Genomic DNA, 57,671 nt, shown 5'->3' with positions numbered 1-57,671 from the left:
CACTCAGTCCGTCGAACGCCATTGTGGCGTCGATCTTCTGGTATAACCACAGCCGCACCGCCAATTTGCCGCTGGTGAAGATTGGTTTAGACGCAAAGCAACAACCCGCGATGTTGATTGGACCAAAGAAAAATCTCACCATTTTGGTGGTGGGTGAAACCACGCGCGCGGTGAATTTTCAGCTAAATGGTTATGTACGGGAAACCACGCCGTTGCTGGCTAAGGACGCGGTTTCCTATTTTCCCAACACGCAGTCCTGCGGCACCGCCACGGCGGTTTCGTTGCCGTGCATGTTCTCCAATATGCCGCGCAGCCATTATGACGATCAGCTTGCCGATCATCAGGAAGGCTTGCTCGATATTATCCAGCGTGCCGGTGTGCAGGTGCTGTGGAATGATAACGACGGTGGCTGTAAAGGCGCCTGCGATCGTGTCCCGCATCAGGATATGACCAGCCTGAATCTGCCGAATATGTGCCATGACGGTGAGTGTTATGACGAGGTGTTATTCCACGGTATTGAGGACTATATTAAACATCTCAAAGGCAATGGCGTGATCGTATTGCACACTATTGGCAGCCACGGACCGACATATTTCAATCGTTATCCGCCACAGTTTAGAAAATTCACTCCGACCTGCGATACCAATCAAATTCAGGATTGTTCGCAAGAGCAGCTGGTTAACACTTACGACAATACCATTCTGTATAGCGATTATATTGTCGACAAAGCAATTAAGGTGCTTAAAGCGCATCAGGATGAATATACCACCAGCCTGATCTACCTCTCCGACCACGGGGAGTCGTTAGGCGAAAATGGCGCCTATTTGCACGGTATGCCGTATGCCATTGCGCCGGATGTGCAGAAACATGTGCCGATGCTGATGTGGCTGTCGCCAGACTATCAACAGCGCTATGGCGTGAGCAAAGCCTGTGTTGATCGGCAAGCGGCACATAACGGTTATTCACAGGATAATCTGTTCTCAACCATGCTGGGATTAACCGGGGTTCAGACGAACGAGTATCAAGCGAAAGACGATATTCTCAGCGTTTGCAGGAATTAGCACTCTTCAAGAGGCGCATTTTGCCAATAGCGGGGGAGAACTGAGCGGCAAATCAGCGTCTTCACCGCTATTATCATAAAGGTAATAGCGGCTTACCTAATATTCTTCGATTAAAACTGTATTATTCATTCATGCTCCTTTTAGCATCGCATCTAATTGCCCTCTTCGCTCAAGCGTTAGCAACTCATCTGCCCCGCCAAGGTGAGTGCTGCCGACGAAAACCTGAGGTACCGTGCGACGGCCATTGCTGCGAATCATCATCACACTTGCCGCCTGCGGATCGTGCTCAATATCGATTTCAGTAAAAGCGATATTTTTTCCCTGGAGCAATTGTTTAGCTGATTTACAATATGGGCACTGCTGAGTGGTATAGATCACTACACCAGAAGTGGACTCCTGAAATGTATTTTTGTTCAGCCACTCAATAACCTGCGCTGCTGCCTGATCGGCTGGAAATACGGGATAAAAAACTTTTTCAATCGTCCCCTTATTAATTATCAGGGTCAATCGTTTGAGTAATCTCATGCCCTCAATTGTCATCGTGGGTAAATGCAGCGCATCCGCGAATTTGAAATCTGAATCACTCAGCACTGGCACAGAGAGGCCAAGTCGACCCGTCATCTCTTGTTGGTATTCCGTTGTTTGTGTACTCAATCCCAAGATGGTGACGCCAAGCGCAGCAAATACATCCTTTTCTGCCTGGAATGAAAGATTTTGAGGGCTACATCCTCGTGCACCGGGGATCTCATCCCAGCCCGATGGCAATGCGATGCCAGGTACTGCAGTCATCGGATAGGCATAAACGACAATCCGACCCTCCAAAGCGGAAAGATCGATCAGCTCACCTGAGGTCGAGCGCAGCGAAATTGAGGGTATCCGCAGACCGATTAGATGATTGGCTGCGCCATCATCAATCGGAGCAGGTAAGTTGTCAGGAAGCGTGTGGGACTGGAAAATTTGATTTTTATCGTTTATAGCTCATCTCCGTTGTTAATATCGCTGGAGTATAATTCTTACCGGACTACAATTAAGGTCCATTATTGATGCTTTCCACTAGACCACTTTATGACGAAACGTCCTACTACTATTGCAATACCTTCCCTTAAGTTGATTGACGTAAGCGCGGGTGCCGTTGGGCGACAGCTCATTAAGTGTCTGCGAAACGCGATAACGACGGGTGAATTGAAACCTGCTGAAGAGTTGCCTTCCACGCGAGCGCTGGCCTCATCGCTTGGCATTGCCAGAGGAACAGTGGTGGACGCATTTGATCAACTGAAAGCAGAAGGCTTCCTGGAGACAAAAGTTGGCGCTGGAACGCGGGTAGCTTCTGAAATCAGGGAACTGCTGCCCGCAAAGTTTGCGGCTAACTCAACCACATCAAATCAGTTAGCGGCGCCTTTGCCGCCATCCGTTTCCCGTCTGGCTGAGATTGGACGCAGCCTTCTACCTCAACAACCTTTGCCATTCGCTGTGGCTTTACCAACAAACGGCGTTGCTCCTGATGATAACTGGTGCAGGTTGGGTAATCGCGTGCGAGCTTCCTCGTGTGCAGCGCCATCTGGTTACGCCGACCCGCGTGGATTACCTGAATTACGTACAGCAATTGCGGGCTATGTACGTCGCGCACGATCCGTGAAATGCACGATGGAAAACATCATTATTACTTCCGGTGCTCAACAGGGACTCTTCATGGCTGGAAGTGTTTTGCTGTCGCAGGGTGATGCTGTTCTTACGGAAAACCCCGCATACCATGGATTAACAGCCGTACTCGAACAACTCGGGATGCGTGTTTGTGCCGTTCCCGTTGATGATGAAGGATTCAATATAGAACGAGGAACAGTGAATTGCCCGGACGCGCGGTTAGCGTTTGTCACGCCGTCTCACCAGTATCCTTTAGGCATGCCAATGAGCATGGCGCGCCGCCAGGCTCTGGTCGCCTGGGCTATGCAAAATAACGCATGGATTGTTGAGGACGATTACGACAGCGAACTTCGCTATGCTGGCCATCCATTTCCTGCCATGCAGAGTCTCGGCTCTTCGCGGGTTATCTATCTGGGGACATTGAGTAAGGTCCTTTTTCCCTCTTTGCGGCTTGGCTATATTGTTGCCCCGGATAATCTTATAGAAGCGTTCACTGGAATCCACTCGATTCTTGACCGACATTCACCTACATCAGAACAACATGTACTCGCGGCCTATATGGAGGAGGGATATTTTGAAGCGCATATCCGCCGCATTCGCATGCTCTACGCCGAGCGGCGTAAAGCGTTACTGGCGGCACTGAAACCGTCTCTATCACTAGGCTGCGTCATCCAGCCCAGCGATCAGGGAATGCATATTCTGCTCTGGTTATATGAAAGTGCCAATGATGTGGAAATCGCTGCAAAGTCATTGGCCGCAGGCATCGCCGTTCGTCCTGTTTCGCCGATGTATGCAGATAAACGGGGGCGGCCAGGTTTGATGTTGGGGTTCGGCGGATTCTCATTAAAGCAGTTACATGATGCGGCTGATGTATTAATTCAGCTGCTACGCTCTAGTTTGCCACGAAAATATTGACCGATATGTCGTCGCGACTTGAAGCAACACCATCAGGCTGCCACGCGATCCGCTCCTAATAAATCCAGAATCCGGCTTCGCAGCGCCACCAGCTGCGGATCGTCACGCCGACGCGGCCACGGCAGATCAACCTCAATCACATCCACCACTTTTGCCGGACGTGGGCTGAACACTACCACGCGATTAGCCATCACCAGCGCCTCTTCCACATCGTGCGTCACCATCAGCGTGGTGAACTGCTGCTCCTGCCACAGGTCAACAATCTCCTGCTGCATGCGCAACCGCGTGAGTGAATCAAGCTTACCCAGCGGTTCATCGAGGATCAGCAATCGCGGCACGTTAACCAGCGCGCGCGCCAGTGCCGCACGCTGCGCCATGCCGCCGGAGAGTTGATGCGGCCAGGCGCGCGCAAACTGTTTCAGCCCCACGCGATCGAGCATCGCGTTGATACGCTGTTCACGCACCGGACGGCTTTCACCGCGAATCTGCAGGCCGAGACCGACGTTGTCATACACCGTGCGCCACGGATAGAGCGTCGGATCCTGAAACACCACCACGCGCGACGGATCGGGCGCGGTGATCGCCTTGCCCTCTTCCGCCAGTAAGCCGCTAGCTGGCGGTTCTAGCCCCGCCAGCAGACGCAGCAGCGTCGATTTGCCACAGCCGGAAGGCCCCAACAGCGCGACAAATTCACCGGCTTTCACCTGCAGATTAATATTCTCCAGCACCGGCAAATCTTCGCCTTCTAACGTAAAGTGATGATTAACTTTCTCAATCACGATATTAACGCCCGCCGTGGTATTGGACATATTTCCGCTCCAGCAAAATAAGCTAAGAAATAAAGCATAAGCCGCACATGCCACACCTCGAAATAGCCATTTCGGCAAACTTATCCGCAAATACTCATAATGAAAAATTGCATGTTGTCATGCGGGATTGTTATTTGGTCGCGCTTAGCACCTTTGCCATAGTGCCTGTGAACTTTATCTACAAGGAAGACAGGATGGCATTTCAACAATTCTCTCTGAGCCGACGCGCGTTATTACGCGGGTTGGGTCTTTTCAGTGCCGGTGTTGCGGTCAATCCTTTGCTGAGCAGCAGGGTATTTGCCGACGATAAACCCCTCAAAACTATCAAGCTGGCATGGGGACAAACGGCGGTGTGTCAGTCACCGATTTCGGTAGCGCTGAAGCAAGGTTTCTTTAAAAAGTACGGCCTGAATGTTGAACCGGTGAACTTTAGCGGCCCAACCGATGCGCTGCTGCAGGCGATTGCCACCGGACAAGCCGATGGCGGTATCGGTATGGCGCTGCGCTGGCTGAAGCCGCTGGAGCAAGGCTTTGATGTTGACCTTACGGTGGGCACGCACGGCGGCTGCATGCGTTTGCTCGCGCCGCAAAACAGCGGTATTCGTGATGTGAAAGATTTGGTGGGTAAATCGGTGGCGGTCAGCGATCAGGCCAGCCCGATCCGCAACTTCTTTGCCATCCAGCTGGCGAAACAGGGCATCGATCCAGATAAGCAGGTGAACTGGCTGCAATATCCGCCCGACCTGTTTGGCGAAGCGCTGCGCAAAGGCGAAGTACAGGCGCTGGCCACCGATGACCCGCAGGGCTGGCTGCTGAAGAAGCAGCATGATCTGGTGGAGGTGGATAACAACCTAAAAGGCGAATACGCCAACCTTACCTGCTGCGTGCTGGGCCTGCGCGGCTCGCTGGTGCGTGACGATCCAGCTACCGCGCGCGCCATCACGCAGGCGATCGTCGATGCACAGCAGTGGACCGCCGAGCACCCGGAAGAGACGGCGAAAATCTTCCAGCCGTTTGTGCCGGGCTCCGTGGCGGTTGAGGATATTGCCGCGATGTTGAAAGAGCATACCCATAGCCACCATTCCACCGGGGCGCAGCTGCGCAAAGAGGTGGCGGTGTACATCGACGAGTTGAAGAAGATCAATGTGATCCGCCCGGATACCGATGCGCAGCGCTTTGCCGAGCACTATGTGCCGGAGCTGCTGCCAGCGGAATCCGGCCATCAGCACGCCAGCAACATGGCGCACATGAGCAATATGTCGAGCTAAGGAGACGATGATGGCCAGTGAAACCCTGACGATTACCCGCAACCGTGACGAGCCGCGCCGTATTCAACCGGCGGTGTGGGGCGCGCTACTGCTGTGGTGGGCGCTGGTAGCGCTGATGGTGGCGGTGCCGGATAAGCCGCAGGGTTTTGCCGCCCCGCGCTTTGTAAATGAGACACATGAGCTGTTTGCCGGCATTGCGCTGTTGCTCAGCGTGCTGGCCATCGCCTCCAGCCTGTTTCCACGCCTGACGCTGCTGGCACCGCTCAAGCGCAGCGGACCGTGGCTGATTGTACTGGCGCTGTTGATCGGTCTGTGGGAAATCGTGACGGGCAAACTGGCGCTGCTGCCAGCGCCGTTTTTCGCCCCGCCGCGTGCGCTGGTGGAGGCCTACGCCACCGATTGGCCGCGCCTGCTCGATAGCGTATTGAATTCGCTGCGCCTGCTGGCTTTCGGCTTTATCTACGGCAGCGTGGTGGGCTTTGTGACGGGCGTGGCGATTGGCTGGTCGCGCGGGCTGGGATATTGGGTACATCCGATTCTGCGGTTCCTTGGCCCGGTTCCCTCTACCGCGCTGCTGCCGCTGTCGCTCTACTTCTTCCCGTCAAGCTTCTCTGCGGCGGTATTCCTGATCGCGCTCGCCACCTGGTTCCCGGTAACGGTGCTCACCTGGTCCGGCGTCTCCAGCGTTGATACCCGTTATTACGACGTGGCGCGCACGCTGGGTGCTAATTCGCTGTTTCTCGTGCTGCGTGTAGCCGTTCCTGCGGCGCTGCCGCACCTGTTTGTCGGCCTGTTTATGGGGCTGGGCGCCTCGTTCTCTGTGCTGGTGGCAGCGGAGATGATGGGGGTGAAATCCGGACTGGGTTGGTATCTGCAGTGGGCGCAAGGCTGGGCGGCCTACGCCAACATGTATGCCGCGCTGATAGTGATGGCGCTGCTGTTCTCCTCGCTAATCTCCCTGCTGTTCCTGGTTCGCGACCGGCTGCTGTCGTGGCAGCGCAGCGCGGTGAAATGGTAACAACACACATTGCGCAATAAATTGCGCCGCTACGGTATGTGCATGCATTCGTAGCGGCGCGATTTATCGCGCAGATATTCGGTTCAAATCATCCATTGCCGAGGTCGATTATGGCTGCAAAAATTTCTGCTTCTATCACTGAACTGATTGGCAACACGCCACTGTTGCGTCTGACGCGTTATGCGCAGCAGCAGGCGATCCAGGCCGATTTGGTCGCCAAGCTGGAGCTGTTTAACCCCAATCACAGCGTAAAAGATCGCATCGCCCTCAGCATGATTGAAGCTGCCGAACGCAACGGCATCATCCAGCCTGGCGATACGCTGGTAGAAACCACCAGCGGTAATACCGGTATTGGCTTAGCGGCAATTGCCGCGGCCAAAGGCTACAAATTTCGCGTCTATATCAATGATTTTGTCAGCATCGAACGCAGCCAGATCATTCAGGCCTACGGTGCGGAAGTAGTGCCATTCAGCACCATCGAAGGTTTTAAAGCGTTTTACGATGCCAGCAACGGCGATTTCGTCGCCGCCACTAAATGGCTGGCCGAGCAAGTCACCGCCGCAGAGCCGGAGGTGCATTTCCTGCTGCAGTTGGATAATCCCGCCAATCCGGCGGTACACGAGCGCACCACCGGGCCGGAGATCTGGCGCGACAGCGGAGGCGAGCTGGATATTTTTATCGCCGCGGTTGGCACCGGCGGCACGCTATCCGGTACCGGGCGCTACCTTAAACAGCAGCATCCGGGTTTGCAGGTGATTGCGGTGGAACCGGGCGTCGGCTCACAGCCCAGCGAACTGCGTCCCGATCCGCTGGAGATCACCGGCGTTCATGCCTTCAGTAATCAGACGCCGGAGCGCATTCCCGCCAATCTCGACCATCGCGTTTACGATGAGGTGATCGCGGTGGAGACCTGGCAGGCTTACGCCGCCGCACGGCAGCTGGCGCTAAGCGAAGGTGTGCTGGTGGGCGATTCATCCGGTGCGGTGCTGTGGGCAGCGCAACAGGTGGCGGCGCGGCCGGAGAATCATGGCAAGCGCATTGTGGTGTTGCTGGCAGATGGCGGCAGCAGTTATCTGACCACCCAGCTGTTTGCGCATCAGGTGCCGGCCGAATCGCTCAAGCTGGCAAGCGCCGTGCAGACATCGAGAAAAATTGCCTGACGTCGAGGTGCGCATGATTGCGCACTCTACAATCTCGTAGGGTCGGCATTCATGCCGTAATGCCGATCAGTTAAGCGCTGAGCGACTTTCGTTCGCCATCGGCTGAGGCAGTTTCATCTACGCCGTGCGGCGCCCGAGAAGAGGGCGTCCGGGCCCCGCCCTCTCCCCCCCCCGCCCCCCCCCCCCCCCACCCCGCCGCTACGCGGTGCCTTCACTCAATCGCGATTCCTGACGGACCGGCGGCGATTCGCTCCTGCTCAGCGCCGCCTCTCGCCGCATCCCTGCGGCTCGCCCTGGAATCCCTCTCTCGCTCAGCGGGCTGGGATGTCGCCTCAACACCTGCGCTGTAGCATCAATGCCTATTGCTGAATCATCATCGCTGTAGCGCCTGTAGGGTCGCCATTCATGGCGACCACGTGCCCCATAACCTTCAGCCTGCAGAATTTCAAACCAGATACGGTAATGACAGGCGACGGTGTTGGGCGCTATCCGCAGCGCCGAGCGCAGAGTGACGGCCAGGATGAGCCGACACGACGTCGGCGAAAGCGCGGCATGAGCCAGGGATGGCGAATCCGCGCGGTCCGTCAGGCCGGAGTGATAAGCGAGGGAACAGCGAGGACGGCGCAGGCGCGGATTGCTAAGGTCCGCGCCTTCGGACCTTAGCCCGGCCGCCGGCTTCACACATTCTGAAACTGCCATAGGCTTAGCGGGCGGAACCCCCGCAGAACCAGTGCACTGCTTAACTGACGAGCATTACGGCATTCATGCCGACCTGGTTTACCCATTAAGCCAGCACGTTACTGGTGATCCCTTTGGCAAACAACAACGGATCGGTCTCCGGTCGTAACACGTTGATCGCCTTCAAATCCCGTGCATAGACGTCGATCTCATTCACAAACGCATTGCCCACCGAGTAATGCCCATGCGTATGGGTTTTCAACACGCTGGCGATCTCTTGTGGCGTGGTGTTCAGCGCATGGCCGTTAAACTCGCTGCCAATCGCTTCCGGATGCTGCGCCGCATAGGCATGCGCCTGCAGAATGGCGTGAGTAATGGCGGCGGCCACTTCTGGCTGCTCGCGAATCAGGCTGCCGCGCGTGCCTACCACGCAGCAGCTCAGTTTGGCGTATTCGTCCATTAAGTTAGTGCCAATCTCGCGATAGCCCGGTTTCTGTGTCAAACGCCACATCACCGGATCGGAGCCGCTGGCGGCCTGAATCTCGCCCTTCTCCAGTACCATTGGCAGCAAATCCTGCGGGAACACGCGCCAGTCGACATCGCTATTGGGATCGACGCCGTGCTTTTTCAGCATCAGCGAAAAGAAGTTTTTATCTGCGCCAGCCATGTCGGTGACACCGATAGTTTTGCCCTTCAACTGCTCTAGCGTGGTTGGACCGCCATCGCGCGCCAGCAGGCGCATACAGCCGCCGTGCGTACCGGCGGTGAGTTTAACGTCAAAGCCCTGCTCCAGCGCTTTGAGCCAGCGCAACGCCATGCCAATCGCCGCTTCTGCTTTGCCGGTGGCAATCGATTCCAGCAGCAGCTCGGTTGAGTTGCCGAAGTTAACGAACTCCACTTCCAGATTGTGTGCTTTGAAGAAGTTATGCTGATCGGCCACCACAACCGGTGCGAGGCAAATGGCATTGAGATTGACCGCAAGGCGCACGTGCGTCGGTTTTGCCAGCGCCCATTTACCTGGGCCATCCTGTAATAAATCGCCCGGCATCGGCATACCCGCCATATGATCCTCGGCAAACGCCCTTCCCGGTAAGGTTGCCGCCATCGTCGCCGCAGCGGAATATCCCAGAAAATGCCGACGCGAAAGTAAATAATTATTTGGCATTAAATAACTCCAAAAAAATATGCAGGTGAAGGGTTAACCCTAATTAATGCGATACGCAGAAACAGCCATTGCAAATTAACACCTCAAACGGCGGCGCAATTATGCCGATTACGCATGTCTATACCCGCTTTATTGCTTTTACAGTTACAAAGGAAAAGTAAACAATTAATGCTTATTGCACAGAGGAATTATTTACGCATGGCAAATAACCTGCCGTTCCTGGCTGAAATATTGCCGGTGGTCACCCGCGCGTTAGAAAAAGATGCCGAACAGGTTGATCGCAGCGGCGAATTCCCTAAAGCGGCATTCAGCGTATTGCAGCAACAGGGTTTGCTGCATTTTGCATTGCCGCTTGAATTAGGTGGTGGCGGCGGAAACCTGATTGATTGCCAGACGATTGTGCAGGCGGTGGCACGCGGTGAACCTTCCGCCGCGCTAATCCTCATCATGCAGTACCTCCATATACGTCGCCTCGACGACACCTCAAGCTGGCCGGAAGCAATACGGCGCAAAGTGGCGGCGAGCGTGATTGCTGAAGGTGCGTTGATCAATGCACTGCGCGTCGAACCCGAGTTGGGCACGCCGGCGCGCGGCGGATTGCCCGCCACCCGCGCCCGCCGCACATCTGAGGGCTGGCGCATCAGCGGCGAGAAGATTTACTCCACCGGCAGCTATGGGCTGAGCTGGATGCTGGTTTGGGCCAGCAGCGATGATGCCGATCCGCTGGTCGGCGGCTATCTGGTGCCCGCCCACGCGCCTGGCATTACGATTATCGATGAGTGGGATCATCTCGGCATGCGGGGCACCTGCAGCCATCGCGTGGTGCTGGATGACGTGCTGATCCCGCTTGACCACGCGGTTAACGTGGCGCAGTGGAGCGAGCCGCGAGCCGGCCTGAATGAAGAGGAAACGCTGTGGATGGCGGTGCTGCTCGGCTCGCTGTACGACGCGATTGCGCAGAGCGCGCGTGACTGGTTTATCACCTTTTTACAGCAGCGGGCGCCTGCCAATCTGGGCGCGCCACTGGCTTCGCTGCCGCGCTTTCATGAGCTGGTGGGTCGCATCGATACACTGCTGTTCACCAATCAAACCCTGCTGAGCAGCGCCGCACACGGCCACATCGCCAGTGGACATGCCGCACAAATCAAACAGGTGGTGACCGAAAACGCCATTCGCAGCGTGCAGCTGATGGTGGAGAGCATCGGCAATCACGCCTTAACGCGCCACCATCCGTTACAACGTCACCTACGCAATGTGCTGTGCGGTCGCATCCACACGCCGCAGGATGACGCCATCTTCACTTCCGTGGGCAAATCCGCCCTTTCTGCTTAGAGGCGTTCCTGATGGCGAGCCTACGATGCCACGCCACACCAGCGCACTAACGTCAACGCAATCGCCTTGGTGCACGCCACAAGATCGGCAATCGGTACGTGTTCGTTGGGCTGGTGCGACATCGCTGGATCGCCCGGGCCAAAGTTCACTGTTGGCGTCTGGCCCAGCGTACTCGGTAAACCAATATCGCTGTGCGCGCCGAACCCCGCCAGCTGCGGATTCAGTGCCGCATCGGTCACGCCCTGCTGGAAGGCGGTAACAAACGGATGCTCCGCCGCGATTTCTGCACAATCGGCATCCAGAATCCACTCGATTTTAGCCGGATGCTTTGCCAGATAGGGATCGAGCGCGCAAACCCTGGCAACGTGCGCTTCAATCTCTTTTTTAACGTTGCCGCCCAGCCCCATCTCATCCTTCTCAGCTGGCAGATACTGCACATCAATGACAATCTCTGCGCGCCCGGCTATCGAGGCCGGGTGTTCACCGACTTTCAGCTGCGTCACGATAATCTGGTTGGGCAGTTCCATCAGCGGATGATTTTTGCTCGGCTGCGTCTGCCAGCGGCGATTGAGCACATCGAGGCCATCCAGCATCTGCCGACACAGCATCACCGCATCAACCGGACCGCTGCTGTCCCAGCTGTTTGGCGTGAGTTCGGCGTGGCCGCCAATGCCGTCGAGGATAATGCGGCCCCACAGAATGCCATGGCAAATCGGCGAAATACGGTTGGCGGTCGGCTCGGTCATGATGCCGGCATCGGCTTTAAATCCGCGATCGACCATCGCCAGCGAGCCCATGCCGCCAATCTCTTCATCGACCACGGTGGTAAATACCACGTCGCCCGCCAGACGAATATTGAGATCCTGCAACAGCTCCACCGCCATCAACATGCAGGCGACGCCCCCTTTCATATCTACTGCGCCGCGACCATAAACCGCCGCGTTTTTGATCTGCGGTACGAAGGGATCGGTGTGCCAATGTTCCGGCGGGCCTGGCGGGACCACATCAATGTGGCCGGTGAGCATCAGCGATTTGCCGCCGCCCGCGCCCGCTAACGTGCCGCCGAGATTAGGTCGGCCTTCAAAGGTGCGGCCCTTATTGGCGCCCGGTCGGCCCTGATATTTGGCGTACAGGGCTGGGCCGTCGGGATCCCATAAATCGGTCTCCATGCCTAGCGATGCAAGACGTTGCTGCAGATAAAGCTGGCAATCGCGCTCGCCCGGTCCGGCTTCACGCGGATCAACTTTCACGATAGAGGGAAACGCCAGCAGATCGCACAGGGTTTGCGCGATGCGTTCTGCGCTCGCATCAACGTGCGCGCTAATGTGTTCGGTCAGATTCATTGGTTATCTCCGATAGATAAAAAGTCGTTGTGCCATCAACACCATAATCAACAAAATGCCCACCACGCCCAGTTGCCAGACGCTGTTTAACCCCAGCTGTAACATGCAGGTTTTGATCGTCACCAGCATCAGCGCGGCGGCTAATACGCCGATCACGCTGCCGCGCCCGCCAAAGATCGCCACGCCGCCGAGCAGAGCCGCGGTAAGGGATTCGAGTTCCAGATTGACGCCAATTTCCGGACGCGCACTGCCTAACCAGGTCAGTGAGACGAATCCTGCGCAGCCCGCCAGCAAGCCGCTCAGGCAGTAGGCGAGCAAGCGCAGACGATCGACAGGAATGCCGACTAAGCGCGTGGCGTGTTCATTGAAGCCACAGGCGTAAATCCATTTCCCCCACGCGCTTTTGCTCAGAATCAGCCAGGCAATAAGGAAAGCCGGAATGACGCAGGTGAGAAACGGTAGTGGGATGAAGAACTGCGTGCCGCGCCCCCATTGGGTTAACGCCGTTGGAACACCGGCAAGCGCGGCGCCGCCGGTCAGCGCCAGCGCCAGTCCGGAAAACAGATAGAAGCTGCCCAGCGTGACGATCAGCGGCCAAAGACGCAGCCGCGCGATCAGCCAGCCGTTGAGCGCACCCGCTAGCGTGCCGGTTATCAGGCAAATCAGCGGCAGCCAAAGCGGATTAATGCCCTGATCGAGCGCCAGCATGCCGATCACCGCCGAGAGCGAAACGTTGCCGCCCACCGAGAGATCGATGCCACCACCACCGGTCATCACCACTAACGATTGGCCGAGCGCCACCAGTGACAGCAACGTGGCGAACTGCAGGATCGAGGTGATCGACCAGGAAGCCAGCATTTGCGGCAACACCAGCACGATACCGATGGCCAACAGCAGCCATAGCGCGCTCAGCAAGGATAAGTCGGGAGATTTGCGCCACCAGGTCATGCGATCCTCCTGAATGCCAACACTCGCCCACTCGCCGCTTCACTGCTCAATACGATAAGCAACACTGCGCCGGTCACCACCGTTTGCCACAGCGATGGAATCCCCACCAGCAGCAAACCGTTTTGCAGAATGCGCAGCAGCAACACACCGAGCAGTGTGCCCAATAAACTGCAGGAGCCGCCGGTAATGCGCGTGCCGCCCAGCACCACTGCGGCGATGGCTTCCAGCGCCAGACTGCCGCCCACCGTCATTTCGACATTGCGATAGGTGGCGATATAGCAGGTTGCCGCGATGCCACACAGCAAACCGCTGATCATGAAGGTAGCGATGCGCACCTGAGTGACCGGAATGCCCGCCAGTCGGGCTTTTTCCTCAGAGTTGCCTGCCGCCAATAGCCACAAACCGTACGGTGTGTGGCGCAGCATCAGCCATACGCTGGCCCACACCAACACGATGATCCACGCCATTACCGGTACGCCCAAAAAGGCGTGCATTAAGCCGCTGCTCAGGTTGCCGGGCAGCCCGGATAACCACTGTCCACCCAGCAGCGCAAACAGCCCGGTGCGCCACACGCCGAACAAACCGAGCGTGCCGACAATCGCCGGAATGCGGCCCATCACCACCACCAGCGCGGTGATCAAACCCAACCCCAATCCAAGTAACGGCCCCGCCAGCGCCGCCAGCCAAGGCGAGTTGGCCAGCAGCAATTGGCCAACCGCCCACGCCGCTACGCCCATCACCACGCCGACAGAAACATCCACGCCGCCCATGGCGATCACCAGCGTCATACCCAGCGCTATTAACAGCAGCTCGCTGCTGTTGCGCAGGATGGTAAGCAGGTTATCGAGCGTGGCGAACCAGGGTGAGAACCAGGAGAAGCCGGCGCTGGCGAACAGGGCAATCGCCAGCAAGGCGATCTCCCGTGAAGTCATATGCATGCGCATCCCCATTAGAATTTGAACTGATCGACATTCTCTTTGGTAAATACCGCCGGCGCTCCCAGCAGCAGTACGCCGGTTTTGCTGTCAAACTTCACCGGCTCGGTGAAGCCCGGCACGCGGTTCTCGGCGCTGAAGGCTTTACCATCAATCAGCTGTTTACCGGCCCACACCGTGAGATAGCCGAGTTTTTCCGGATCCCACAGCACGGTGTAACCAAAGGCTCCGCTTTTCAGATAGGCGCGCGCGGTGTTCGGGCTGCAGAAACCGCTGCCGATGACCTTGCCATTTTTACCGGCGGTCTCAATCGCCTGCGCCACGCCCGGACAGGTGGTCGATGCCATGGCGATCAGGCCTTTAATATCCGGATTAGCTGACATTAAATCGGTGGCGATCTGTGCCGCGCGGCTGGCCGAACCGCCGGCATACTGCGGTTTTAGCAAGGTGATGTTGGGATATTTGCTTTTCACCCGCTGCTGCATAAAACCAATCCAGCTGTTGAGGTTAGAGGCCGTGGCTTCACCGGACACGATGCCGATCTTGCCGCGATCGCCGACGCGTTTGACCATTTCATCAATGATGGTTTCGCCCAAACCTTGATCGGTAGCCTGTGCGACATACACCGGGCGTCCGCTGTCAGGCGCATCACTGTCGCTGGTAAACAAGTGCACATTATTCGCTTTCGCCTGCGCCAGCACCGGCGCGATGCTGGAAGCATCGAGCACGCTGATGCCGATCGCGTTGACCTTCTGCGCAATCAGGTTCTGCACGATCTGCAGTTGATCCATCGGATTGGTATCTACCGGACCGCTATAGACAAACTCGACGCCCAGATCGCTGGCCGCGCGTTTACCGCCCGCTTCCATCGCCTGAAAATAGGGAATACCGATAATTTGCGGCACAAAGGCCACTTTCTCAGCGGCGAGGGCAAAACCTGAAAACAGTAATGAGAGAGAACAGACTGCAGTAGTGAGTCGACGCATGTTTATTTCCCCTGGGTTAATGGCATAACAATTACTGATTCTCAAACACGCGCGCATCGGGATGCGCACCGGTAATCAGTGAAACGATTTCATCGGGTGATGTTTCGGCGTGACGGCGCTCGGCAATTTTTCGTCCACGGCGGAACACCACCATGCGATCGGCTACCGCGAACACATCGCTAATGTTGTGGCTGATCAACACCACCGCACAGCCACGCTCGGCGAGTCGCCGCGTTAGTTGCAGCACTTTCTGCGTTTCGGCAACCGCCAGCGCGGCGGTTGGCTCATCCATGATCACCAGCTGCGCGTTGAGGTTGAGCGCGCGGCAGATCGCCACCGCCTGGCGCTGTCCGCCGGAGAGACTGCCGACCGAGGCTTCGGCATCGGAGATATGCGCGTCGAGATCCTTTAACAGTTGATCGACCTGCTCACGCATCTCGCGTCGGCGTAAAAAAGGAATGCCCAGCACGCGCCGCTTGAGCTCGCGACCAAGAAACACGTTTTCAGCAATGCTGAGGTTCTCCGCCAACGCCAGCTCCTGGTAAATGGTGGCGATGCCGTGTTCGGATGCCTGGCGCGGCGAGGTGAATTTCACCGCCTGGCCGTCAATCCACAGTTCGCCGTCGCTGGCGCTGTAAGCGCCTGACAGCACTTTGGTGAAAGTGGATTTACCGGCACCGTTATCGCCGAGCAGCGCCAGCACTTCGCCGCGATGGATGGTGAGATTGACCTGGTTAAGTGCCGTTAAGGCACCGAAGCGTTTGCAGATGTTGCGCGCCTCAATAAAACACGTCGTCATCTTCCCTCCCCAGCGCTGAGATAGGCGGCGCTGTGGAAATCGATTTCCCACTGCAGCACCTGGCCGTAGAGCAGGGATAAGCGGTTTTTTTCTGCCTCACTGAGATCCTGTGCACAGCGGTCGAGCTCAGTTTTCAGCCACAGCGCCTGCTGATGAAACTCCTCTTCAGCATGCATATCGATCCAGCGACGGATATCGTCATCCAGCAGCGGTTGGGCGCTGACGCGTGCGCACCAGTGGTAATACATCCACTCGGCGCCAAACATCAGCGTGATGATCTCGGCGAAACTGCCCTGCTGCGCCACCTGCAACATGCCATCGCGAAACGCGGTGACGCCGGGCACATCATGCGGATAATCCGCCGGATTGATGTTGCGCCGTGCCAGCACCTCTTCAAACCAGGCGATCTGCGTATCCACCAGCGCATTGAGTACGCCGATTAACCAGCGCTGCTGGCGAATGTCGGGCGCTTTACTCACTGCCAATGCGAAGATATTGATGGCGGTGGCGACAAAATTGCCTTCAAACACCAGATAACGCTTAAACGCCGTTTCGGGTAGCTGGTTGCGCTCGATATCCAGCACAAACTGATGTTGCTGCATCGCCTGCCATAACGCAGGGTGCTGCTGCAAAAGCTGGTCAGTGAAGCTGTTCATCAAGCTTCCTCCAGCGCCGCTTGCGCCACGGACATAAAGTGTTTCACGCGTGCAAGCTCCACCTCGTTCCACCACACGCCATCCACTTTCAGCGTGCTGGCAACAATCACGCCCTGAGTACGTGCCAGAATCTGACACACGTTAGCCGGGGTGACGCCGGAACCCACCAGCAGCGGCAGCTCGGTGGCGGCACGGATTTCGTCGATCTCGTCTAGCGTGGCGCTATCACCGGTGCGCTGCCCGGTGGCGATTACCGCATCCGCTTCAAAGAAATCCACATCGCGCGTCAGTTCCTGAATCGATCGGTCGGCGACAATGGCGTGGCTGCCATGTTTGACGTGGCTGTCGGCAAATACCTTAATATGCTCGGCGCGCAGCTGGCTGCGATAACGCAGCGCTTTCGCCGCGGCACCTTCAATAAAGCCTTCGTTGGCGATATAGGCGTTGGCCCACTGATTGACCCGCACAAAATCCGCGCCGCCCGCTAAGGCGGTGGCGAAGGCGGGAATGGCGGCGTTGGCCAGCACGTTAATTCCGAGCGGCACGCCAAAACGTTCACGAATCTTTTCCGTTATCACCGCCATAAAAGCGGCGGTTTCCGGGCCAATATCTTCCGGCTTGGCAAAAGGAATATCGCCGTGATTCTCCACAATTAAACCGTGCACGCCACCGGCAATATAATTATCGGCATCGCGTAGCGCTCGCTCAATAATTGTTGAAAGTGGCTTGCCGCGATATTTTGGCGAGCCTGGTAAAGCATCGCAATGCACCACGCCAATCACCGCTTTCTTTCTGGAAAAAATATCTTGAATTGCGCTGACTTTTCCTGCTGATATAGAAACCATCTTCTCCACCTTATTAACGAGAACCATCATGCGAATTTATGTTGCAGGGAATATTGTTGTTGATGAAACCTGGTCGATTGGCGATCTGCCGCAAAAAGGCGCGTCTATTCACGGCGTGAAAACATCGCAGGATATTGGCGGCAAAGGCGCTAATCAGGCGATCGTTATTTCTCGCTGTGGTATCGACACACGATTAATTGCGGCCATCGGTCACGATATTAATGGCCGCTGGATGCGTGAGAAAATATCACATGAAACATTGACTCTTTTTCCCACTGAATATTCATCTTCTCACAGCGACGCCTCAATTATTTTAAACAGTAGCGATGGCGATAATGCCATTATTACCACCACGGCGGCAGCAGATGCCTTAAGCATTGAACAGATGCTGCCTTATTTAGCCGATGCCCAGGCCGGCGATATTTTGCTACAGCAGGGTAATTTCTCCGTTGAGAAAACCCGCCTCCTTTTCATGTGGGCTAAAGCCAACGGCCTGAAAACGGTATTCAATCCCTCGCCCGTCAATCCTGATTTCGCACAACTCTGGCCGCTGGTCGATATCGCCGTGGTGAACCAGCTGGAAGCCGAGTTACTGCAACCGGCTGGCGTTAACACGCTGGTCATTACCCAAGGCGCTGCGGGTGTCTGGCTCATCACCGACGCTCAACGCCTCTTCTGCCCGGCCACACCGGTGCAAGCGGTGGACAGCACCGGCGCTGGCGATACCTTCCTCGCCGTGCTGCTTGCATCCTCGCTATTACGCGGTGTGCAACCCGATGCCCTTGCCTTGCGGCACGCCAGCCAGGCTGCTGCCATCACGGTGAGCCGCACCGGCACTCTAAACGCGTTTCCTACACCCGCGGAACTCGCTGCGCTGCTCGCCGTGCGCAGCGAGTAATCGGTTACTTAAAGAGCGGACGGTAACTGTCGACGTTCGCTTTGGTCACCACGGTGGCCGGAACCAGAATGGTTTTGCTCACCGTTTTGCCTTCAGAGAGCGCATTGAGTGCCTTCAATGCCTCTTCACCCATCTTTTTCGGATCCTGCTGCAGTACGGCGGTGACGTAGCCGCCATCAATGCCGCTGATGGCTTTAGCCGTCAGATCCCAGCCAAAGACTTTGATATCTTTCTGGCGACCCTGGTTTTCTACCGCCGCAATCGCTCCGAGCAACGCCGGTTCACCGGTGGCATAAATCGCGGTTAAATCTGGATTGCCGGTGATCAGGTTTTCCGCTGCGGTCATGGCGTTGTCCTGAATATTCTGGCCATCCACTACATCGGCGACGGTGATTTTGCTGTTGCTTTTAATCGTCTCTTCAAAGCCTTTCTGACGCTGGTTCTGAATGGCCGAGTTTAATGCGCCAACAATACCCAAACGCGCTTTGCCGCCCATCTCTTTCGCCACGTAATCGACAAAATATTTGCCGAGGATTTTTCCGCCTTCCATATTATCTACGCCAACCTGTGCCGCTTGGGGGCCCGCCGGTAATACGGCATCGATGGCAATCACCGGAATTTTGGCAGCGGCGGCTTCTTTGATCGCTGGCATAATGCCGTTGACGTCAATGGCATCCACCAAAATACCCTTCACACCTTGCTGAATATAGTTTTCAATCGCATCATTCTGCGCAACCGGATTATCAGTGGCATTGAATATAACCAATTCTTTACCGCTGGCTTTGGCGGCCTCTTGCGCGCCCTGATTCATCAGATTAAAGAACAGCGCCTGCTGATTAATTTGTACTAAGGCATACGTGGGTGCGGCTTGTGCCAGGGTAAAAATAGCACCCGCAGAAAATAGACCTGTTGCCAAAACCAATGAACGCAGTTTTCCGGTGAAAGATAACATCATGGTGTTCCTCGTCGGGAATAAACAATAATCAGCGTTTCTCAGCGTTAAGACACTGAGATTATTTTTTGGCGGGCAAATATCGATGGAATGATTTATTCACTGCACAGTTACAGTGTTTTATAACATCCTGCTTAAGTGTTTTTCGGCAACCCATCCGTTAGGAATGCCTGATGAAATAACTTAAGCCGGTTTGGGAATGGATTCCCGGTATTGCGGTAAACTGTGCATACAATTCGTCGAGAGACTTTTTTTGTCAAGTGTTTATTTATACGCCAATGCACCAGGGAAAGCGCTGTATCAGCCGCGCTTAACTGTGTTACAGATATCTGTGTGGATAAAAACGCATCCTCTTGCGACTCCGCGCGTTATTGTGAGGTCGCCATAAACGGCGACCCTACAATTGTTCGGCGCGTTTTTGTAGGGTCGTCATTCATGATGACCGAAAAATCAGTATGGCGAGGAAAATGAGTACAAAACGCGTGTTGTTATCCGACGTGGCAAAGCGAGCTGGGCTTTCTAAAGCCACGGTGTCGCGCTATTTGAACCACAGCATTGTCTTGCCGCAGGAGACGATTGACCGCATTGAAGCGGCAATCACCCAGCTCGATTATCGCGGCAACAGCCTGGCGCGCCGTCTGAGTAAAGGCGGCAGCGAAACGCTCGGTTTGGTGCTGCCCGATATCACCAACTCCTTCTTCGCAGAACTGGCCGATGCCGCTGAAGAAGCAGCGTCGGCGCGCGGTTACAGTTTGGTGCTGTGTATTACCCGCAACAATCCTGACAAAGAAGCGCAGTTTATTCGCTGGCTGGATACGCGTCAGGTTGATGGTCTGCTGTTTACCACCAACCGACCGGATAACGGCCTGTTGCGCAAAGAGATTCAGCGCCACCAGCATATTGTGTTGCTCGATGAAGACATTCCCGGCAGCAGCGTCCCCAAAGTATTTGCCGACAACGTGCAAGGCGGGCGTATCGCCACTGAACAGCTGATCGCCGCCGGACATCGCCACATCGCTTTCATCGGTGGGCCCGAGCAGTTGATGAGCGTACGTGAGCGCTATTTAGGTTACTGCACCGCCATGAAGCAGGCCGGTTTGCCGGTGCCAGCCGAATGGGTAATGTATGGCAACTATGAGCGCGAGTTCGGCCAGCAAGCCTTGCAACGGCTATTCAGCCAGCCGCAGCGTCCTTCTGCCGTATTTGCCGCCAGCGATTATCTGGTATTGGGATTGCTGGACGGTTTACGCGCCAGTGGATTGCAGGCACCGTCCGCCCTTTCGCTGGTTGGCTTTGATGACGCCAACTACACCGACCTCACCCAGCCACGCATCTCAACCATCCGCCAACCCGCGCGGGAGCTGGGTTACACCGCAGTGGATATCATGCTGCGCCTGCTCAATAACGAAACCAATATCCCGCTCGAAACGCGCCTGCCGGTGGAATGGATTGGCCGAGATTCGATCCAAATTCAGCAACCCTGACCCAAAATGGCGCTAAATTGCACAGCTTTGGCGCAAAAGATGATCAACGCGGTACCTCAATCGGTCGCGAGGTAAACCGGTTTACTTAACGCTTATTTTTTAATTCATTGATTCATCACTATTTTATTTAATGCCAAAATGGCTAAATTCTAACCTGGCACAGAACCTGCAACGATCTCAGCGGCAAACAAATATCGTTGAGACGTGTTGCCCTGTAAGCGTTGGACTGTGTTCTATCTGGCAGGTAAACCGGTTTACTAGAGGGTAAATCGTGTCAGATAACGCATTTTCGCGCTGGCAGGCAATTTTCCCGGCAACAAATTGGGAGTGTTCAGATGCAGCAGCCACACGCTACCCCCGCTCGGGTAGAGATGATTAACATCACCAAAACTTACGGTTCGATACGATCCCTGCGCGGTGTCAATCTGCAACTGGCACCGGGTGAAGTGTTGGGATTAGTAGGCGATAACGGCGCCGGAAAATCGACGCTCACCAAAGTGCTTTCCGGCGCGGTGGTGCCCACCAGCGGCACCATTCGCATTGATGGCGAGCAGCAGCACTTCACTAATCCTGCCGATTCGCGCCGCTGCCACATCGAAATGGTCTACCAGGATTTATCGCTATGCGACACCGTTGATGTCGCAGGCAATCTTTTTATGGGCCGCGAACCGATGAAAAGCGTGCTGGGGATTCCCTTTCTCGATCAGGCCAAAATGCACGCCGATGCGCGCGAAATGCTGCAAGGTTTAGGCATATCGATTCCGGACACGCGCTTGCTGGTGCGTAATTTGTCCGGCGGTCAGCGTCAGGCAATCGCCATTGCCCGCGCAGCGGCTTTTGATCCCAAAGTGCTGATCATGGATGAACCGACCGCTGCACTCGCCGTGGCGGAAGTGGAAGCGGTGCTGGCGCTGATTCGGCGCGTCTCCGCGCGCGGTGTCAGCGTCATCCTCATTACCCATCGCCTGCAGGATCTGTTCCTGGTGTGCGATCGCATCATGGTGATGTACGAAGGTACCAATGTGGCGGAGCGCCGCGTGGCGGATACCAGCCTGAGCGATATCGTTAATTTGATCGTGGGTGAGAAATTTACGGCTCACTCTGCGGCGGCACACTGAGGTAACGGGATGAGCATCATGAATTTAAGCAGTTCGCGCATGATCCAGCATTCGCTGCCGCGTCGCCTGTTGCACAACCACTCGGGCGTGGTGAGCATTGCGCTGTTTTTCATCTTTTGCTGCGTGGTGTTCTCGCTGATCACCAGTAACTTTCTCACCAGCACTAACTGGCTGAATATCATTCGGCAAAGCGCGCCGCTGCTGATTGTCGCCACCGCGATGACGCTGGTGATCACCACCGGCGGCATTGATTTGTCGGTGGGTTCAACGCTGGCTTTAGTCGGCGCGCTTTCGGCTATCGCATTGAATAATTGGGGATTGCCGTGGCCGGTGGTGCTGATTGGCGGATTGCTGCTCGGCGGTGTCGTCGGCGCCATCAACGGCTTCTTTATCGCCTTTGAGGGGATTCCGGCGTTTATCGTCACCTTAGCCACGCTAGCGGTAGTACGCGGGATCGCGCTGCTGGTCACTCAGGGCTACTCCATTCCGGTGCCAGCAGACAGTTTGTTTACCCTAATGGGCCGCGCGTGGGTGCTCGGCATTCCCATGCCCGCGCTGATTGGTATTCTGGTGCTGTTTGCCGGGCACGTTGTCCTGAACCATATGCGCTTTGGTCGCTACGTTACGGCGATTGGATCCAATGCCGAAGGCGCACGCCGCAGCGGTATTAATACCAAAGCGGTGACCATGAAGGTCTACATTATCAGCGGCATGGCAGCGGCGCTGGCGGGCATGATTATCACTGCGCGTCTGGGCAGCGGCTCGTCCAATCAGGGCGAAGGCTTTGAGTTGCAGGTGATTGCCGCCGTGGTACTGGGCAGCACCAGCCTGTTTGGCGGCTTCGGTACCATTATCGGCACGCTGCTGGGCGCGCTGTCGATTGCCATCATCCAGAACGGGCTGATTCTGTCGCACATCTCGCCGTTCTATACGCAAATTGCCACTGGCACCATCATTCTGCTCGCTATCTGGCTTAACACCCGCATTCTCAACCCCACCCGCGCGCCGGCAAAAGGATAGCCCATGAAAGGATCGATTTTCCGTCATGCGGATCCGTTACCGCTTGGCGTTACCAGTGGCTACGTGATGACGGTGTTAGGACCGCTACCGCTGGCCGAGATGGGCGTGACCTTGATGCACGAACATATTCTGCTCGATGCGTCCGGTAAATGGGTGCCGCCCTGCTGTTGCAGCGATCGGCATATCGCCGAGATGCCAGTCAAGATGGAGAACCTCGGCGAACTCAACATGAACCCGTTGATGAGCCGCGATAACTGCCAACTGTTTGACGTCGATCTGGCGATTGAAGAGTTGATGAAGTACCGCGCGCTGGGCGGAGAAACCATCGTCGATCCCACCAATATCGGCATTGGCCGCGATCCGAAAGGTTTGCAACGCATCGCACGCTTAACCGGCCTCAACATTGTCATGGGCACCGGGCTTTATCTTGAGCCGTCACATCCCGAATGGGTGAAAAGCATCAGCGTTGAACAGCTCAGCGAGAATTTGATCTTTGACCTCGGTGGCGCAGCGGAAAAACCGGAGGTGATTGCCGGACTGATTGGTGAGATCGGCATCTCCAGCCGCTTTACCGCCGATGAAGAGAAGTCGTTGCGCGCGGCCGGACGCGCCAGTGCCGCAACCGGCGTGCCGATTCAGGTGCATCTTCCGGGTTGGGAGCGCTTAGGACATAAGGTGCTGGATATTTTGCAGCAGGAAGGCGCCGACCTGCGTCATACCGTGCTGTGCCATATGAACCCCAGCTTTGCCGATAAAACCTATCAGCGTGAACTGGCCGATCGCGGCGTGTTTCTCGAATATGACATGATCGGCATGAGTTATTACTACGCCGATGAATCCGTGCAATCGCCTTCCGATGAAGAGAACGCGCGCGCCATCTGCGAATTGATCGACGACGGCTACATCCAGCAGATTTTGCTGTCGCAGGATGTGTTCCTGAAAACCATGCTGACGCGTTTTGGTGGCCACGGCTATGGCTACATCCTCAAACATTTTGTCCCGCGCCTGAAACGTCACGGCGTCAGCGGCGAACAACTCGAAACCTTAATGATTGCTAACCCGCAGCGCGTATTTGGTGGGTAAAAGGAAAATATCATGCAGAAGAACGTGTTACTGGTGGGCGAATCCTGGACCAGCACCTCGAACCATATTAAAGGCTTTGACCAGTTTGCCACCGCTACCTGGCACACTGGCGCCAGCGACTTTATGGCGGCATTAAAGGATAGCGATTACGCCGTCACGCATATGCCAGCGCATGCCGCCGCCACCGATTTCCCGCTCACGCTTGAAGGGCTGCAGCAGTGGGATGTGATTATTCTGTCGGATATTGGTGCCAATACGCTGTTGCTGCATCCCGATACCTGGCTAAAAAGCCGGCGCACCGCCAACCGCTTGACGTTGATTCATGATTACGTGGCCGCAGGCGGCAGCCTGATGATGATTGGGGGCTATTTCAGTTTTCAGGGCATCAATGGCGGCGCGCGCTTTCGTAACACGCTGGTGGAAAAAGTTCTGCCGGTGCGCTGCCTCGCCTGGGATGACCGCATTGAAACGCCGGAAGGCTCGACGCTGGAGCTGACGCAATCGCACGCGATTTTTAACCACATATCCGGCGAGTGGCCGTGGATGCTGGGCTATAACGAAGTTGAAATGCAGCCCGAAGGCACGCTGCTGGCGACCGTCGCGGGTACCACGCATCCTCTATTAGCGGTGCGTGAATATCAAAAAGGTCGCTCGCTGGTGTGGACCAGCGATATGTCGGCGCACTGGCTGCCGGAGGAATTTACCCAATGGCCGGGCTATCGCCAGCTGTGGATTAACTGCTTTGACTGGCTCACGGAGCGCGCCTGATGCGCCCCGCTTCGCTGGAACTTGCGCAGCAATTGCTCGGCTTTGACACCATTAATCCGCCGGGTAACGAAGCGGCCTGCATGACATTTTTTGCCGCGTGGCTAAGTGAGCAGGGTTTTGAGGTGCAGCTGTCATCGTTTGGTGAAGGCCGCAGCAACATCGTGGCGCAGCTGCGCGGCCAAACGCCAGGCAAACCGCTGGCGTTTACCGGACATCTGGACACTGTGCCGCTCGGCAATCAGCCGTGGCAGCATAATCCTTTTGGTTCTGAGATTTGTGAAGACCGGCTTTATGGGCGCGGTTCGAGCGATATGAAAGCGGCAATAGCGGCCTTTGCCCTCGCCTGTGTTCAGCACCAGGAGGCAATTTGTGCCGGGCGCGGCGTGGTGCTGATGATTACCGGCGGCGAAGAGACCGGCTGCAATGGCGCGCAGGCGCTGATTGAGGCGGGATCGTTGCCGGAGATCGGCGCGCTAATCGTGGGCGAACCCACCGCTAATTACCCGGTGATTGGCCATAAAGGCGCGTTGTGGCTGCGCTGTGAGACGCGCGGAAAAACCGCCCATGGCGCGATGCCGGAGCTGGGGATTAACGCCATCTATCTCGCCGCCGATGCGCTCGGTAAGATCCGCCACTTTTCTCCCGGCGCGCCACATCCGTTGATGAAGCAGCCGACGCTCAATGTCGGGCGGATTCAGGGCGGCTTGAATATCAATTCGGTACCGGACCGCACGGCTTTTGATGTCGATATCCGCAGCGCGCCGAATCTGCAGCACGCGACGATTCGCCAGCAGCTGAGCGAGTTATTGGGCGAAGCGGTGCATATCACCACCCTGGTTGATCTGCCTGCGGTGCTGAGTTGCGAAGAGAATCGCTGGATTCAGTCGATCTATGGGTTGTGTCAGGCGTTTTTCGACCAGCCTCTCGAAGCGCGCGTGGTGCCCTACTTCACCGATGCGTCGTTGCTGCTGCCCGCGCTGGGTAATCCGCCGTGTATCATTTTAGGTCCGGGCGAACCAACAATGGCACATCAAACCGATGAGTATTGTTTGGTGAGTAAATTGGGGGAAGCCGAGCAGCTGTATGGACAGATTATTGCAGAATGGATGAGGTTTTAAGGAAGGTCGCCATGAATGGCGACCCTACAAAAAACATCAGAAACGATAGGTCGCGGAGACGGAGAAGTTACGTGGATCGCCGTAAACGATGCCGCCGTTACTCACGTTGGTGTCGTACTCTTTGTCGAACAGGTTGTTGATATTTGCCTGCAGCGAGACGTTTTTGGTTACGTCGTAGCGTGCGAACAGATCCACCACCGTGTAGCTGCCCTGACGTGCACGCCAGGTACCGTTGCCGTCTGGTCCGCCGATATCGCCGTAGGTTTTCGACTGCCAGGTTGCACCGCCGCCCAAGGTCAGCTGATCCAGCATCGGCAAGCGATAGCTGGTGAACAGATTGAATGAGGTGCGCGGCAGATTGGAGTTGTAACGATCGCCATTCGCATCTTCCGCCACATAGCTGGTACCACCGAAGGTCATTTGTAAGTTATCGGTGACTGCGCCGTTCACTTCGAACTCTACGCCACGACTCACAACGCCTTTTTTACCAACATAAATCGCATTGCCGGTTTCAGGGTTAGTTTGACCGGTTGCTTCACCCACGTTATCCAGCTCGGTACGGAACACCGAAACAGAGGTGGTCAGGCGGCTGTTAAACCAGTCTGATTTCACGCCCGCTTCGTAATTCTTGCCAATCACCGGCGCCAGGTAAGCACCTGAAGCATCCTGATAATCCTGCGGCTGGAATACCGAGGTGTAGCTGGCATACGCTGACCAGTTGTCATAGAAGTCCCAGATCACGCCACCATAAGGTGTGATGTTGTTCTTCTCCATCTCGGCATTCAGCGTCTGACGATTCCAGTTGGTATAGCGTGCACCGAGAATCACATGTAGCGGATCGGCCAGTGAAATGCGCGTAGCCAGATAGGCAGATTTCTGGCGCACCAGCTGGGTATCTGATGCCGGTTCACGTGGATTCCAGTTGGACTCTGGATAATCGCCGTTGTAGTCGTTGAAGTTACCCAACTGCTCTGAGGAGATGTTCTCCCACGAACTAAAGTACTTATTGTCCTGACGGCTGTAGTTAACGCCGATCATCAACTCATGTTGACGGCCCAACAATTCGTAAGGGCCGCTGGCGAACGCATCCACCGCATCCACTTTACGCTTGCCGGTGTTGTAACCCGTACCGCCGATCACCGGATAGCCGGCGTAAGAAGAGGATCCCGCACCGGTGGTTTTATCGAAGAAGCCATCGATATACAGCTGTTTACTGTCGAGGAACATTTCGTTGTGCGTGCCGTTAAGCGTGATGTTCCAGCCGTTATCGAAGTTCTGCTGCAGGTTAACAAAGACTTTTTTGTTCTCTTTGTTGTTGTAAGCCCAATCCGGCGCGGTGTTATAACCACGGCGCAACTTGGTTTGTGAACCGTCGGTATACCAACGCGGTGAGCCGCCCCACATGGGCGAATCGGTATTGACCTGAGAGAACTCATAGCCGACGGACAACTTGGTGGCATCGGTCAGATCAGCATCGACCACGCCGTAGACGAACTTCTTGTCTGCGCCGTAACGTTCAATAAAGCTGTTTTTGTCTTCATAGCCCGCCACCAGGCGTCCACGCACGTTACCTTCTGGCGACAGCGGCGCAGAGAGATCCGCAACGTAACGCTGCTTATTCCAGCTGCCGTAGCTGGCAGAGACGCTACCGGTGAACTCTTTGCTATCAGCGTGCTTACGCACCATGTTGATTGAGGCTGAGGGATTGCCCGGTCCGGTCAGTAAACCGGTGGCGCCGCGTACCACTTCAACGCGCTCATACAGCGCCATATCGCTCTGCGCATCGCCGAGGTTCCAGCGCGAAGCGAAGGCAGTGGGAATACCATCGGTCATATAGTTGTCGATGATAAAACCGCGCGAAAAGTAGTTGGTGCGATCCATATCGGAAGAGACGCCGTGGATGCCGGTGGTATTGGCCAGCACATCATTCAGCGACTGCAGCTGCTGGTCTTCCATGCGCTGCTTGCTAACGATCGAAACCGATTGCGGAATATCGCGCGCGGTGAGCGCCATTTTGGTACCGGCGCGCGTTACTGGCACGCTGTAGTCTTTTGCCGCCTGCTCTTGCTGGTCGGCATTGGCGCTGGCGTCAACGTTCAGCGTTTGTTCTGTGGGCGTGGTTTCAGCTGCTTGCGCGATACCTGACGCAACCAACATAGCCAGTAAAGAGAGACGCAGCGCGCGCTGTGGAGCACTGCCCGGGTTCCTGACGCGCAAATCTTCGCAAGACATACGATTCCTCGATCAACTTATCATTATTTTTTTGCGGCACCGCTGCTGACGTCTGCAAGAGGAACGACAGTAAGGAAGCCGTTAAGAAAGCAAATGAGAAATATACGCATTAAGATTTCCAATGCAAGAAATTGTTACCGGTTAACTGACACTTTTACACTTATAGAAATGCCTTATTCTTCAACGAGTAATAGTTGAGCAGCGTTATTTTCCGGAATGATTACGTTTGGATTTTTGGCAACTCAGTGAAATTGAAAGGATTCTGGTGAGCGATAAGCTTCCCCGCGGCTTATCGATGCCTACCTTGCAATGCAGAATCGACCTCTATGACGACCAAATCATGCCGCTAGCGTAGATTAAATGCATAATAAATGAGCACTGTTAATTATCTTTATAATCAGCCCGGTCAGTAATAAGCCAAATAAATTGTGTGACCTGCTGCAAATATAAAGAAATTTCTGATCGAATGGATATTTTCCGGACGATTCTGCCCTCGCGTAATTATTTTAATTTGAAAAAAAATCTCGTAGAATGCGCGCTTTGATACTCGTTAAATAAGTAATAAGGATTTATTCATGAGCGATGCACTTAAAGCATTGAACAATCTTCGTACGCTGCGTGCTCAGGCGCGTGAAATAGAGGTAGCAGCATTAGAAGAGATGCTGGAGAAGTTCGCCGTGGTGGTCGCAGAGCGCCGTGAAGAAGCGGCTGCAGAAACCGCAGCTCAGCGCGAAAAAGAAGAAAAACTGGCGCTGTATAAAGAGATGCTGATGAAAGACGGCATCGATATTAATGACCTTGCGCAATTAAATCAGCCGGAAACCAAACCTAAAGCGAAACGCGCACCGCGTCCAGCCAAGTATAAATTCATCGATGAGCAGGGTAACGAGAAATTGTGGACCGGTCAGGGCCGCACGCCATCGCCAATTAAAGCCGCACTGGATGCAGGCGGTTCATTGGATGATTTTCTGATCTGATTTAATAAGGTGGATATCACTATCCACCTTATTTTTTTGTTTAGCATCGCGGTGCGCTTTTACGCGTTTTTTTAACAGCAGCGCTGTTTATTTAAAGAGCGCGATAAATCGCGCCGCTACAATATCTGCACGTTGCTATTTTAGAACGGCACACGCCTGGGCAATTCTTCGCCCTGCCTCACGCACCGTATCAATATCGGTAGCAATCGACAGGCGGAAATATGGCGATAAGCCGTATGCACTTCCGGCAACGCCAGATACGCCGCTTTCCAAAAGATAATTCATCACATCCTGTTCGCTCTCAATTTTCTGACCGTCAGGACGCGTTTTGCCCAGCAAACCGGCACAGCGGCAGAAAATAAAGAAGGCTCCGTCAGGATTGAGCACTTCAATCTCCGGTACCGGCTGCAGCAACGCCATAATCGCGTCGCGACGATCCTGATAAGCCGTGTGCTGCGGCGGCAGGAAATCGAGTCCGCCATTGAATGCAGCAACCGCAGCGGCCTGGCTGATGGCGCTGGCACCCGAGCTGTTTTGCGACTGCACCACCACCATCGCGTCAATCAACGCTTTTGGCCCGGCACCGAAGCCAATGCGCCAGCCGGTCATCGCGTAGGTTTTCGACACGCCACCCACCAGTAAAATACGATCCGCCAGATCGGGCGCGACGTGCAGCAGGCTGACATGTTCACGGCTATCAAACAGAATGTGTTCGTACAGCTCATCCAACATGATCAACACATCAGGGTGATCGCGCAGCACCGCCGCCAGTGCGATCAGCTCCTCGGCGCTGTACACCATGCCGGAAGGATTGCCCGGATTGTTTAATACCAGCCAGCGCGTTTTGTCGCCGATCGCCTGCGCCAGCTGCTGCGGTTGCAGCTTATACTCCTGTTCCAGCGCGCACTCCAGCAGCACGGCTTCTCCGCCGTTAAAACGCACGCTATCTGGGAAGGTCGGCCAATACGGCACCGGCACAATCACCTCATCGCCATCATTCAGCGTGGCGGCAAAAGCATTGAAAATGATCTGCTTGGCACCATTGGCGATACAAATCTGCCCCAGCTCATAATCAAGCTGATTTTCACGCTTCAGCTTAGCTAACACCGCGTTACGCAGCGGCGTGGTGCCGTTGGTCGGCGTGTAGCGCGTTTCACCGGCTTCCATCGCCGCGACCGCCGCCTGACGAATATGCGGCGGGGTATCAAAATCGGGTTCACCGGTGGTGAGATCGAGAATATCGACGCCCTGCTCTTTCAACTGGCGCGTCAGTTGGCGCGCCGCCGCATTGGCAGAGAGCGACACGGACTGCACACGCTTAGATAAGGTGACCATGTTGTGCTCCTGAAGGGGATTAAACCACCACCGGCAAGCCGAGGTTTTCGCGCAGCGTGGCGAACTCATAATCGTCACGGAACAGGCCACGACGACGCAGTTCCGGAATCACCAGTTCAACAAACAGATCCAGCTGCTCAGACATAATGGCTGGCATGATGTTGAAACCATCTGCGCCGCCCTCTTTCAGCCACAGCTCGAAATCATCGGCGATATCTTCGGCGGTACCGACAATCACGCGATGCCCGCGTGAACCCGCAGCCACAGCGGCCAGCTCGCGCAACGTTAGATTTTCGCGCTTCGCCATATCGGTCATCAATTTGACGCGGCTCTGGTTACCTTCACCCAGCGGCACTTCCGGCACCGGGCCATCCAGCGGATATTGGCTGAGGTCCATGCTGAAGCGCAGCGACAGCTGACGCAGACCGTTTTCAATATCGACCAGCGTGTTCAGCTCTTTCCACAGCGCTTTGGCTTCTTCGCGCGTGCGTCCCACAATCGGCATGACGCCCGGCATGATAACCACGTGATCCGGATTACGGCCGGCAGCGATCACCTGATCTTTCTGCGAGCGGTAGAAGGTTTGCGCTTCTTCGAGGCTGGCGGCAGCGGTGAAAATCACTTCGGCGGTTTCAGCCGCCAGCTTCTGACCATCGGCTGACGAACCGGCTTCAATGATCACCGGACGCCCCTGCGGTGAACGGGTGATGTTAAGCGGACCCTGCACCTGGAAGTGTTCGCCCTGGTGATTAATCGGCTGAATTTTTTCATCAACGAAGTAGGCGCCGGTCTCTTTGTTTGGCTGCACCGCGCCCTCTTCCCAACCGGCCCACAGCTTGTCCGCCACTTCGAGGAATTCGCGCGCCCGCGCGTAGCGCTCGGCGTGATTCGGCATATCGCTGCGACTAAAGTTACGCGCCACATCGGTAGAGAACGACGTCACCACATTCCACGCGGCGCGGCCGCGGCTGATGTGATCCAGCGAAGAGAAACTGCGCGCCATGGTGAACGGATCGCTAAAGGTGGTGGAGGCGGTTGCCGCCAGACCAATGCGTTTGGTGTTCACTGCCAGCGCCGACAGCAAGGTTAGCGGTTCGAGGCGAGCCATGGTGGACGGCAGGCGGTACATGCTGGTGGCCAGCGCATCACCGACGAAGAACAGATCGAATTTGCCCGCTTCGGCTTTTTTGGCGATGGTGATCAGCCAGTCGATATCGGTGGGATCGCCGAGCTTTTCCGTTAAGCGCCAGCCGCTAACGTGTTGTCCTACCGGTTGTACGAAAAGGCCTAAACAGATGCGGCGTGGTGGTTGTGAATTAGCCATAAATTTGTCCTGGTGAATAAAAAGTAATGCGTTTAAAAGGTGTTCTCGGTCGCCAGCAGCGCCTGCTCCAGCGCATCTGCAGAGATGCGGAAAGGCAGACGTTCTGCGCTGGCCGCCGGGAATTTGATTTGTTCCGCGATGCTGCGGATCGTCGCCGCGCGATCGCCGGTTAACGGCGCCAGCGTTAACGGCATGTCGTAGTCGCGCAACAGCGCCAGCAGCTCGGCATCCGGCACGCCGTCATGTTCAATCAACGATTGCACTAGCAGGCTATAGCCCACTTTCTCGCCGTGCAGCCATGCGTGCAGTTCCGGCTGATGCGTCAGGCGATTGTGGATGGCATGGGCAAAGCCCGGCGTCGGTAACACATCGCGCACGCTGTTTGCCAGACCCGCCAGCACGATATTGGCATCGATGATCTGCACCAGCTCCGGCGTTACTTGCTGCTGTTGATTGGCGGCAACCGCCGCCGCGCCCAGTTGCAGATAGCGATCGAGCGCGCGCTTAGCGGTCATCACTTTAAGGTCCAGCGCCAGATCGTGGGGATTGTGACGCTGATAAGGGTAGAACTCGTAATATTTCGCCAGCGCATCCACGATGCCGGCTTTCAGATACCGCACATCGCTACGCGCAATCACTTCGCTATCCACCAGCACCAGATCGGGCATTTTACCCAGCGGCTGGCTGCGAACGTGTCCGCCCTGCTCGTTGTAAATGATGGCGACCGGCGACCACGCTGCGCAGGTGGCGGCCACGGTAGCAAAGTTGATCACTTTGAGATCGGGCAACTGGCTGCCCACCGCTTTCGCCGCATCCAGCACGCGTCCGCCACCGATGGCAAACAGCAGTTCTACGCCCTGCTGCTGCACATTTTGCTTGAGCGTTTCAATCGCGGCATCGGTGCATTCACCCGGCAGATACTCTATTTCCCAGCGAATAGCGTTGGCCTCAAGGCTCTGCGTTAATTCTGGATTGACCGCCTGCCAGGCGTGAGGAGAAGTAAAGATGCGAATATGTGAGGCATAAGGTTTGATAAATTCACCGGCGCGCGCACGCAATCCGGATTCATGTGCATAAGCACGCGGAGATTTGATCGCTAACACGGCGTCACCCTGATTAAGAATAAGGCTATAACGGATTAAATTAAGATAATTCAGAGGGTTAATACAGAATAGTTATAGCGCTATGTATTTTCTGCATACTACGGTAAATAACGATTTAAGCAATGCAAAACCGGCGATTTCATTTTCACAAATTCGCATTAGCTTAGTTATTTTTCACATATAGCGCGGGTTAGCTTTGCTGGTAATCTGACTAGCCTTGCATGAAAGGGTGATGGCGAGCACATTCCGTAGCGGCGCAATTTATTGCGCAATAAATTGCGCCGCTACGGAATGTGCATGTTGTTTTTCTCCGCCAGCTGGCGGTTTTTCCGGGGATATCTATGTCACTTGAGTTTCGTCAGGTTAGAGAAGACGAGGTGGAAACCTATCAGGCGCTGATGCATGCCGCCTATGCGCCGACGCTGGCGTTGGGCATCAAGTTTGATGCCGCCACGGCCGATCGCGCTAAAACCCTGCGTCATCTGCAAAGTCACGGTGTGTATGCGCTGTATGCCAATGACGTGATGGTCTCATCCGTCACCGTGCGCTATCCATGGGGGCCGCTGCCGGGTCCGTTTGGCCTGCCGCATATCGGCTGGTTTGGTGCGCATCCCGATTATCCCGGACGCCAATATGGCCGTCAGGTGCAGGATCGCCTCGAGCAGGAGATCCTGCTCGGCAAACTGCGCGCCCCCGCCGTTTCGCTCGGCACCGCCACCAGCCATCCATGGCTGATTGAGATGTATAAAAAGCGCGGTTTTCAGCTGATGCACACTACCGATCTCGGCAAAGGCCACATCACGCAATATATGAAGAAAGTACTGGATGAAGCCGCTCATGATGCGTGGTTAACGCGTCAGGCCGCTCAACAAGGAATTAAAGCATGAGCCCACTCCTCGACACCCTCGGCGAACAGCTGATCGCCTTCCGCCATGAATTGCACCGTTTTCCCGAACTCTCCAACGAGGAGTTCGAAACCACCGCACGCATTCGCCAGCAGTTAGAACAACATCACATCCGCGTGCTGGATCTGCCGCTCAAAACCGGCTTAGTCGCTGAGATTGGCCCGGAGCAGGGTCCACTGATCGTGCTGCGCTCCGATATCGATGCGCTGCCGATTGAGGAGCAGTCTGATGTTACCTTCCGCTCTGAACGTCCCGGCGTGATGCACGCCTGCGGCCACGACTTCCACAGTTCGGCGGCGCTGGGCGCGGCTATTTTGCTCAAACAGCAGGAAAGCACGCTGCCGGGCCGCGTACGTATTCTGTTCCAGGCCGCCGAAGAGACCGGCCAAGGCGCACCCGATGTGATTGCGACCGGCGCGCTGGATGATGCGGTGGCGATTTTTGGTATTCACAATGATCCGTCGCTGCCGCCGGGCGTGATTGGCAGCAAAGCCGGTCCGTTAACCGCCGCGGTCGATCGCTTTGATATCAGCATCACCGGCATCGGCAGCCACGCAGCCAAACCGCATCAGGGCAACGATCCGATTGTTATCGCCGCGCAAATTGTCTCCGCTGCGCAGACGCTGATCAGCCGCAATGCGCCATCTGGCGATAACGCGGTGGTGTCAATTACCCAGATTCACAGCGGCAGCACCTGGAACGTGATTCCCGACAGCGCCTGGCTGGAAGGCACGGTGCGCTCCTTCTCGCAACAGACGCGCGAGCGCCTTGAGCAGCGCTTCCGCGAAATTGTGCAAGGCATCGGTGCCGCGTTTGCCGCCGAAGTGAAATTTAACTGGCATGCGGGTCCGCCATCGGTAGTGAATGATGCACACTGGGCAGATTTCGCCCTGCAGCAGGCCAGTGCCAGCGGCTTTGAGGCGCGCGTAGTGGAAGCCAGCCCAATCGGCGAAGACTTCGCGTTTTATCAGCAGCAACTGCCAGGCGCATTTATGATGATTGGCACCGGTGAACCCTACGCGCTACACCATCCGGCATTTCGCATTAACGATGAGGTGCTGCTGCCCACCGCGCGCTACCTCAGCGATTTGGCGCTGGCGGCATTGCGCAGCCTGGAGCACACCCGCTGATGAACCTCACTGCTGCGCTGGCTGAGCGCATTGTTCACAGCCAACCGGACGCCGCCGCTCGCGAGGCGGCGCGTGAAGGCGTGCGTGATTTTCTTGCCGTCAGCTGGCCGGTGCTGCAAGGCCAGGTGCCGGACAGCGGTTTACCGGCGTTACGCAACGTGTATGGCGACGGCAGCGCCCGCTCAACAGCCCTGCTGCTGGGTTATGCCAGCCACGCGCTGGATTACGATGATTTTCATGCCGATTTTCGCGGGCATCCCAGCGTGGTAATTCTGCCAGCGCTGCTCGCCTGGCAGCAGCATCAGCCGACTGAATTGGACGACTTTCTGGATGCTTATGTTATTGGCGTAGAGGTGGCGGGTCGTTTGGGGCTCGCCGTCAGCCAGCAGCACTATGCGCTCGGCAATCACAATACCGCGACGCTCGGCACAGTTGCCGCTGCCGCCGCGCTGGCGCGATTAATCGGGACAGATACTTCTGCGACGGCAACGCTGATTGGCATCGCCACCACCCAGGCCAGCGGTTTACGCGCGCAATTTGGTTCGGCGGTAAAACCGCTGCACGCCGGTTTTGCCGCTGAACGTGCGGTGGCCGCCGCGCAGCTGACGCTGGCAGGTTTTGACGGCAAGCAGGATGGTGTGATTGAAGCCTTTATCTCCGCCACCAGCAATGGTCAGGCACAGCCGGAAAAGCTGATTGATAACTGGGCTGAGCCGTGGCGTATGGTTTCGCCGGGCCTGGAGTTCAAACCCTTTCCCACCTGCGCCGGTACGCACAGCGCAGCCGAAGCGACGCGGATATTGCGTCAGCAGTGGCTGGCAAACGGTCATTCACTGCAAGCGTTGCTGGACAACATCGCTGACATTAGCGTGGCGTTTCCGCCGGGTGGCGATATTGCGGCATCGGTGCGCGTGCCAGCCAACGGCATTGAAGCGCGTTTCAGCCTGGAGTATGTGATTGCCGCGATGTTGATGTACGACGACTTGCGGTTGCAGGATTTTGCTGAGGGCGAGCTTAACCACGCCGTCATGCCGCTGGCGGCTAAAGTACGCCGCACGCCGGATGAGAATGCGCCACCGGATGCGATTAATCCGGCACTGCGCTTTCACCTGGTCACCCTCACCTTGCGCGATGGCTCACAGCTGCAGCAGCGCCGCACAAGACAGCAATCGCTAGCCGATGCGGTAGATGTCACGGGTAAACTGCGGGCAGCACTGCAGCAGGAGATGCCACAACGCCAGCAGCAGTTGCTGCACAGCAGCGCGCTGCGCAACACCGCTGATCTGGCGGCGTTAAGCCAGTTGCTACTTTAGAGCGTTTCTACCGGTTCCAGCGCGTCCTGAATGGCATCGGCCAGATTGGCAATCTCATTGGCAACCGCCTGCAAATCCCATGATGCCTTCGATCCGCTGGCGGAGGTGGAGGCGCTAACCGACTCTTTTGCCACGGCTAACGCCGCTGCCACCGCGACGGTGCGCTTGTGTTGTTCTACAGTTACGCCAATCGGTGGCTGTGTGAAATAGTCGTTGACCATCGTATCTCTCCCTTGGATGTTAAAAATAAAAATGAATTCCTGGAGAGCTATTATGGGGGAAATGTCACAGAGTGCTATCTAAATAGTGAGCCGCCAGCGGCGGCTCTAGCCATTTTCAGATTTTAGGTTGCTGATCTTCGGGAAATTCAGTGTCGCGAGGTAAATCATCATCTTCGTCAGGTAAAGGTTCATCATCGCCTGGCAGGGGAATTACATCATCATCATCTGGACGCTCTGACATAGGTACCTCCATTAACCCGAATTGGGTTATTTAAGTGTAGTAATGCCGTTAAATAGCCCAATGGCATTCTCTTCAATATGTGAGTTAAGCGTAAGAAATATTTAAGGTGCATTTATTTAAAACTCATCTACCGCTTCACTTATAGTAAATCTAATTAGCGCTGTGCTTATTTTCTTTTACGCTCAATAATTTGCGTTAAGCTAAACCGTGGTTATAATTTAAAATAAGTTTCATAATTTAATCCCCGAACGTTTTACTAACAGACGAATGATTTAAACAATTACCGCACTATTCGTAGCGGCGCGATTCATCGCGCAATAAATTGCGCCGCTACAAAATGTGCGCTGGTTAAAATTGGCATTTATATCTTACTGATAAGCATTGATTCACATCACGCTGTTAATAATTAACTCATTATTATTTATCTCTATTTCCTGAATATTATTCCGGGGGAACAGCATGCCGCCATTTTCTAGCTTTTGGCAGGCCGGTTACGAGGGTGCGGACCATATCAATCCCTTCGGCGAAAAACTTTCCATGAATGCAGTGAATGATCATTTAACTCAATACCATAACGATTACGCCGCGCTGCAGCAGTTCGGTATTACATCCGTTCGCGAAAGTATTGGCTGGCGACTGGCCGAAATGGCGCCAGAGGAGATTTTTGCCAACCTGAAAAAACGTATGAATTCGGCGCGCTCGTTTGGATTACAAATTAACTGGAGCTTTTGTCATTACGGCTGGCCTGACGATCTCACCTTATTCGCGCCTGAATTCGTGCCGCGCTTTGCCGACTTTTGCCAGCGCATGGCGCTGTTTCTCGCTGAATATTATGAAGACGCACCGATTTATTCGCCGATGAATGAGATCTCATTTATGGCGTGGGGAATTTCGGTTGGACTGTTTGGCAATAATGCGCACAGCGATCCCGATGAGATTAAACGCCAGCTCATTCGCGCCACGCTGGCCGGATGTGCCGCCATTGAGAGCGTCGATCCCCGTGCGCGCTTCCTGCACTGTGACCCGATCATTCACGTGGTACCCGATGAAGAGAGCGATGCGTGCCGCCAGCGCAGCGCAGAGATTATCGCCTCGCAGTACCAGGCATGGGACATGATCGCCGGTTTGCGCGAACCCGAGCTGGGCGGCAAGCCGCGTTATCTCGATCTGGTCGGTGCCAATTACTACCACGGTAATCAGTGGTTGACCTGGTCCGGCTGCCGGCTGGAGTGGCATTTAGGGGATGCACGCCGCGTGCCGCTGCACCGGATGCTTGCGGCGTTATCGCAGCGCTATCAGCGGCCGCTATTGCTGGCCGAAACCAGCCATGTCGGTAGCGGACGCGCCGCCTGGCTGTCTCAGGTTACCGCCGATGTCGTACAGGCACAGCTGAGTGGCTGCGATATCCGCGGCATCTGTCTCTATCCCATTATCGATCGTCCCCTTTGGGAAGATCTCGAACACTGGCCACGCAGCGGCTTGTGGGATGTCGATCCCCACAAAAAACGGGTGCTCAACCCGGTTTATGCCGCGTCATTGCAGCAGTCACAACAAATATTAGCCCGCTTTCAGGGTCATATCACCGCGGCCAGCTGGCCAGAGGAATGCGTCATGAAACAATCGGTATTAGTGGTTTTTAGTCATCTGCGTTGGGGATTCGTGTTTCAGCGTCCGCAGCATCTGTTGTCGCGCCTCGCTCAGTTTCACCGCATTGTGTTCATCGAAGAGCCGATTTATCAGCCTGGCGAAGCGGCGCTACGACAATATCAACCGGCGCCCAACGTCACGGTGATTGAACCGCATACCGATGTCGCCGCGCCGGGCTTTCATGATAGTCAAATCGCCGTGCTGCAACCGCTGCTGGCCGAGCTGCTCGACGCAGATGAAACGCCGCTGGTATGGTTTTACACCCCGATGGCGCTGCCACTGCTGGCCTGTTTTAATCCCAGCGCGATTATCTATGACTGCATGGATGAACTCTCGGCCTTTAACCAGGCGCCGCGCCAGTTGCAGCAGCGTGAATCGGCCCTGCTGAGCCGCGCCGATGTGGTGTTTACCGGCGGCACAAGCCTGTATGAAGCCAAAAAGCATCGCCATGCCCACGTCTATTGCTATCCAAGCAGCGTGGATGCGGCGCATTTTGAACAGGCGCTGGATCGCACTAACAGCCATCCGCTGCAGGAGAATATGCCGAAACCGCGCCTGGGTTATTACGGCGTCATTGATGAGCGTCTGGATTTGCCGCTGCTCGCCGCGCTGGCGGATGCCCATCCCGACTGGCAAATTGTGATGGTCGGCCCGGTGGTGAAAATAGACCTCGCCAGCCTACCGCAGCGCAGCAACCTGCACTGGTTCGGCCAGCAACCCTATGCAGCGTTGCCGCACTTCCTTGCCGGCTGGGATGTCTGTCTGATGCCGTTTGCGCTGAACTCCTCCACCCGCTTTATTAGTCCCACCAAAGTGCTGGAGTATATGGCGGCGCAGTTGCCGATCGTCAGCACCGCGATTGCCGATGTGGTGCGCCATTATGCCGAAGTTGTCAGCATCGCCAATTCACCGCAAACCTTTATTGCCGCTTGCGAAACGGCGCTAACCATGCCGATTGAAACACGCTCTCAGTTAGCGAAAAACATGGCAGCACGGGTGGCGGAAACATCATGGGATCGCACCGTTGAGGAGATGCAGACGCATATCGTCGCGCTAAACAAACGTGACCTTTCCCAGCCCGAGGTTATCGCTGCACGTCCACAGCCGCTGGCGCAAAACCCGATTGAGTGTCTCATTCTCGGAGCCGGGCCAACCGGGTTGAGTGCGGGTTATCACTATGGCGCAGGCGCGGTGGTGCTGGAGAAAAATAGCTCGGTGGGCGGATGGTGCCGTTCTATCAAAGATCAGGGTTTCACCTTCGATCATGCCGGCCACATCATGTTCTCCAACGATCCCTACGTGCTGGGCTTATACGACACCTTGCTCGGCGACAATCAGCACTGGCAAGAGCGTGAAGCCTGGGTTTACAGCCATGATGTTTACACGCGCTATCCCTTCCAGTCGGCGCTACACGGTTTGCCCGCCGAGGTGATCGGTGAATGTGTGCTGGGGGCGATCGAAGCGCGTTACGGCGCGCATCCGGCGACGCTGCAAGCGGTGACCTCTGAGACGCGTCGTGACTGCTGCGCCGATGGTGCGATACCGGATGGTGAGAGTTTTGCGGCGCAAACAGAGAGCGAAGATTTTGAGAGCTTTATCTTCCGTACCTGGGGCAAAGGCATCGCTCACCATTTCGCCCTGCCCTATAACCAAAAGCTGTGGAAAACGCCGCTGGCAAATATGGAAACCTCCTGGCTCGGCGGGCGCGTACCGCTGCCGGATCTCGAGCAAATTATTAGCGGCGCACTGGCCCCGCTGGCGAAGCCGGTCGGCCCCAACGCGCGTTTTGGCTATCCGCTGCGCGGTGGATTTCAGGCATTAATGGAGGGGTTCCTGCCGCACCTGAGCTGTACGCTGGAACGGGAGGCAGCGGTTACTGAGATCCAACCGCTGCAACGCCGTGTGCGCTTGCAGGATGGACGACAATTCCATTATGACCAGATGATCAGCACGTTGCCGCTGCCAGAACTGGTACGACTGATGGGCAATTTCGCCCCAGAAGCGGTGCAGAAGGCGGCAAAACAGTTGCGACATATCTCGGTGCGCTGCGTCAATCTAGGCATAGGGCGCGCGGCAATCAGCGATAAACACTGGATTTACTATCCCGGCGACACCTTATTTCACCGCATCTTTTTGCAAGGTAACGCCAGCCCGCAGTGTAATGCGCCGGGCGGTTTTGGCCTGACCTGTGAAATGACCTATCGCGACGATCAGCCGCTGCCTTGCGAAGGTGACGCCTTGATTGAGCGCTGCATTAAGGATTGCATTCGGGTCGGCATCATCAATGCCGATGATAAAATCATCACCGCCAGTGAAGTCGATATGCCGTACGCCTATGTTGTCTATGACCACCAGCGCAGCGCCAATGTTGCGTTGATACGTAGCTGGTTGGCGACGCAAAGTATTCAACTGTCAGGACGCTACAGCGAGTGGGAGTATTACAACTCCGATCACGCCTTTCTTGCCGGCAAACGCGCGGCGGAAACGGTGAAAGATTTAACGCAGAATCGTAAAACCACGGCGTAGTTGAAGGTGCGCATAAATGCGCACCCTACGAAAATGTCGCCAAATTAACGTAGGGTCGCCATTTATGGCGACCGATTTACCTTAACCCGCCGAGAATCATGAAGAACCTGGCGGAATAAACGCCTGCACCGGCGTTAATTCGCCGCGGTATTTGCGAACCTGCACCACGGTGATTTGTCCGCTGCAGCCTTGCGCCAGTGACGAAGTGCCGATATCCAGCGTGAGCACATTGGGATTGCCGTGGCGGCACAGCGGACGCAATGCCGTAGGATCGACCGGATCGTACCAGGCGCCGGTGGGCAATTGCACCACGCCGCGCATGATGGTTTCGGTCAGGCGCGCGCTGGCCAGCACGTGACCTCGCTCGTTGTAGAGCTCGATAATCTCGCCATCACGAATCCCCAGGGACGCCGCATCCGCCGGATGCAAACTGCACACCTCACGACCATCGCGTTTACCACTCTGACTGTAATCACCAAAATCCAGCTGGCTATGCAAACGCGTCGCCGGCTGATTGGCTATCAGCCAGAATGGATGATCGGGATTCGGTTTTTGCTGCGGTTCGCGCCACACCGGATGACCCGGGCAGTTTTCATAATAGAAGCTGGCGATGGTGGCTGAGAAGATCTCAATTTTACCGCTCGGCGTTGGCAACGGCGCGGCTGCGGGGTCGGCGCGGAACGCGTTAATCATACGACCGCCATCTTTCAGCTGCGGTAACTCCAGCACGCCTTGCTGCCAGAACTGATCAAACGAAGGGATTTCCACCTGATGCGCCGCCAGCTTCTGCTGCAGCTGCGCGTAGTGGTGCTGCAACCAGCCACGCGTATCGCGCCCTTCGGTGAAGGCTTCTTCCCGGCCTAAACGGCGCGCCAGCTCGGTGAATATCGCGTAATCGTCTTTCGCTTCGCCGAACGGTTCTGCCACCGGCTGCATTGCAAACAGATGGCGATCGGTCGGCGCGCCGCCAATGTCTTCACGCTCCAGCGTCATGGTAGCGGGCAGCACGATATCGGCATGGCGCGCGCTGGCGGTCCAGGCAATTTCATGCACGATCAGCGTATCCAGCTGACAGAATGCCTGCCGCAAGCGCGCCAGATCCTGATGATGATGGAACGGATTACCGCCGGCCCAATACGCCAGACGAATATGCGGATAGGTTAAGCGCCGCCCGTTGTAATCAAACGGCTTGCCGGGATTGAGCAGCATATCGGCGATGCGCGCCACCGGAATCAGGCGATCGATGCCGTTTTTGCCCTGCGGCAGCGCCGGGAAACTGACCAGATTGTGATGTTTGCCGTAATGGCCGAGCGCGCCAAGCGCATACGTGTAGCCGCCGCCCGGTAAACCCGGCTGACCGAGCGCTGCCGCCAGCACCAGTCCCAGCCACACTGGCTGCTCGCCGTTTTCCGCGCGCTGTAAGGCATGCGCCACCGTCACCAGCACGCGCTTGCCGTGCAGCTGGCGCGCAAAATCGCGGATAAATTCAGCGCTTACGCCACAAATCTCTGCTGCCCACGCCGCATCGCGCGGGGTGCCATCCTCTTCCCCACGAATATAAGCCGCCATTGCTGCCCAGCCCACGGTGTAGCGGGCGAGGAAGGCTTCATCGGTGAGCTGTTCGGCAATCAATACCGATAACACGCCAAGCATAAAGGCCGCGTCGGTGCCTGGGCGCAGCGCCAACCATTCGCCCTGCGCTTCAGCGGGTAGATCGCTTTGCAGCGGGCTGACCGAGATAAAGCGCGTGCCACGCTCCGCCGCCTGCTGCATAAAACCGCGCTCGGTGTGTTCACTTAAACCACCGCTGGCAACCTGCGAGTTTTTCAGCGCCAGACCACCAAACGCCAGCACGATTTCGCTGTGCTGGGCGATCTCCTCCCAGCTCACGCCGCGCCGCGCAATCTCATTCATGTCGCCGACGATATGCGGCAGCAACACCGAAGCGGAACCCGAGCTGTAGCTGTTGACCGAGCGTACATAGCCGCCGAGCGTGGTATTGAGGAAACGATGTACCTGGCTCTGTGCATGGTGGAAGCGTCCCGCGCTCGACCAGCCGTAAGAGCCGCCGAAAATGCCTTCCGGACCATAACTGTCGCCGACGCGCTGCAGTTCACGCGCCACTAATGCGTAAGCCTCGTCCCAGCTCACCGCCACATATTCGTCGTTACCGCGCCGATCGTCCGGGCCCGGGCCACTCTCCAGCCAGCCACGACGCACCATCGGACGGGAGACGCGCGCCGGATGGTTTAAGGCGGTACGGAAATTTTGTAGCAGCGGACTGGGATCGGGATCGCCCTTAAACGGTTCGATGCTAAGCCGATCGCCCTGTTGCTGGGCATGAAAAGCGCCCCAGTGGGCGCTGTGCATTACCGATTTTTGCGTCATCACTTTTCCTGGCATTAAAAATGAAAAACGGTGCCTGAGGCACCGTTGCAATCCTAGAGGACTGTGGCAATAAAGTTTCTTACGCGCCCGTTTTCCGGGTCGTCGAGGACCTGCTGGGTTGGCCCTGCCGCCACGATTTTGCCGCTCTCCATAAAGACAATGTTGTCGGCAACCTCGCGCGCAAAACCAATCTCATGCGTCACCACCACCATGGTGATGCCGGAGTGCGCCAGCTGTTGAATCACCTGTAACACTTCGCCGACCAGTTCTGGATCGAGCGCTGAGGTAGGTTCATCAAACAGCATCACGCCAGGATCCATGGCCAGCGCACGGGCAATCGCCACGCGCTGCTGTTGTCCACCGGAGAGATTCTGCGGCCACTCATCTTCACGACCGGATAAACCCACCTGCTTTAGCAGCGACAACGCTTTGCTGGTTGCCTGCTGGCGGCTCTGCTTCTTCACACGCATCGGCGCATCAACGATGTTTTGCAACACGGTACGATGCGGAAACAGGTTGAACTGCTGGAACACCATGCCGATTTCGGCACGCTGGCGCGCCACTTCGCTGCTGCTCAACTCGTGCAGTGCCTGGCCTTTCTGCTTATAGCCAATGATTTCGCCGCCGATGCGAATGGTGCCACCGTCGAGTTTTTCCAGATGGTTGATGCAGCGCAGCAGCGTTGATTTTCCTGAGCCCGATGGTCCGAGGATCACCGTCACCGAACCGGCCGGAATATCCAGATTCACTTCATCAAGAATGGTGACGCCTGAGAAGCGCTTGGTGACTTTACGTAAGGCGATGGCTTCACCCATTGCTGACGCTCCTTTCTGCTTTGGCCGCTGAGAAGCCCGGCAGCGATTTCAACAAGCTGCGTTTTTCCCAGCGCGTCACACCACGTCCAAAATAGCGCTCCACATAGAACTGCCCCACCGACAACACTGAGGTCATCAGCAGATACCACAGCGTGGCAACCAGCAGCAGCGGAATCACTTCATAGGTACGCTGATAGATGATCTGCGCCGAAAACAGCACGTCCTGCAGTGAGATCACCGAGACCACCGCAGTGGTTTTCAGCTGACCAATAATTTCGTTACCGGCCGGCGGCATGATGGCGCGCATCGCCTGCGGTAATACGGTATGGCGGAAAATCTGTGACGGGCGATAGCCCAGCGCACGCGCCGCTTCCAGCTGGCCGTTGCCGACACTCTGGATACCGGCACGCACAATCTCAGCGGCGTACGCGGATTGGTGCATCACCAGCGCGATCACCGCAGCACTGAAGGGGCTCACCAGCGCGTTCGATTGAGTGCTCCAGATTTCACCAAGGCCGGGAATCGAGAGTGCGATAGTCGGATAAAGCGCCGCAATGTTGTACCACAGGAACAGCTGCACCAGCATCGGCACACCGCGGAAGAACCAGGTATAAAACCAGCTCACGCCCACCAGCACCGGATTGGAGGAGAGGCGCATCAGCGCCAGCACCGTACCAAAAGCAAACCCCAGCACCACAGAGATGGCAGTGAGCTGCAGCGTCATCAATACGCCTTGCAGGATCGACTCGCCGGTGAAGTTCTCCGCAATCACGCTCCATTCGAAGCGGGGATTGTTAATCATCGAGTGCGCCATCGCCACCACGCACAACAGCACCACCAGCGCACTCAGCCAGCGTCCGTAGTAACGTTTGCCGACGATTTTCAGGTCGTCGGTATGGTGGTGAATGTCACTCATTGAAAGATTTCCTGATTGCGTTTGGCTTGTTTAACAGCACCAAAACCGATGCCCCAGTTGTCGAGGATCTTGTTGTAGCTGCCATCTTTGATCAGCGAGTTTAGTGCCGCCTGTACCGCTGGCTCCAGCGCTGAATCTTTCGGGAAGGCGACAGAAACTGGCGCATCGTGCACGGTGATTTCGCCGCTCATGGTCAACGGTTTGATCACTTTCACCTGCCACAGCAAACCTTCGTATGGGCCGAGGAACATCGGCACGCGACCACTTACCACTGCTTGCACGCCCGCTGGACGATCCGGGAATACCGACACCTTAATAGGTTTGTTACCGGCGGCTTCACAGGCTTTGCTGGCCTCTTCGAGACGCGTTACCTGCGTGGTACCGGAACCGGCACCGACTTCTTTACCGCAGACATCTGACAGGTTTTTGAACGGGGCAATATTGGCATCTTTACGCGAGATAATGCCCAGGCGGCTAGCATCGTAATAACCGACAAAGTCGATGATTTTGGCGCGCGCCGGGGTGGCGTTGATGTTTGAGAGCGCCACATCGTAACGACCGGTTTTCAGGCCCGGAATAATGTTGTCGAAACCGCCGGTATCGCGCCACTGAACCTGGATTCCCAGGCGCTCACCCACGGCATTCATGATATCGATTTCACGACCGGCCAGGGTTTTGTTGTCTTCTTTATAGAAGGTGGTTGGCGGCGTGTTGGGGTTGGTTCCGGCCACAATGTAGCCACGTTTAACCACATCTGCAGGCAGCAGGCTTTTCAATGCAGGATCGGCCTGCACATGAATTGAGCTGTCAGTTGGGACATTTTCATCGGCGGCGAACGCGGTGTGTGCACTCAGAGCGAGCGCAAAAAGAGTTAAACCTTTTGCGAATTTCACTGGAACCTTTCTCCTGATTTATAAAATGTTTCCCCACAGGGAAAAGGCGTTGAGGTAGCGATGGTTTTTTCTCCAGACTCACCCGCGCGAAGGCGCGTGGTGGAAGGAATTGTCATCCTCATACCCTTCATAATTCAAGCTTCAGCTGCGTTGGCTTCGCGTGCTCACCCCAGTCACTTACTTAAGTAAGCTCCTGAGGATTCACACACTTGCCGCCTTGCTGCAGCTCGAATTATTTAGGGTAAATACGTCCCGATCAGCATTCTCTGGAACTTAGATAACAATCACAAATGCAAAAAATACATATCTATTGCCGAAAAATGGGAATAGAGATGCAAATCCATTAAAACTGGCTTTTCGGCTATGGCGGACACGTTGAAATGCGCCCACATTTCAGATTTTGCTAGCGAATCAACTACCTGCTTTTGCTGACTGAACTGACAAAACTCTTCTTAGTCATAACAGATTCGTCTAATCACCTGGAGTTCTCTCACCTATCTCCATGATGCCACTGATGTGTAAAGGTTTGTCATGCCAGATTTACAATGAGAAGCATTATCATTATCATGCGCATTTACTTACAATTGTTAACGTAACAGGGAGAAAACTTAAGTGAATGTAACTATGCGTGGCAAAAAGCGTCCGATTGCGCTTTTTTTAGCGGGATTGCTAACCTCGCCGGCTTTTGCAGCTGAAACCGTAGAAAAGCTGGCTGACGATGAATCAATGATTGTCACCGCCGAGCAGGAGCTCAAACAGCAACCGGGTGTGTCCACCATCACCGCTGAAGACATCAAGAAAAATCCCCCTGTTAACGATCTCTCAGACATCATCCGCAAAATGCCGGGCGTGAACCTGACCGGCAACGGTGCCAGCGGCAGCCGTGGCAACAACCGACAAATTGATATCCGTGGCATGGGCCCGGAGAACACCCTGGTGATGATTGACGGCGTGCCTGTCTCCTCTCGTAACTCGGTGCGTTATAGCTGGCGCGGCGAACGCGATTCTCGTGGCGACACCAACTGGGTGCCCGCAGAGATGGTCGAGCGCATTGAAGTGATTCGTGGTCCAGCCGCTGCGCGCTACGGTTCCGGGGCGGCAGGTGGCGTGGTGAATATCATCACTAAGCGCCCTACCAACGACTGGCACGGTTCGCTGTCGCTCTATACCAGCCAGCCAGAAAATGACAAAGAGGGTGATACGCGCCGCGCCAACTTCAACCTCAGCGGTCCACTGGCCGGTGATGCGCTAACCATGCGGCTGTACGGCAACATCAACCGTACCGATGCCGATGCGTTCGATATCAACACCGCTGAAAATGGCTCCTACGCGGCAGGTCGCGAGGGCGTGCGTAACAAAGACATCAACACGGTGCTGTCGTGGAAAATCACCCCGCTGCAAATCGTTGACTTCTCCTACGGCTACAGCCGTCAGGGCAATATTTACGCCGGTGATACGCAAAACAGTAATAGCAACGCCAGCACCGGCGGCTTAGTGGAATCGCTGTATGGCGATGAGACCAACCGCATGTATCGCCAGAGCTATGGTATTGCGCATAACGGGATTTGGGATTGGGGCACCTCGAAGCTCAACTTCAACTACGAGAAAACCAATAATACCCGCTTGCAGGAAGGTACCGCAGGCCGTACCGAAGGGATGATCAACAGCGACACCTATGCCACCAGCCGATTAGAAAGCTATCGTGCAGGCGGTGAAATCAACTTCCCGCTGCAGCTGCTGGTTGATCAAACCGTTACTCTCGGTGCCGAGTGGAACCGCGATGAGTTGAACGATCCGGCTTCCATGCTGGCGGCTAGCGCGCCCGGTGTGAATCTGCCCGACAGCTCTGGCGATCCGTCGCAGCGCAGCAGTAAAAATAGCGCCACCCTCAGTTCACTCTTTTTTGAAGACAACATCGCCGCGACCGATAGCACCGAAGTGATTCCCGGCCTGCGATTTGATTATCACGATCAATTTGGCGCGAACTGGAGCCCGAGCCTCAACGTCTCGCAAGGCCTGGGGGATTACTTCACCTTAAAAGCCGGTATTGCACGGGTGTTTAAAGCACCCAATCTGTATCAGTCCACGCCGGGTTATTTGCTTTCGACGCGCGGCAACGGTTGCCCAATTGGCCTTAGCCGATGCTATTTATTAGGCAATAAAGACCTTGATGCGGAAACCAGCGTCAATAAAGAGATTGGGCTGGAGTTCAGTAATGAGGGTTATGTGGCGGGCATCACCTGGTTCCGCAACGATTATAAGAACAAGATCGTTTCTGGTACCGAACCGGTCTATTCCAGCACTAATCCAACTTACAACGTGCTGCGCTGGGAAAACGGCGGAAAGGCGATTGTTGAAGGGCTGGAAGGTAACCTAACCATCCCTTTGATTGCCGATACGCTGGAATGGCGCACCAACGCCACCTACATGTTCCGCTCTGAGAGCAAGAAAACCGGCAATCCGCTGTCAGTGATCCCGGAATTTACCATCAATTCTCAGCTGGAGTGGCAGGCGACACAGGACCTCAGCGCCAATATCAACTGGACGCAGTATGGCCGCCAGAAACCACGTCAGAGTGCTGAGACAAATATTGATTCCTCTAATATGTCCACGCAGGAAATCAGCCCGTATTCGGTGTTTGGTCTGAACGTCAATTACGACATCACCAAAAATCTGCGCGCCAATGCGGGTATCAACAATCTGTTTGATAAACGCATTTACCGCGAGAATTCGGGTGCTTCAACCTACAATGAACCGGGCCGCGCTTATTATGCCGGGGTAACGATGTCGTTCTGATTAAGTGACAGCGTCACCTAAATAAAGAACTCGCTTAACGCTTCGGCTAGCGCCTGCGGTTGCTCATCTGGGATGAAGTGACCGCAGTGCGCAATCTTAATTCCCGTGACATTTGCCGCAAACTCTCCCAGCGGCAACGCCATATCGGCAATCGAACCCTGATCGGCGCTGATAGCCAGCAACGGCAGCGTTAATTTGCCCCGTTCATGCAGCAAATCCCGATTTTGTGCTGCCGACACCGTCACTTCGCGGTAAGCCGCCATCCCCGCGCGTACGGCGCCCTTCTGCTGTAATAAACGGGTGTATTCCGCCATATCCTCATCGGTGAATACCATCGGACTAGCCGCTTTGCGTTTCAGGAACCATTCGAGATAAACCGTTTCGCGACCCTCAATTAAGACTTCCGGTAGATCCGGCAACAGGTGGAAGGCAAAGTGCCAGGTTTTCCACGCTTTATCCGGCGTAGCGGGCAATGCTTCCGGTAAGGTCACACCAGGAATACCGGCATCGAGCAGCGCCAGCTTTTTCACTTGATCGCCATACAGCGTGGCATACGGCCAGGCAACCCAGGCGCCCACATCATGCGCGGCAAGGTAGTAGCGCGAGTGGTTCAGCTGCTGCATCAAGCCCTGCACTTTCTGCGCCAGCGAAGTAGTGTCGTAGCCGCTGAGCGGTTTGTCGGAATCGCCCTGCCCGGGCAGATCCGGCGCAACAATAAAGTAGCGATCGCCTAACAGCGCCATCACCTGACGCCAGGCAAACCAGCTTTGCGGAAAACCGGCCAGCAATAGCAGGGTTTCACCGTTTACGTTACCGCCGCTGACATAGTGCAAGCGCACGCCATCAACGGTGGCGTAATGGTGAGAAAAACCGTTGAGTGGCGCAAAGGGCTGCGTCCATCCGGGCGCGTCTTTTAATACTGAAGCTGACATAGTGACTCTCCGCATATTTAGGAAGCGATCAATTCCTAAATAGTACATGATGATTGCGCTGCCTGGGAATCTTTCTTCAACGCGGGAGGCGGTCGCCAGGAATGATGACCCTACGCAGTGGGTTGTTTGCTATTCTGTGCGCGAATCTTTCTTAACAATTGTGAAACCTATGCGAACATCGGATTTGTTGCGACTGCTGCTGCTGGCAGCGATTTGGGGTGCCAGTTTTTTGTTTATGCGCATTGCCGTACCGGCGTTGGGTGCGGTAAACACCGCATTTTTACGTGTGTTATGCGGCATGTTGGGTTTGTTGATTATCATGGCGGTGATGCGTATTCCGCGTCGCTTTGACGGCAAACTGGGCTGGGCGATGCTGTTGGGCGTGATCAACTCCGCCATTCCGTTCCTGATGTATTGTCTGGCGGCGCGCGTGCTGCCTGCCGGCTACTCCGCGATTCTCAATGCCACCACGCCGCTCATGGGCGTGCTTATCGGTGCAGCATTCTTCGACGATAAGCTGACGCTCAATAAAGTGCTGAGCATGATTGCAGGATTTGCCGGCATTATTGTCATCAGCACCACCGGCGAAGCCCACTTAAGTAGTGCGTTAATCTTCGGGATTTTGGCCTGTTTAGTGGCGACCGCCTGTTACGGCGTGGCGGGTTTTCTGGCGAAACGCTGGATCGGCGCGCGTGGCGGATTAGACGCCACCAAGGTAGCGTTTGGTAGCCAACTCGGCGCATCGCTATTTTTACTGCCGTTCTTTGCCTTCAGCGCGCCGCAAACGCCTGCCGCCAGCTGGCTAATCCCGCAAGTATGGGCCTGCATTTTGGCGATTGGATTTATCTGTACCGCCCTCGCCTACATCCTCTACTTCCGTTTGCTGGCTGATATTGGTCCGCTACGCACCTTAACCGTCACCTTTATGATCCCGCCCTTCGGTATTTTGTGGGGCTGGTTAGTATTGGGTGAGCAGATAAATCAGGGCTTTATTGGCGGCTCGCTGCTGATTGTTTGTGCGGTGTGGCTGGTGACCAGTAATGGATTGGGTAAGCGCGCCACGCTAAAGAGCGGCGCGAATAAATAGGCTTACTTTTTCCCGCCGGGCTTCAGCGATCGATTGAGATCCTGAATGCGCTTCATGGTTTTTACCGTGCGCGTCGAGGTCGCTGAAGCCACCGACAGAATCAGCATTTCCAGGCACACCAGCACCGTGCCGTGCAGCGGCATACGTCCATTCTCGCCGCCGCGCGGCACGTTAATGATCACATCCGCCTGCTGAGCGAAAGCCGAATCAATGGCGTTGGTCAGCAAAATCACCGGCATGCCCAGCCGTTTCGCCTCTTTTAGCGCCGTGATGCCTTCACGATGCGCCGATTTCTGCGCCATCATAATCAGCACATCGCCGCGTTGTAGCGTGATCAGCTGTTCCGCCAGCGCAATACCGGAGCGATTCAGCGTCACCGCGGGAATACCAATACGGGTAAACAGCCGCGCGCTGTAATCCGCCAGAATCCCAGAGGCGTTGATGCCAAACAGGGCAACCTGACGCGCATCAATTAGATGCGTGACCGCTTGCGCCACGGCCTGTCGATTGTGCGGCTCTGCTAACGCATCGCAGGCGCGCTTATGGCCGCTTAATACGAAATCGATGCCCGAATTGATATCGCAAGAGAGTTCTTCCACGGTGGCGCTCATCTTCTCTTCCGAATTCATCGCCGGACCAAACCAGGCGGCAAGCGTGGTTTTTAAATCACGCAAACCGGCAAATCCTAGCGCCTGAACCGCACGCACCACTGTGGCATCGGAGGTATGAGTTGCATCGGCTATTTCCATCGCGGTGGCGTCCAATATTGCCTCACGATTATCGTGGATATATCGCGCCACCGTTTGCAGACGCGTAGATAATGTCGGTGCGCGTAGCCGATAACGTTCACCCAATATATCCACACGGCTTTTAATTCTATTTCTGTTCATCCGTTTGCTGCACTCTGTAAAAAATGAAAATAGCCGATCGGCGCGCCATCAGTTTGTAGTAAAATTGCCGTTTTAATCGCCTTCATGCAGCATAATAAGCCCACTACACCCGGACGAAAATAGATAAGCAGCCATCAGTTAATTAGCTGTTATTTAACTAATTAAATCGAACCACTCCGATCGCACAGGCGCGATTACCTGCCTTAAACATGCTGTAGTATCTGCACAATCTTTTCCATTTACTACTACATTTTTTCATGTTTGAATGATTCTCAATTGCATCGCACCAGGTTCCAATAATGAATAACAATAAGACGTTCGCTGTTAAATCCCAGCGTCATCCAGCCATTCTGGCGGCTATTTATGGCGTAAGCATGTGGACTTCCGCAAATAGCATGGCGGCGGAAGAAACTCACACGCTGACCGTATCGGCGCAGGAGAGTAATGCGCAAGGTTATAACGCCACCAACAGCTCCGTCGGCAGCAAAACGCCCACGCCGCGTCTGAATGAGGCGCAATCCGTCAGCGTGGTGACCCAGCAGCAGCTGGAGGATTATCAGGTATCAAACCTTGCCGAAGCGATGCGTTTTGTCAGCGGCGTCAGCGAAGGCAACACATTGGCTGGCACCGAAGATGGCTTTGTGCGGCGCGGTTTTGGCAGCAATTCAGATGGTTCGATCTATCGTGACGGCGTGCGCAGCAGCCAGGGACTGAATTTTGATGCCACCACCGAGCGGGTTGAAGTGTTGAAAGGCTCCGCATCACTGCTGTACGGGATACAGAATCCCGGCGGCGTCATCAATGTCATCAGCAAGAAGCCGCAGTATGAGTGGCACACCAAAGTCAGCGGCAAAACCTCAAGTGAAGGCGGCGGCGCGGGTACCGTGGATGTCACCGGTCCGCTCGGCAACGGCTTTGCCTTTCGACTGATTGCCGAAAAACAGAACCAGGATTACTGGCGCAATTTTGGTAGTGAAAAGCACCAGCTGATCGCGCCTTCGTTACAGTGGTTTGGCGAGCAAGCCAGCTTCCTGATCAGCTATGCCGATTATCAGTACGATATTCCGTACGATCGCGGCACCGCATTTATTAACGGCAAGCCGTTGGATATTGGCTACAAAAATCGCCTGGATGACAAAGCCAACCACGCGTGGGGCCACAACAAAACCCTCAACGCGCACTACAACTGGCAATTTAACGAGGCGTGGAGCACCCGCGTGACGCTGGGCTGGAACCAGCGCCAATACGACAACAATGAAGTGCGCGTTACCGCGGTGAATCCCACCACGGGCGCAGTGACACGTCGTGCCGACGCCAATCGCGGCTTCAATCATAAAACCAAGTACGTTTCATGGGACCTGATCGGTTCACAGCAAGTGTTCGGCATGACGCACGATATCGTGCTGGGTACCGATTACGAAATGATCCAAACCTACCGCGCGCATCAGTACCAGGGCAAAGCCAATAGCGGATTTAATTTCTACGATCCGCAATATGACATTCTCGCGCCAGTGACGAATAGCAGCACGGAAAATAGCGCTAACGCCAATAACCTTAACCGCACCCACAGCCGTTCGCTCTATGCCAAAGACAGTATTAGCCTGACTGAAAACTGGATTGCGGTGCTCGGTGGACGTTATCAGCATTATGAACAGCGTGCTTCGAAAGGTTTCGATCCGGAGGTGCAAACCCTGGACAGCGAAGGCAATAAATTCCTGCCGCAGGCCGGTTTAATCTACAAAATCACACCTGACGTTTCGCTCTACACCAGCGTGAGTAAATCCTTCACCCCTTCCACCGATGTGGATGACGATGGCAACGTCGGCAAACCGGAACAGGGCACCACCTGGGAAGTGGGCAGCAAATGGCAGATTTCACCCAAGCTGTTTGCTAGCGTAGCGTTGTATCGCATCAACGAGCGTGACATGTCGCTCAGCATTAACGGCACCACGCGCGCCATTAATAAAGCCCGCTCTAGCGGCGCAGAATTTGAGTTAAATGGCGAAGTGATGCCGGACTGGGATCTCAGCGCTAACTATAGCTATGACAAGGCAGAGATTGTTGATGATGGCGTTAACTCCGACAATAACGGCAATCGCCTGCAGAACGCGCCCCGCCATTCCGGTGCGCTCTATCTGAGCCATAATCTGGCGATCTCCGGCATTCCGGGTGATTTCCGCGTGGGCGGCGGCGCACGCTATGTCGGCACGCGCGCTGGCGATCCGGAAAACAGTTTCAGCATGCCCGATTACGTGGTGGCTGATAGCTTTATTGCCTGGAACAATCAGCTGTTTGGCGAGAAAACGCAGCTCAAACTGAATCTGAATAACCTGTTTAACAAACACTATTACACCTCCAGCGGCGGCAATTTACGCGTGCGTGAAGGCGAAACCCGTAATCTGATGCTCGAGGCCAGCGTTGAATTCTGATGCGATTTTTTCACCAGGCGCACGACGTGCGCCTTCCCTACTCGGCCCGATGCTGCGGGTGCTGGCCTGTTTCCTGCTGCTCTTAAGCAGCGCGGCGTGGGCGAAAACTATCATCGATATCGACGGAAACCATGTGGTGATTCCCGACCATCCGCAGCGCATCGTGCTGGGTGAAAGCCGCATGTTGTATACGCTGGCGTTACTCGAACCGGGCGATCCGTTTCAACACATTGTGGCGTGGCCGCAGGACCTGAAAAAATACGATAGCCAAACCTGGAATAGCTTTGCGCGCCAGTTCCCCCAGATGCTGAAAATCCCTTCGCTGGGTTCCGGCGGCCCTAACGCCATCAATCCCGAGCAAATTCTGGCCATGAAACCGGACGTGGTGATTTTACCGAGCCTGGCGCGCTACGATGATGCCGATTTGCGGCTGGTGACCATGCTGAAAGCAGCGCATATCCCGGTGGTGAAGATCGATTTACGCGTACATCTGCTGAAAAACACCCGGCGCAGCGTGGAAATTTTTGGTGAAGTATTGAATCAGCAAGCGCGGGCTCAGGCATTTAATCGCTTTTACGATCGGCATATGCAGGTGATTCGTGAACGCCTCGACCGCTATCACGGCCCGAAACCTTCAGTGCTACTGCAGCTGCATCTTGGCCGGCGAAATGAGTGCTGCGTGACGGCGATTAACGGTAGCCTCGGTGAATTATTGAATGCAGCAGGCGGCGACAACATTGCCAATAAAACGCAGCATGGCGTGTTTGGTCGTCTCAGCGAAGAGAGCGTGATCGCCGCGCAACCGGATTACTACATCGCGACCGGCTTTGGCGATAACGCTTCTCAGGGATTGCTCAAGTTGGGTCCTGAGGTGGCGCCCGAGACGGTGCTCAGCAGTTTCAGGCAGCTCACCGCGCAGCAGAATGGTTTGCGCGAACTGAACGCAGTGCACAATGGTCACTCTGCAGTCATCTGGATGAACTTTTATCTCAGCCCGTGGCATATTGCCGCGACAGAGTTTATGGCGAAAACGCTCTATCCCCAGCTGTTTGCCGACGTGGAACCTGAGCAGACGCTGCAGCAGATTTTTCACGATTTTTTACCGATTCCCTTTAGCGGTACCTATTTTACGTTAATCAGTGCCACGGATGATAAATAATCGCTCGCGCTGCGCTTGTGATTAACCGGAACCTCGCTAATCTTAAATTTGCAGCACGGGCATGGCGTCGAAGAGGTTATTTCCGCCATGCAACAACAACTCATGAGAGGATGTTTTATGGCTGAGCATAGAGGCGGTTCCGGTAATTTCGCTGACGACAAAAAGAAAGCGTCTGATGCCGGTAAGAAAGGCGGAGAAAAAGGCGGCGGTAGTTTTAAAGACAACCCCGAGAAAGCTTCAGAAGCAGGTAAGAAAGGCGGTAAGAAGTAGATATCGCCGCGTTAAAGAGTAAGCAACACCCTGAAAGCCCGCCTGGGCATGGATGCCCTCAGAAATATCCCATCACGCATTATCCCTCTGAAAAAATGACTGTTAATTACCTTGCGTAACTGATGCTGATTTTTAGCTTTTCGATTGACCATTTAGGGTTAATAAATCTGATTGCTCACTTTCTGACGTGACAAATATCACATTTATGCCAGGCTTTAATTATTCACTTCATGCGACAAGGAGATATATATGACGACGCAAACCACCAATAAAACCTTAATTACTGAAGAGTATCCGGTTCCGCCTTTTAAAAAGCAGACGCAACCGATGCCAGGTTTAGCGAGTAAAATGGATCCCCGTCCCGATCATGGTGAAACCAGCTATCGTGGCAGCGGCAAACTCACCGGACGCAAAGCGCTGATCACCGGCGGCGACTCAGGTATTGGCCGCGCCGTTGCCATTGCTTATGCACGTGAAGGTGCTGATGTAGCGATCAACTATCTGCCGGAAGAGGAATCTGATGCGGCAGAAGTGGTGCAACTGATTGAAGCAGAAGGCCGTAAAGCGGTGGCGATTCCGGGCGATATTCGTTCTGAAGAGTTTTGTAATAAGCTGGTACATCAGGCGGCTGAACAACTCGGCGGGCTGGATATTCTGGTGAACAATGCCGGACGTCAGCAGTTTAACGAGTCGATTCGTACGCTTTCTACTGAAGACTTCGATGCGACCTTCAAAACCAACGTTTATGCGATGTTCTGGATCACTAAAGCGGCGCTGGAGTACCTGCCCGCTGGCTCCTCAATCATCAATACTTCGTCGGTTCAGGCTTATCAGCCTAGCGCCATCCTGCTGGATTATGCCCAGACTAAAGCCTCGATTGTCGCGTTCACCAAAGCGCTGGCGAAACAGTTGGGTAAAGATAAAATCCGCGTGAATGCGGTCGCGCCCGGCCCTTACTGGACGGCGTTGCAGGTCAGTGGCGGACAGCCGCAAGAGAAAGTGGAACAGTTTGGTGCCTCGGCTCCGCTAGAGCGTCCGGGCCAACCGGCAGAAATTGCCCCGTTGTACGTCACCTTTGCTCAGGTGAATAACAGCTTTACCTCTGGTCAGGTTTGGTGTTCTGACGGTGGTACCGGTACGTTGTAATCGATTCTGTCCCCGGTGCGCAGCAATGCGCGCCCTGCGAAATCCCTGCCAAATGGCTTAATACCAATCAGTTAAGCGCTGAGCAATTTTCGTTCGCCATGTGCTGAGGTAGTTTCAGCTATGCCGTGCGGCGACCGAGAAGAGGGCGTCCAGGCCACGCCCTCTTCACTCCCCGGCCCTGCGCCAGCCCATCCCGCCGCTTCGCGGTGCCTTCACTCCCTCACGATTCCTGACGGACCGGCGGCGATTCGCTCCTGCTCAGCGCCGTCTCTCGCCGCATCCCTGCGGCTCGCCCTGGAATCCCTCACTCGCTCAGCGGGATGGGATGTCGCCTCAGCACCCGCGCTGCAGCACCAATGCCTATTCCTGAATCATCATCGCAGTAACGCCTGTAGGGTCGCCATTCATGGCGACCAGGTAACCTGACGAGCATCAATACCAGATGCCGGGATTTTTTATCCGTTCAGACGCGCGGGAAAGACTTCCTTAAGCCACTCAATCAACACTTTAAGGCGCTGGGTTAAATGGCGATTTTGCGGATAAACCACATGGAACGGATAGTTTGCCGGACGCCACGCAGCAAGGATTTCCACCAATCTGCCCTCCTGCAGATCGGCTGCCGCCGCATAACGGAACGTCTGAATAATCCCCAATCCCGCCACCGCCGTGGCCAGATGCGCGTTACTCTCATTGACGCCGATGCGATGCTCGGTTTTGATCTCGATCTTTTCTGCGTTCTGCACAAATCGAAACGGAAACGCCCTGCCGCTTTGTGGTGACAAATAGCTCACCAGTCGATGCCCGTTTTTTAGCTCCTGCGGATAAGCGGGTACGCCATAGGTTTTGAGATAGCCTGGTGCAGCGCAGGTAATCATCTCGGCATCGCCTAAATGACGCGCCACCAGCGAGGAATCGCTCAGTGGGCCACCACGAATCACGCAATCGACATTGCCACTGATCAAATCCACGGCGCGATCCGCAACGCCCAGATCGAGA

48 protein-coding genes (2 of these 48 running past the window's edge) are annotated in these 57,671 nt (G+C 55.4%); 24 read left to right on the top strand and 24 right to left on the bottom strand.

Annotation, left to right across the window (positions count from 1 at the left end; all coding sequences use genetic code 11):
* Window positions 1-1,061, top strand: the 3' portion of a protein-coding gene (gene eptA / locus AC790_RS22925) for a phosphoethanolamine transferase EptA (RefSeq protein WP_049853339.1). 574 nt of this gene lie to the left of the window's left edge; only the last 1,061 of its 1,635 coding nucleotides appear in the window; its start codon lies beyond the left edge, outside the window; it ends in the stop codon at window positions 1,059-1,061.
* Between the two features lie 129 nt (window positions 1,062-1,190).
* On the opposite strand, the gene grxC is transcribed toward eptA, so the two are convergent.
* A complete protein-coding gene (gene grxC, locus AC790_RS25225) occupies window positions 1,191-1,928 on the bottom strand; it encodes a glutaredoxin 3 (RefSeq protein WP_255351281.1) in 738 nt (245 codons plus the stop codon).
* A 198-nt stretch (window positions 1,929-2,126) separates the two neighbouring features.
* On the opposite strand from grxC, the gene AC790_RS22915 reads away from it, so the two are divergent.
* The gene (locus tag AC790_RS22915; protein WP_049853338.1) at window positions 2,127-3,617 is read left to right on the top strand and encodes a PLP-dependent aminotransferase family protein; all 1,491 of its coding nucleotides are present in this window, start codon (window positions 2,127-2,129) and stop codon (window positions 3,615-3,617) included.
* Between the two features lie 32 nt (window positions 3,618-3,649).
* Here AC790_RS22915 and AC790_RS22910 read toward each other — a convergent pair whose 3' ends face one another.
* On the bottom strand, window positions 3,650-4,426 hold the full coding sequence (locus AC790_RS22910; protein WP_049853337.1) for an ABC transporter ATP-binding protein: 777 nt from the start codon (window positions 4,424-4,426) through the stop codon (window positions 3,650-3,652).
* Between the two features lie 194 nt (window positions 4,427-4,620).
* On the opposite strand from AC790_RS22910, the gene AC790_RS22905 reads away from it, so the two are divergent.
* The 3 genes from AC790_RS22905 (at window position 4,621) to AC790_RS22895 (ending at window position 7,872) form a co-directional block, all read left to right on the top strand.
* A complete protein-coding gene (locus tag AC790_RS22905) occupies window positions 4,621-5,694 on the top strand; it encodes an ABC transporter substrate-binding protein (RefSeq protein ID WP_049853336.1) in 1,074 nt (357 codons plus the stop codon).
* 10 nt (window positions 5,695-5,704) lie between these two features.
* The gene (locus tag AC790_RS22900; protein WP_152929155.1) at window positions 5,705-6,712 is read left to right on the top strand and encodes an ABC transporter permease; all 1,008 of its coding nucleotides are present in this window, start codon (window positions 5,705-5,707) and stop codon (window positions 6,710-6,712) included.
* 110 nt (window positions 6,713-6,822) lie between these two features.
* Complete coding sequence (locus AC790_RS22895; protein WP_049853334.1) at window positions 6,823-7,872, top strand: PLP-dependent cysteine synthase family protein; 1,050 nt, start codon at window positions 6,823-6,825, stop codon at window positions 7,870-7,872.
* A 784-nt stretch (window positions 7,873-8,656) separates the two neighbouring features.
* On the opposite strand, the gene AC790_RS22890 is transcribed toward AC790_RS22895, so the two are convergent.
* Window positions 8,657-9,715, bottom strand: coding sequence for an ABC transporter substrate-binding protein (locus AC790_RS22890; protein WP_049853333.1), 1,059 nt, complete (start codon window positions 9,713-9,715; stop codon window positions 8,657-8,659).
* 198 nt (window positions 9,716-9,913) lie between these two features.
* Here AC790_RS22890 and AC790_RS22885 point away from each other — a divergent pair, with 198 nt between their 5' ends.
* Complete coding sequence (locus tag AC790_RS22885) at window positions 9,914-11,047, top strand: acyl-CoA dehydrogenase family protein (protein WP_049853332.1); 1,134 nt, start codon at window positions 9,914-9,916, stop codon at window positions 11,045-11,047.
* A gap of 20 nt (window positions 11,048-11,067) precedes the next feature.
* On the opposite strand, the gene AC790_RS22880 is transcribed toward AC790_RS22885, so the two are convergent.
* Genes AC790_RS22880 through AC790_RS22850 form a run of 7 tightly spaced genes read right to left on the bottom strand, consistent with a single transcriptional unit; the run spans window position 11,068 to window position 17,559 of the window.
* On the bottom strand, window positions 11,068-12,390 hold the full coding sequence (locus tag AC790_RS22880) for a M20 family metallopeptidase (RefSeq protein ID WP_049853331.1): 1,323 nt from the start codon (window positions 12,388-12,390) through the stop codon (window positions 11,068-11,070).
* A gap of 3 nt (window positions 12,391-12,393) precedes the next feature.
* Entirely contained in the window at window positions 12,394-13,338 is a 945-nt protein-coding gene (locus AC790_RS22875; RefSeq protein WP_049853330.1) for an ABC transporter permease, read from the bottom strand.
* Window positions 13,335-14,276: an ABC transporter permease gene (locus AC790_RS22870; protein WP_049853329.1), complete on the bottom strand. Its 942-nt coding sequence runs from the start codon at window positions 14,274-14,276 to the stop codon at window positions 13,335-13,337. The genes AC790_RS22875 and AC790_RS22870 overlap by 4 nt, the downstream gene beginning before the upstream one ends.
* Before the next feature lie 11 nt (window positions 14,277-14,287).
* Window positions 14,288-15,259: an autoinducer 2 ABC transporter substrate-binding protein gene (locus tag AC790_RS22865; RefSeq protein ID WP_049853328.1), complete on the bottom strand. Its 972-nt coding sequence runs from the start codon at window positions 15,257-15,259 to the stop codon at window positions 14,288-14,290.
* 31 nt (window positions 15,260-15,290) lie between these two features.
* Window positions 15,291-16,058 (bottom strand): ATP-binding cassette domain-containing protein, encoded by a 768-nt coding sequence (locus AC790_RS22860; RefSeq protein WP_007889987.1) that lies wholly within the window; start codon window positions 16,056-16,058, stop codon window positions 15,291-15,293.
* Window positions 16,055-16,714, bottom strand: coding sequence for a TenA family protein (locus AC790_RS22855; RefSeq protein WP_049853327.1), 660 nt, complete (start codon window positions 16,712-16,714; stop codon window positions 16,055-16,057). The genes AC790_RS22860 and AC790_RS22855 overlap by 4 nt, the downstream gene beginning before the upstream one ends.
* Window positions 16,714-17,559: a BtpA/SgcQ family protein gene (locus AC790_RS22850; protein ID WP_049853326.1), complete on the bottom strand. Its 846-nt coding sequence runs from the start codon at window positions 17,557-17,559 to the stop codon at window positions 16,714-16,716. The genes AC790_RS22855 and AC790_RS22850 overlap by 1 nt, the downstream gene beginning before the upstream one ends.
* A 28-nt stretch (window positions 17,560-17,587) precedes the next feature.
* On the opposite strand from AC790_RS22850, the gene AC790_RS22845 reads away from it, so the two are divergent.
* Window positions 17,588-18,457 (top strand): PfkB family carbohydrate kinase, encoded by an 870-nt coding sequence (locus AC790_RS22845; RefSeq protein WP_049853325.1) that lies wholly within the window; start codon window positions 17,588-17,590, stop codon window positions 18,455-18,457.
* 4 nt (window positions 18,458-18,461) lie between these two features.
* Here the strand turns inward: AC790_RS22845 and AC790_RS22840 are convergent, their stop codons facing one another.
* Window positions 18,462-19,412 carry a substrate-binding domain-containing protein gene (locus AC790_RS22840; RefSeq protein ID WP_007890006.1) on the bottom strand — a complete coding sequence of 317 codons (951 nt, stop codon included), beginning with the start codon at window positions 19,410-19,412 and terminating at the stop codon, window positions 18,462-18,464.
* 452 nt (window positions 19,413-19,864) lie between these two features.
* Between AC790_RS22840 and AC790_RS22835 the strand changes: the two genes are divergently transcribed.
* The 6 genes from AC790_RS22835 to AC790_RS22810 all read left to right on the top strand — a co-directional run bounded on the left by AC790_RS22835 (window position 19,865) and on the right by AC790_RS22810 (window position 26,000).
* Complete coding sequence (locus tag AC790_RS22835; protein WP_036621058.1) at window positions 19,865-20,893, top strand: LacI family DNA-binding transcriptional regulator; 1,029 nt, start codon at window positions 19,865-19,867, stop codon at window positions 20,891-20,893.
* 371 nt (window positions 20,894-21,264) lie between these two features.
* The gene (locus AC790_RS22830; RefSeq protein ID WP_161804888.1) at window positions 21,265-22,011 is read left to right on the top strand and encodes an ATP-binding cassette domain-containing protein; all 747 of its coding nucleotides are present in this window, start codon (window positions 21,265-21,267) and stop codon (window positions 22,009-22,011) included.
* Between the two features lie 18 nt (window positions 22,012-22,029).
* Window positions 22,030-23,031: an ABC transporter permease gene (locus AC790_RS22825; protein WP_161804887.1), complete on the top strand. Its 1,002-nt coding sequence runs from the start codon at window positions 22,030-22,032 to the stop codon at window positions 23,029-23,031.
* Between the two features lie 3 nt (window positions 23,032-23,034).
* Window positions 23,035-24,114 (top strand): phosphotriesterase, encoded by a 1,080-nt coding sequence (locus AC790_RS22820; protein WP_049853324.1) that lies wholly within the window; start codon window positions 23,035-23,037, stop codon window positions 24,112-24,114.
* Window positions 24,115-24,126: 12 nt separating this feature from the next.
* Window positions 24,127-24,882: a glutamine amidotransferase gene (locus AC790_RS22815; RefSeq protein WP_049853323.1), complete on the top strand. Its 756-nt coding sequence runs from the start codon at window positions 24,127-24,129 to the stop codon at window positions 24,880-24,882.
* The gene (locus AC790_RS22810) at window positions 24,882-26,000 is read left to right on the top strand and encodes a M20 family metallopeptidase (RefSeq protein WP_049853322.1); all 1,119 of its coding nucleotides are present in this window, start codon (window positions 24,882-24,884) and stop codon (window positions 25,998-26,000) included. Before AC790_RS22815 ends, AC790_RS22810 begins: the two co-directional genes overlap by 1 nt.
* 36 nt (window positions 26,001-26,036) lie before the next feature.
* Here the strand turns inward: AC790_RS22810 and fhuE are convergent, their stop codons facing one another.
* Window positions 26,037-28,232, bottom strand: coding sequence for a ferric-rhodotorulic acid/ferric-coprogen receptor FhuE (gene fhuE, locus AC790_RS22805; protein WP_049853321.1), 2,196 nt, complete (start codon window positions 28,230-28,232; stop codon window positions 26,037-26,039).
* Window positions 28,233-28,807: 575 nt separating this feature from the next.
* On the opposite strand from fhuE, the gene AC790_RS22800 reads away from it, so the two are divergent.
* Window positions 28,808-29,209 (top strand): H-NS family nucleoid-associated regulatory protein, encoded by a 402-nt coding sequence (locus AC790_RS22800; protein ID WP_049853320.1) that lies wholly within the window; start codon window positions 28,808-28,810, stop codon window positions 29,207-29,209.
* A gap of 135 nt (window positions 29,210-29,344) precedes the next feature.
* Here the strand turns inward: AC790_RS22800 and AC790_RS22795 are convergent, their stop codons facing one another.
* From AC790_RS22795 to AC790_RS22785, 3 genes are read right to left on the bottom strand one after another with little or no spacing between them, the layout of a single operon-like run.
* Entirely contained in the window at window positions 29,345-30,544 is a 1,200-nt protein-coding gene (locus AC790_RS22795) for an aminotransferase class I/II-fold pyridoxal phosphate-dependent enzyme (protein WP_049853319.1), read from the bottom strand.
* A 19-nt stretch (window positions 30,545-30,563) separates the two neighbouring features.
* Complete coding sequence (locus AC790_RS22790) at window positions 30,564-31,868, bottom strand: LLM class flavin-dependent oxidoreductase (protein WP_049853318.1); 1,305 nt, start codon at window positions 31,866-31,868, stop codon at window positions 30,564-30,566.
* A 32-nt stretch (window positions 31,869-31,900) separates the two neighbouring features.
* Window positions 31,901-32,971, bottom strand: coding sequence for an iron-containing alcohol dehydrogenase family protein (locus AC790_RS22785; RefSeq protein ID WP_049853317.1), 1,071 nt, complete (start codon window positions 32,969-32,971; stop codon window positions 31,901-31,903).
* A gap of 341 nt (window positions 32,972-33,312) precedes the next feature.
* Here AC790_RS22785 and AC790_RS22780 point away from each other — a divergent pair, with 341 nt between their 5' ends.
* The 3 genes from AC790_RS22780 to AC790_RS22770 are packed head-to-tail and all read left to right on the top strand — an operon-like array spanning window position 33,313 to window position 36,319.
* On the top strand, window positions 33,313-33,858 hold the full coding sequence (locus AC790_RS22780; protein WP_049853316.1) for a GNAT family N-acetyltransferase: 546 nt from the start codon (window positions 33,313-33,315) through the stop codon (window positions 33,856-33,858).
* Window positions 33,855-35,006: an amidohydrolase gene (locus tag AC790_RS22775; protein WP_049853315.1), complete on the top strand. Its 1,152-nt coding sequence runs from the start codon at window positions 33,855-33,857 to the stop codon at window positions 35,004-35,006. Before AC790_RS22780 ends, AC790_RS22775 begins: the two co-directional genes overlap by 4 nt.
* Window positions 35,006-36,319, top strand: a complete 1,314-nt coding sequence (locus AC790_RS22770; RefSeq protein ID WP_049853314.1) for an MmgE/PrpD family protein — start codon at window positions 35,006-35,008, stop codon at window positions 36,317-36,319. Before AC790_RS22775 ends, AC790_RS22770 begins: the two co-directional genes overlap by 1 nt.
* Here the strand turns inward: AC790_RS22770 and AC790_RS22765 are convergent.
* Window positions 36,316-36,540 (bottom strand): hypothetical protein, encoded by a 225-nt coding sequence (locus AC790_RS22765; RefSeq protein WP_007890034.1) that lies wholly within the window; start codon window positions 36,538-36,540, stop codon window positions 36,316-36,318. The two genes, AC790_RS22770 and AC790_RS22765, sit on opposite strands and share 4 nt — an antisense overlap.
* A gap of 115 nt (window positions 36,541-36,655) precedes the next feature.
* Window positions 36,656-36,781 carry a hypothetical protein gene (locus tag AC790_RS25275; RefSeq protein ID WP_007894066.1) on the bottom strand — a complete coding sequence of 42 codons (126 nt, stop codon included), beginning with the start codon at window positions 36,779-36,781 and terminating at the stop codon, window positions 36,656-36,658.
* Window positions 36,782-37,240: 459 nt separating this feature from the next.
* Between AC790_RS25275 and AC790_RS22760 the strand changes: the two genes are divergently transcribed.
* Window positions 37,241-40,954, top strand: coding sequence for an FAD-dependent oxidoreductase (locus AC790_RS22760; RefSeq protein ID WP_049853313.1), 3,714 nt, complete (start codon window positions 37,241-37,243; stop codon window positions 40,952-40,954).
* A gap of 96 nt (window positions 40,955-41,050) precedes the next feature.
* Here the strand turns inward: AC790_RS22760 and AC790_RS22755 are convergent, their stop codons facing one another.
* Genes AC790_RS22755 through AC790_RS22740 form a run of 4 tightly spaced genes read right to left on the bottom strand, consistent with a single transcriptional unit; the run spans window position 41,051 to window position 45,966 of the window.
* The gene (locus AC790_RS22755; RefSeq protein ID WP_049853312.1) at window positions 41,051-43,342 is read right to left on the bottom strand and encodes a molybdopterin-dependent oxidoreductase; all 2,292 of its coding nucleotides are present in this window, start codon (window positions 43,340-43,342) and stop codon (window positions 41,051-41,053) included.
* A gap of 53 nt (window positions 43,343-43,395) precedes the next feature.
* The gene (locus AC790_RS22750) at window positions 43,396-44,157 is read right to left on the bottom strand and encodes an amino acid ABC transporter ATP-binding protein (RefSeq protein WP_007894075.1); all 762 of its coding nucleotides are present in this window, start codon (window positions 44,155-44,157) and stop codon (window positions 43,396-43,398) included.
* A complete protein-coding gene (locus AC790_RS22745; protein WP_049853311.1) occupies window positions 44,150-45,073 on the bottom strand; it encodes an amino acid ABC transporter permease in 924 nt (307 codons plus the stop codon). Before AC790_RS22745 ends, AC790_RS22750 begins: the two co-directional genes overlap by 8 nt.
* Window positions 45,070-45,966 (bottom strand): ABC transporter substrate-binding protein, encoded by an 897-nt coding sequence (locus AC790_RS22740; RefSeq protein ID WP_007894078.1) that lies wholly within the window; start codon window positions 45,964-45,966, stop codon window positions 45,070-45,072. The genes AC790_RS22745 and AC790_RS22740 overlap by 4 nt, the downstream gene beginning before the upstream one ends.
* Before the next feature lie 624 nt (window positions 45,967-46,590).
* Between AC790_RS22740 and AC790_RS22735 the strand changes: the two genes are divergently transcribed.
* On the top strand, window positions 46,591-48,762 hold the full coding sequence (locus tag AC790_RS22735; protein WP_200902285.1) for a TonB-dependent siderophore receptor: 2,172 nt from the start codon (window positions 46,591-46,593) through the stop codon (window positions 48,760-48,762).
* 17 nt (window positions 48,763-48,779) lie between these two features.
* Here AC790_RS22735 and AC790_RS22730 read toward each other — a convergent pair whose 3' ends face one another.
* The gene (locus AC790_RS22730; protein ID WP_007894086.1) at window positions 48,780-49,694 is read right to left on the bottom strand and encodes an alpha/beta fold hydrolase; all 915 of its coding nucleotides are present in this window, start codon (window positions 49,692-49,694) and stop codon (window positions 48,780-48,782) included.
* A gap of 169 nt (window positions 49,695-49,863) precedes the next feature.
* Between AC790_RS22730 and AC790_RS22725 the strand changes: the two genes are divergently transcribed.
* Entirely contained in the window at window positions 49,864-50,781 is a 918-nt protein-coding gene (locus AC790_RS22725) for a DMT family transporter (protein WP_049853469.1), read from the top strand.
* A gap of 2 nt (window positions 50,782-50,783) precedes the next feature.
* On the opposite strand, the gene AC790_RS22720 is transcribed toward AC790_RS22725, so the two are convergent.
* Window positions 50,784-51,671, bottom strand: coding sequence for a MurR/RpiR family transcriptional regulator (locus AC790_RS22720; RefSeq protein ID WP_049853309.1), 888 nt, complete (start codon window positions 51,669-51,671; stop codon window positions 50,784-50,786).
* 299 nt (window positions 51,672-51,970) lie between these two features.
* On the opposite strand from AC790_RS22720, the gene AC790_RS22715 reads away from it, so the two are divergent.
* The 4 genes from AC790_RS22715 to AC790_RS22700 all read left to right on the top strand — a co-directional run bounded on the left by AC790_RS22715 (window position 51,971) and on the right by AC790_RS22700 (window position 56,675).
* Window positions 51,971-54,100 (top strand): TonB-dependent siderophore receptor, encoded by a 2,130-nt coding sequence (locus AC790_RS22715; RefSeq protein WP_049853308.1) that lies wholly within the window; start codon window positions 51,971-51,973, stop codon window positions 54,098-54,100.
* A gap of 49 nt (window positions 54,101-54,149) precedes the next feature.
* The gene (locus tag AC790_RS22710) at window positions 54,150-55,259 is read left to right on the top strand and encodes an ABC transporter substrate-binding protein (RefSeq protein WP_049853307.1); all 1,110 of its coding nucleotides are present in this window, start codon (window positions 54,150-54,152) and stop codon (window positions 55,257-55,259) included.
* Window positions 55,260-55,376: 117 nt separating this feature from the next.
* Window positions 55,377-55,529, top strand: a complete 153-nt coding sequence (locus tag AC790_RS22705) for a general stress protein (protein WP_007891871.1) — start codon at window positions 55,377-55,379, stop codon at window positions 55,527-55,529.
* A gap of 249 nt (window positions 55,530-55,778) precedes the next feature.
* Window positions 55,779-56,675: an SDR family oxidoreductase gene (locus AC790_RS22700; protein WP_007891876.1), complete on the top strand. Its 897-nt coding sequence runs from the start codon at window positions 55,779-55,781 to the stop codon at window positions 56,673-56,675.
* A gap of 455 nt (window positions 56,676-57,130) precedes the next feature.
* Here AC790_RS22700 and AC790_RS22695 read toward each other — a convergent pair whose 3' ends face one another.
* Window positions 57,131-57,671, bottom strand: partial view of a LysR family transcriptional regulator gene (locus AC790_RS22695; RefSeq protein WP_049853306.1) — the 3' portion only. The gene runs 365 nt beyond the window's last position; the window shows 541 of its 906 coding nt (coding positions 366-906); its start codon lies beyond the right edge, outside the window — the gene reads right to left on this strand; it ends in the stop codon at window positions 57,131-57,133.

This window comes from Pantoea sp. RIT-PI-b (genome assembly GCF_001187905.1).
Lineage (GTDB): Bacteria > Pseudomonadota > Gammaproteobacteria > Enterobacterales > Enterobacteriaceae > Pantoea > Pantoea nemavictus.
The sequence above is the reverse complement of the archived record's forward strand: the minus strand, read 5'-3'. Positions and strand labels throughout refer to the sequence as shown.

Coding starts and splice junctions, on each gene's coding strand:
- AC790_RS22725 (WP_049853469.1), top strand. CDS start 49,864: ATGCGAACATCGGATTTGTTGCGACTGCTGCTGCTGGCAGCGATTTGG.
- AC790_RS22845 (WP_049853325.1), top strand. CDS start 17,588: ATGCGAATTTATGTTGCAGGGAATATTGTTGTTGATGAAACCTGGTCG.
- AC790_RS22815 (WP_049853323.1), top strand. CDS start 24,127: ATGCAGAAGAACGTGTTACTGGTGGGCGAATCCTGGACCAGCACCTCG.
- AC790_RS22840 (WP_007890006.1), bottom strand. CDS start 19,412: ATGATGTTATCTTTCACCGGAAAACTGCGTTCATTGGTTTTGGCAACA.
- AC790_RS22855 (WP_049853327.1), bottom strand. CDS start 16,714: ATGAACAGCTTCACTGACCAGCTTTTGCAGCAGCACCCTGCGTTATGG.
- AC790_RS22745 (WP_049853311.1), bottom strand. CDS start 45,073: ATGAGTGACATTCACCACCATACCGACGACCTGAAAATCGTCGGCAAA.
- AC790_RS22790 (WP_049853318.1), bottom strand. CDS start 31,868: ATGGCTAATTCACAACCACCACGCCGCATCTGTTTAGGCCTTTTCGTA.
- AC790_RS22755 (WP_049853312.1), bottom strand. CDS start 43,342: ATGACGCAAAAATCGGTAATGCACAGCGCCCACTGGGGCGCTTTTCAT.
- AC790_RS22865 (WP_049853328.1), bottom strand. CDS start 15,259: ATGCGTCGACTCACTACTGCAGTCTGTTCTCTCTCATTACTGTTTTCA.
- AC790_RS22780 (WP_049853316.1), top strand. CDS start 33,313: ATGTCACTTGAGTTTCGTCAGGTTAGAGAAGACGAGGTGGAAACCTAT.
- AC790_RS22915 (WP_049853338.1), top strand. CDS start 2,127: ATGACGAAACGTCCTACTACTATTGCAATACCTTCCCTTAAGTTGATT.
- AC790_RS22870 (WP_049853329.1), bottom strand. CDS start 14,276: ATGCATATGACTTCACGGGAGATCGCCTTGCTGGCGATTGCCCTGTTC.
- AC790_RS22775 (WP_049853315.1), top strand. CDS start 33,855: ATGAGCCCACTCCTCGACACCCTCGGCGAACAGCTGATCGCCTTCCGC.
- fhuE (WP_049853321.1), bottom strand. CDS start 28,232: ATGTCTTGCGAAGATTTGCGCGTCAGGAACCCGGGCAGTGCTCCACAG.
- AC790_RS22730 (WP_007894086.1), bottom strand. CDS start 49,694: ATGTCAGCTTCAGTATTAAAAGACGCGCCCGGATGGACGCAGCCCTTT.
- AC790_RS22900 (WP_152929155.1), top strand. CDS start 5,705: ATGGCCAGTGAAACCCTGACGATTACCCGCAACCGTGACGAGCCGCGC.
- AC790_RS22885 (WP_049853332.1), top strand. CDS start 9,914: ATGGCAAATAACCTGCCGTTCCTGGCTGAAATATTGCCGGTGGTCACC.
- AC790_RS22705 (WP_007891871.1), top strand. CDS start 55,377: ATGGCTGAGCATAGAGGCGGTTCCGGTAATTTCGCTGACGACAAAAAG.
- AC790_RS22875 (WP_049853330.1), bottom strand. CDS start 13,338: ATGACCTGGTGGCGCAAATCTCCCGACTTATCCTTGCTGAGCGCGCTA.
- AC790_RS22910 (WP_049853337.1), bottom strand. CDS start 4,426: ATGTCCAATACCACGGCGGGCGTTAATATCGTGATTGAGAAAGTTAAT.
- AC790_RS22860 (WP_007889987.1), bottom strand. CDS start 16,058: ATGACGACGTGTTTTATTGAGGCGCGCAACATCTGCAAACGCTTCGGT.
- AC790_RS22795 (WP_049853319.1), bottom strand. CDS start 30,544: ATGGTCACCTTATCTAAGCGTGTGCAGTCCGTGTCGCTCTCTGCCAAT.
- AC790_RS22905 (WP_049853336.1), top strand. CDS start 4,621: ATGGCATTTCAACAATTCTCTCTGAGCCGACGCGCGTTATTACGCGGG.
- AC790_RS22750 (WP_007894075.1), bottom strand. CDS start 44,157: ATGGGTGAAGCCATCGCCTTACGTAAAGTCACCAAGCGCTTCTCAGGC.
- AC790_RS22700 (WP_007891876.1), top strand. CDS start 55,779: ATGACGACGCAAACCACCAATAAAACCTTAATTACTGAAGAGTATCCG.
- AC790_RS22810 (WP_049853322.1), top strand. CDS start 24,882: ATGCGCCCCGCTTCGCTGGAACTTGCGCAGCAATTGCTCGGCTTTGAC.
- AC790_RS22715 (WP_049853308.1), top strand. CDS start 51,971: ATGAATAACAATAAGACGTTCGCTGTTAAATCCCAGCGTCATCCAGCC.
- AC790_RS22720 (WP_049853309.1), bottom strand. CDS start 51,671: ATGAACAGAAATAGAATTAAAAGCCGTGTGGATATATTGGGTGAACGT.
- AC790_RS22760 (WP_049853313.1), top strand. CDS start 37,241: ATGCCGCCATTTTCTAGCTTTTGGCAGGCCGGTTACGAGGGTGCGGAC.
- AC790_RS22895 (WP_049853334.1), top strand. CDS start 6,823: ATGGCTGCAAAAATTTCTGCTTCTATCACTGAACTGATTGGCAACACG.
- AC790_RS22710 (WP_049853307.1), top strand. CDS start 54,150: ATGCTGCGGGTGCTGGCCTGTTTCCTGCTGCTCTTAAGCAGCGCGGCG.
- AC790_RS22735 (WP_200902285.1), top strand. CDS start 46,591: ATGCGTGGCAAAAAGCGTCCGATTGCGCTTTTTTTAGCGGGATTGCTA.
- AC790_RS22890 (WP_049853333.1), bottom strand. CDS start 9,715: ATGCCAAATAATTATTTACTTTCGCGTCGGCATTTTCTGGGATATTCC.
- AC790_RS22830 (WP_161804888.1), top strand. CDS start 21,265: ATGATTAACATCACCAAAACTTACGGTTCGATACGATCCCTGCGCGGT.
- AC790_RS22850 (WP_049853326.1), bottom strand. CDS start 17,559: ATGGTTTCTATATCAGCAGGAAAAGTCAGCGCAATTCAAGATATTTTT.
- AC790_RS22820 (WP_049853324.1), top strand. CDS start 23,035: ATGAAAGGATCGATTTTCCGTCATGCGGATCCGTTACCGCTTGGCGTT.
- AC790_RS22765 (WP_007890034.1), bottom strand. CDS start 36,540: ATGGTCAACGACTATTTCACACAGCCACCGATTGGCGTAACTGTAGAA.
- AC790_RS22770 (WP_049853314.1), top strand. CDS start 35,006: ATGAACCTCACTGCTGCGCTGGCTGAGCGCATTGTTCACAGCCAACCG.
- AC790_RS22800 (WP_049853320.1), top strand. CDS start 28,808: ATGAGCGATGCACTTAAAGCATTGAACAATCTTCGTACGCTGCGTGCT.
- AC790_RS22880 (WP_049853331.1), bottom strand. CDS start 12,390: ATGAATCTGACCGAACACATTAGCGCGCACGTTGATGCGAGCGCAGAA.
- AC790_RS22835 (WP_036621058.1), top strand. CDS start 19,865: ATGGCGAGGAAAATGAGTACAAAACGCGTGTTGTTATCCGACGTGGCA.
- AC790_RS25275 (WP_007894066.1), bottom strand. CDS start 36,781: ATGTCAGAGCGTCCAGATGATGATGATGTAATTCCCCTGCCAGGCGAT.
- AC790_RS22825 (WP_161804887.1), top strand. CDS start 22,030: ATGAATTTAAGCAGTTCGCGCATGATCCAGCATTCGCTGCCGCGTCGC.